Genomic DNA, 45625 nt, shown 5'->3' with positions numbered 1-45625 from the left:
TCCGCCAGACCAACAATACCGTGGCCGGCCTGGCCGAAGCCGCCGGCAAAATTGGTGCCGTCGTCCAGTTGATCCAGGATATTGCCGGGCAGACCAACCTGCTGGCGCTGAATGCCACGATCGAGGCCGCCCGCGCCGGAGAGGCCGGCAAGGGCTTCGCCGTCGTCGCGTCGGAGGTCAAGGCACTGGCCAACCAGACGGCCAAAGCCACGGAGGAGATCGCCGCCCAGGTCTCTTCCGTCCAGCAGGCGACCGACAGTTCCGTCACCGCCATCCGTTCCATCGGCACCACCATCCAGTCCGTCTCCGAAATCGGCGCCTCCATCGCCGCCGCCATGGAACAACAAGGAGCCTCCACTTCCGAGATCAGCCGGAACGTCACCCAGGCCGCCACCGGCACGCAGGAGGTTTCCGCCAACGTCGCCCAGGTGACAGAAGCCGCCGCCCAGACCGGTGCATCCGCCACCCAGGTCCTGGGCGCCGCCAAGGAACTGGCCCAGCAATCCGAACATCTGCGCGCACGCGTCGAAAAATTCCTCGACGATATTCGCGCCGCGTAAGCCCTGACGCGTAAAATTCAATATGCCTATGGGTAATATCGCTTGACAGCGATATTACCCATTTCTTTTACATCAATAGCAAAATTGCAGTATTTCTTAGTTTTTCAAGCAAGAAATCCAGCAATGGTAACGGCTTCTGGGCACCGATTTCCGAATGCCGATGTGATTGGCGCGCGCCCTTCACTCCATTTATGACCTGTTCTGCCTAAATTTTAGGCAAAACGGCAAAGCGTGCGGGGATGCAAGGGTCGCGCAACGTTGCGGGCCGGTTGACCACAAGCTTATCCACAGGTCCTGGGGAGATCACCGCGAACTGTGAGCAACCTCACTTTCGCCATGATCGCTTTGCCGATAGGGTGGCCGCCATATGTCACCAACCCGTCGTTGCAAGGATATCCGACGATGACCATCCAGCTTCATGCCTGGCCCACGCCGAACGGTTACAAGGTTTCCATCGCGCTTGAGGAGATGGGCCTGCCTTATGACGTGCATGCGGTGAATATCGGGGCCGGGGAGCAGTTCCTGCCCGATTTCCTGAAGATCGCCCCCAATAACCGCATGCCGGCCATTGTCGATCCCGAAGGACCGGAGGGCAAGCCGCTGAGCCTGTTCGAAAGCGGCGCCATCCTGATTTATCTGGCGGAAAAGACCGGGCAGTTCCGGCCCAACGATCCCGCCGTCTGGTACACCCATATCCAATGGCTGATGTGGCAAATGGGCGGCGTGGGGCCGATGTTCGGTCAGGCCGGGCACTTCATCCTCTATGCCCCGGAAAAGGTGCCCTATGGCATCGAGCGTTACCGGAACGAGGCCAAGCGCCTGCTGAAGGTGGCCAATACACGGCTGGGTGAAGTCGCCTATCTGGGCGGCGATGAGTATGGCATCGCCGACATGGCGACCTTCCCCTGGGTGCGCAGCGCCCCGAAATACGATATCGACCTGAACGAATATCCCAATGTCCAGCGCTGGTTCAACGCCATCGCCGCCCGTCCGGCCGTGCAGCGTGGCCTGGGCCTGCTGGCCGACAAGGTGAAGCCGGTTGGCGCCCCCCTGTCCGACAAGGAAAGGGAGAACCTGTACGGCAAGAAGTGAGGGGCTGATTTACTGCCAGGGCCGCGCCCCCGGCGCGGCCCGCACTGTTTCCACCCTGATGCCGTCCCCGCGCAGATAAAGTGCGTGGGCACCCCTCGCCGTCACCTGATCCAGACCGATGACCAGGGGCACGCCGCAAACTTCGGTGACCTGTCCCGTCAGCAATGCGTCGGCGCCCGAGCCGCAGAGCGGCCCCACGGCGTCCGCTGACAGGGCGATGGCGATGGTCCGGCTGTTGAGACGGTAAAGGCAGGAATCGGGCCGGTCACAGGTCAGCCGTCCATCCCCCGTGCCCGGTTTGGGCCAGGTGCGGGGCGCGTCCACCCCGTCCCGCTTCGCCCATTCATCACTGTCGAACCGGCCGGCGCGGCGGGTGGAGACGGTCAGCCCGCCATCGGCCAGCCTGACGCCCACCACCTTGCCATCGTCGGTGATGCGTAGGTCGGGATGCGGCGTCAGCGGCAGGAACAGCAACCCTGCCGCAATACCGGCCAGACCCAGCAGCCGCACCCGCCCCTGCCACAGGCAGAGCCACAGACCTGACAGCGTCGCCACAGCCAGCCCGGCAACGGGCAGCAACGGCAGATGGATGGCGGCTCCCGGCATGCCCGCCACCCAATGCGCCGTCCATATGATCCACTCCACCCCCCAGCCCATGGCAGTGACGGCCCAGCCTTCCAGGCCGAACGGCATCAGCAGGTAGATCACCAGACCCCAGGGCATGACCCAGAAACTGGTGATGGGTACCGCGATCATGTTGGCCAGCAGGCCGTAATTCTGCATTTGCTGAAAATGGTGCAGGCCGAAGGGAATGGTGGCGACACCCGCCACCAGGGAGGTGAGAGACAGGCTGCCTACATAGGTCAGGCCCTGGCCCAGCCAGCCGCGCCCCCCTTCCCGGCGCCGTGCCGCCATCCAGGGGGTGATCACCTCGAACGCGGCGATCAGGGCCACGACGGCGGCGAACGACATCTGAAAACTGGGCCCCACCATGGCGTCGGGTTGCACCAGCATCACCGCCAGCGCCGCCACCGCCACCACCCGCAGGGAGAAGGGATTGCGATCCACCAGGATGGCCAGCAACATCACCCCGGTCATCAGCACCGACCGCTGCGTGGGCACGGGCGATCCCACCATCAGCATGTAGAAGATGGACGCCCCCAGCGCCGCCACCGCCGCATATTTCTTGATGGGCTGACGCAGGGCCAGCGCCGGCCACAGCGCCATGCCGCCCCGCAGCAGAAAAAAAACCAGCCCCGCCACCAGGGCGATATGCAGGCCGGAAATGGACAGCAGATGCTGCAATCCCGATTGCCGCATCGCCACCATATCCTCCTCCGGGATGGCACTGGGCTGGCCGTTCAGCAGGGCCGTGACCATGCCCGCGGCGGCGGCATCGGGCAGCCGTGCCGCCACACGCTCCGCGATGACATTGCGCCAATGTTCCAGGGAGAAGCCCCCTTCCTCCGCCCCGCCCCGCCGCTGCACGGCCCCCAGCGCGAAGCCGGTGGCGCCCACACCCTGAAAATAAAGATGGCGGCGAAAATCAAAGGCACCGGGCTCCACGGGCGAGGAAGCCGGCCCAAGCCGGGCGAACAGCCGCACCCGTTCCCCGATGACCGGCACCACCCGCATGTCGCGCACCGATATGCGCACCAGGCGCGGCGTGTCGGCGGCGTCTAACCCCGCCACACGCATATCGGTCAGGAACAGCCGCATGCCGGTTTCCAGCCTGTCGATCTGCACCACCCGCCCCGTCACGCCGACGGGACCGATGCCGGTTTGCAGCAGCGGGGCCGCGACCAGGGCGGTGCGCACCTGTGCCGCCGTGAAGCCCAGCGGCAGCGCCACCAGCAGGATCCAGGCCGGCAGTCCCCAAACCGGCCAGCGGACCTGAACAACAACGGCCAGCAGCAGCGCACCACCCAGCAGGGCCGCGCCCGCCCATGACGGCGGTTCATGGTCCAGCGAGAAATAAAGGCCGATGCCAACGCCCAGCAGGACGGGAAACCAGAGGACCCAGCGGCCGCTTTCGGCCAGCAGCGCCGCCGCCAGCCGGGAAAATCCTGTCCACCGCCCGACCCCATGCCACCACATGCAGCCACTACCCCCTGGGTTTCCCGACTACAAGTAGATGAAAATCACCGATGTTTCACCCGTTGATTTGGCGATGGGAAGCCGGCATTCCATCCCGTGCGGCACCGCCACAACCGACAATGCCAGCCATGGCAGGCACGGTGCGGCTGGCAAGGGCCCACCCACGACTTTTTAAGGGGGGAGTGTCCCCGGCCCGGCGCTGTTCACGGGCAGCAACGCTGTGCTACATCAGCCCGCAAACAATCATTCCCCCGCTCGGGATCATAAGAGTTCTGCGATGATCGTCACCCGTTTCGCCCCCTCGCCCACCGGTTACCTTCATATCGGCGGCGGCCGCACGGCCCTGTTCAACTGGCTGTTCGCCCAACATCATCAGGGCAAATTCCTGCTGCGCATTGAGGATACGGACCGCGCCCGTTCCACCGATGCCGCCGTGGAGGCCATACTGGAGGGCCTGAAATGGCTGGGCCTGGAATGGGACGGCGAAGCGATCAGCCAGTTCGAGCGCAAGGACCGGCATGCCGAGGTGGTGGCCGAGATGCTGGCCAACGGCACTGCCTATCGCTGCTACTGCACCCCCGAAGAATTGGACGCGATGCGCGAGGCGCAGAAGGCCGCCGGCCAGCAGCCACGCTATGATGGCCGCTGGCGCGACCGCGACCCGTCCGAAGCCCCCGCCGGTGTGGCCCCCGCCATCCGCCTGAAGGCCCCGCGTGAGGGCGAAACGGTGGTGAAGGACCATGTGCAGGGCGAGGTGAAGGTGCAGAACAGCCAGTTGGACGATCTGATCCTGCTGCGTTCCGACGGCACGCCCACCTATCTGCTGGCCGTGGTGGTCGATGACCACGATATGGGCGTCACCCATGTCGTGCGCGGCGACGACCACCTGACCAACACGTTCCGTCAGCTTCAGATCTACAACGCCATGGGCTGGGCGGCACCGGAATTCGCGCATATCCCCCTGATCCACGGGCCGGACGGGGCCAAGCTGTCCAAGCGCCACGGCGCCCTGGGCATCGAGGCCTATCGCGACATGGGCTTCCTGCCGGAAACCATGCGCAATTATCTGCTGCGCCTGGGCTGGGGCCATGGCGATGCAGAGATCATTTCCACCGCACAGGCCATCGAATGGTTCACGCTGGAAGGGATCGGCCGCTCGCCCTCGCGCCTGGACTTCGCCAAGATGGAAAACCTGAACGCGCATTATATCCGCGAGGCGGATGATGCGCGTCTGGTCACCCTGACCACGCCCTTCATCGAGGCCAGAATCGGCCGCGCCCTGTCGGATGTGGAAAAGGACCGGCTGCTGCGCTCCATCCTCGGCTTCAAGCCGCGCGTGAAGACGCTGCTCGAACTGGCCGACGGGTCGCTGTACCTGTTCGCCGCCCGTCCGCTGCCGCTGGATGAGAAGGCCGCCAGCCTGCTGACGACCGACGTTCGCAGCCAGATCGGGGCGCTGGCGGCCAAATTCGCCGAAGCGGCCGAATGGAAATCCGGCACCCTGGAAGCCATCGTCCGCGATTTTGCGGAAGCGAACGGTTTGAAGCTGGGCAAGGTGGCACAGCCGCTGCGCGCCGCCCTGACCGGCACCTCTGTTTCCCCTCCGATTTTTGAGGTGGCGGAAATTCTCGGGCGTGATGAGAGTTTGTCGCGTTTAGAAGATATCAAAAACCATGGTTAAAACAGTGCTGTTGCGTTGCACTCGCTGCGGCGCGGCACTAAACTCCGCCCCACTTTCAAAAACAGGGCGATGACCCCTAACGAAACCCTTGAGGACGTGCCGACATGAGCCAGACAACCCAGACGGCGGGCGATGGAACCGCCGATACGGTGACCCTGATCGACAACCGGACCGGCAAGAAGATTGACTTGCCTATCCTGAAGGGCTCGACGGGGCCGGATGTCATTGACATCCGAAAGCTCTACGGCGCCACCGGTTGTTTCACCTATGATCCCGGCTTCACGTCGACCGCGTCCTGCGACTCGGCCATCACCTATATCGATGGTGATGAAGGCGTGCTGATGCATCGCGGTTACCCGATCGAGCAGTTGGCCGAACATTCCGACTTCCTGGAAACCTGCTACCTGCTGCTGCATGGCGAGTTGCCGAACGAGGCGCAGAAGGTGGAGTTCGAGGCCACCATCACCCGCCACACGATGGTGCATGAACAGCTTACGCAGTTCTTCCGCGGCTTCCGCCGCGATGCGCACCCGATGGCCGTGATGTGCGGCGTCGTCGGCGCCCTGTCGGCCTTCTATCATGACAGCACCGACATCAACGATCCCAAGCAGCGTCTGATCGCATCGCATCGCCTGATCGCGAAGATGCCGACCATCGCCGCCATGGCCTACAAGTATTCGGTCGGCCAGCCCTTCATGTACCCGCGCAACGACCTGGGTTACGCGGAAAACTTCCTGTACATGACGTTTGGTGTTCCTTGTGAGCCGTATAAGGTGAATCCGGTCATCGCCGACGCGATGGACAAGATCTTCATCCTGCACGCCGATCACGAGCAGAACGCCTCCACCTCCACCGTCCGTCTGGCCGGTTCGTCGGGTGCCAATCCGTTCGCCTGTATCGCCGCCGGTATCGCCAGCCTCTGGGGCCCCGCCCATGGTGGTGCGAACGAGGCCGTGCTGAAGATGCTGGAAGAGATCAAGACCGTTGATCGCATTCCGGAATTCATCGCCCGCGCCAAGGACAAGAACAGCGGCTTCCGCCTGATGGGCTTTGGCCACCGGGTCTATAAGAACTATGACCCGCGCGCCAAGGTCATGCAGCAGACCTGCAAGGAAGTGCTGACCAGCCTGGGCATCAAGGACGATCCGCTGCTGGACATCGCGGTGGAACTGGAGCGGATTGCCCTGTCCGATCCCTACTTCATCGAGAAGAAGCTGTACCCGAACGTCGACTTCTATTCGGGCATCATCCTGAAGGCCATCGGCTTCCCGACCAGCATGTTCACCGTGCTGTTCGCCCTGGCCCGCACCGTTGGCTGGATCAGCCAGTGGAAGGAGATGATCGAGGATCCCGGTCAGAAGATCGGCCGTCCGCGTCAGCTCTACAAGGGTCAGACCACCCGCGACTATGTCCCGGTCGAGAAGCGTGGCTGAGCGTAAGCACAGACAATCCGGCAAAGCGGGCGGCCCCATTGGGGCCGCCCGTGATGCCTTTCTGTTTTCAAGGCGCACGCCCTTGCTGTGGCGGCGCCCGTCGCCGGCCAATGACAATCCGGCCCCCTGGGGCAAAAGGATACGCAGGGCCGTCAATCTTTTGCTGCTGGTCGCCATTGTCGGCGGCCTGATCTGGTCGGCGATCTATTTCCGCTGACCCCTATCCGCCCACCGGCGGATCGGCGGCAAGGCGCGCCAGGGGCACCAGATCCGTCCAGCCATAGGCCACCTCTCTCAGCCGCGCGCCTGCAAAGCTGATCGGCTGTTCGGCCAGAAGATCACCCCCCAGCCTTTCATAGAAATAGCGTGACGGGTTGTCGCGCAGCACCCAGACCAGAGCGGTCCGTGTGCCGGCAGCCAGAAGATGCTGGGCCATCGCGGCCAGGAAACGCCGCCCCACCCCCTGCCCCTGCGCCTGGTCCAGAAGATAAAGCGCATAGAATTCGCCACCGAAGCCGGGCAGGCCCGTGCGCTGCGGCCCGCAGGAGGCGAAGCCGAGGATGCCGCCGTCAGGCCCCTGGGCAACAAAGGTACGCCGGCCCCGCGGCAGGCCCGCACCGGACAAAAGACCGCGCCATCTCTTTTCATGCGTGGCCGCGGAAAGCCCCACCAGATACCCGTCGGGCAGCATGCCGGGATAGGTGGACCGCCAGCTTTCGACATGGACATGGGCAATGCCCGCCGCATCAGCCGGGGTGGCGGGACGGATCAGGCTGGCAAAGTGCATGGCCCCCTCCGGATCGACTTCATCCACCTTCATGCTGCCCCAGAAACGCGTCCTTGGCGAGCGACATTGACAAGCGCTGCCACCTTGGGCTGGATAGCGGCAAAACAGGCGAGACATTCATGACATATGCGATGGACGACCGACGCGCCGTCAGCGTAACCATCACCGGCCGGGTTCAGGGTGTCTGGTACCGCGGCTGGACCGTGGAACAGGCGCGCGCGCGTCAATTGGATGGCTGGGTCCGCAACCGCGCCGATGGCAGCGTGGAAGCCCTGTTCGCCGGGCACGCCCCCGATGTGGACGCCATGCTGGATGCCTGCTGGCAGGGGCCGCCATCGGCCATCGTCATCAATGTGAAGGTCACTGAAACCGCCGACCCCGGCTTGTCCGGTTTTGACCAACGCCCAACCGTCTGATCCCGAGCCCCCCCATCCCGAAGCACGGAATGGATTGCCCCCGCCCCGTCTTTAGCCTACATTCAAACGCATGTTTGAGAAGCGGCCGGCATAATGCGGCCCGAAAATGGGGGAGGAAAAGACCATGGTGGGACGCCTGCAGGACAAGATCGTCCTGATCACCGGGGGTGCTTCGGGTATCGGCCTGGCCACGGCCCGCGCGGCGCTGCGCGAAGGGGCCAAGGTGGTTATCACCGACCGCAACGTGAAGGGTGGCGAGGCTGCCATTGCCGAACTGGGTGACGGCGCCGAATTCCTGGCCCAGGACGTGACGCGGGAAGAGCGCTGGGTCGAGGTGATCGGCCATATCGTTGAGAAATATGGCCGCCTGGATGGTCTGGTGAACAATGCCGGCTGCGGCTCGCTGCACAATATCGAGGATGAGACGCTGGAAGGCTGGCGCTTCGTGCATGCGGTCAATGTGGAAAGCACTTTCCTGGGCTGCAAATACGCGATCAAGGCCATGAAACAGACGGGCGGCGGCTCCATCGTCAATGTCTCCTCCGTCGCGGGCCTGTCGGGTGCGGCCGATCTGGCTGCCTATTGTTCGGCCAAGGGGGCCGTTCGGCTGCTGACCAAGTCGGTCGCCATGTGGTGCGCGCAAGCGAAATATGAGATCCGCTGCAACTCCATCCACCCGTCCTTCCTGTACACGCCCATGGTGCAGCAGATGATCGATGTGGCCCCGGACGCGGAGAAGATGCGCCGCCGGCTGGAGCGTACCGCCCCGCTGGGCCGCATGGGCAAGCCGGAGGACGCGGCCAATATGGTGCTGTTCCTGCTGTCGGATGAAAGCCCCTTCATAACCGGGGCGGAATTCGCCGTGGATGGCGGCACGACGGCGCAGTGAGCGGGTCGTTTAACTCCCGCTACCTTCGCGCCTCCCCCGGATCAACGACAGATCAAGCCAAGCGATTTCACCGCCCGTCGGGCGATTGAGGAGATTTTCCCATGACCACGCACCCCCTGTTCGACCTGTCCGGCAAGGTGGCCCTGATCACCGGGTCCTCACGCGGGATCGGCAAGTCCATTGCCCAGGAATATGCCCGCGCCGGGGCAAAGGTCGTCATTTCATCGCGCAAGATCGATGCCTGCAATCTGGTGCGCGATGAGATCGTTGCCGCAGGGGGCGAGGCCATTTCCGTTGCCTGCAATATCGGCCGCAAGGAGGATTTGCAGGCCCTGGTCGATGCCACCGTCACGCAATGGGGCCGCATCGATATCCTGGTCGCCAATGCCGCCATCAACCCCGTCTATGGCCCGCTGGCCAGCGTCAGTGACGATGCCTGGGACAAGATCATGGGCTCCAACCTGCGCAGCACCTGGCAGCTTTGCAACATGGTGATCCCCGGCATGGCAGAGCGCAGGGACGGGTCGGTGATCATCCTGTCCTCCATCGCGGGCCTGCGCGGCAATCCGGTGATCGGTGCCTATGGCGTGTCGAAGGCGGCGGAGGCGGCGCTGGTGCGCAATCTGGCCGTCGAGCATGGCCATGCCAATATCCGCGTCAACGGCATCGCGCCCGGCATCGTGGAAACGGATTTTGCCAAGGCCCTGACCGACAATCCCGACATTGCCAAGGCCGTGATGCGCCGCGCGCCGCTGGGCCGCTTTGGGAAACCGGAAGAGATCGCGGGCGTGGCCCTGATGCTGGCCGCCCCCGCGGGGGCCTTCGTCACGGGCCAACTGCTGGTGGCCGATGGCGGCGCCACCATCGCCGATCCCACGATTCTTTAAGGGAAATACAAGCATGAGCGAGGGCAAGGGAGCGGCCGTCCTGATCGACGTGCTGCCGCAACACCAGTTCGACGAGGGCGCACTGGGTGCCTATCTGTCGACCCATCTTGACGGGTTCCAGGGGCCGGCAAAGGTGCAGCAGTTCCAGGGGGGGCAGTCCAATCCCACCTTCCTGGTGACGGATGCGGCGGCTGCCCGCCTTGTCCTGCGCAAGAAGCCGCCGGGCAAACTGCTGCCCAGCGCCCATATGATCGACCGGGAATTCCGCGTCATGCGCGCCCTGTCGGCCACGGCCGCCCCCGTGCCCGATGCCCGGCTGTATTGTGACGACGCCGCCATCATCGGCACGCCCTTCTATGTCATGGACCATATTGACGGGCGCATCCTGTCGGATGTGGCGCTGGACGGGTTCAGCGTTGAAGAGCGCGCCGCCATCTATGACAGCATGAATGAAACGCTGGCCGCCCTGCACAAGGTGGATTGGCGGGCAGCGGGCCTGGGCGATTTCGGCAAGCCGGAGCAGTATATCCTGCGTCAGGTGGAGCGCTGGTCGAAGCAGTTCGTGGCCACCAAGGGCGACAGCGACATTCCCGCCATGGAACGGCTGATGGAATGGCTGCCCCGCGCCGTGCCGGCGGGGGATGAAACCACCATCGCCCATGGCGATTTCCGCCTGGGCAATCTGATGCTGCACAAGTCGGAACCGCGCGTCGTCGCCATTCTGGATTGGGAACTGGCGACGCTGGGCCATCCCCTCTCGGACCTGGCCTATAATTGCATGGCCTATCACCTGCCGTCCGGGATCAAGCAGTTTCCGGGCTTGGTGGGGGTGGATCTGACGGGATCGGGCATCCCGACCGAAGCCGATTATGTCTCAGCCTATTGCAGGCGCACAGGGCGGGCGGGCATTCCTGACTGGCCCTATTATCTGGCCTTCGCCTTCTTCCGCATCGCGGCCATCTGTCAGGGCGTCTATGCCCGCGCCCTGGCCGGCAATGCCGCCGACCGCAAGGCCCTGGCCTATGGCGAGGTGGCACGGGCCGCTGCCGAGACGGGCTGGCGGTTCGTGTCGGATCGCGCATAGCGGGCGTTCCCCGTGCGGCAGGGGCCGTTGAGGTCCCTTCCGCACCGCCACCTGTGTCCACAGCGTAGCCATGTGCGGAATACCTCTTGGAGCCAATGATGAATTGACCGAAATCAAGGCGGTCTTCATGGTTCTTCGACATGGTGGCGACAGTCGCGCCGTCGGCAATGTACGGGGCCGCCGCGACAAGCCGTCGCGAGGGGTTTTGCCGACGATACCTTTGAAGTAAGAAACAAGGGTGGACAAACGGCACGACCGGCGTGACATTCCCATCAGTGGCGCAAACGGGACAACGGCCCATGGATTACGAGAATTTTTTCAAGAGCCAGATTGACGGCCTGAAGCGTGAAGGCCGTTATCGCGTTTTCGCCGATCTGGAACGCCGTGTAGGTGAATTCCCGACCGCTACCTTCCATGGGGAGGATACCCCGCCCAAGGATGTCACCGTCTGGTGTTCCAACGATTATCTGGGCATGGGGCAGCACCCCGTGGTCATCGGCTCCATGGTCGACAGCCTGCACAAGTGCGGGGCCGGCGCCGGGGGCACTCGCAATATTTCCGGCACCAACCACTATCATGTGATGCTGGAACGCGAACTGGCCGACCTGCATGGCAAGGAAGCGGCCCTGCTGTTCACCTCGGGCTATATCAGCAACGAGGCGACGCTCTCAACCCTGCCGCGCATCCTGCCCAACTGCGTCGTCTTCTCCGACGCGTTGAACCACAATTCGATGATCGAGGGTATCCGTCACTCCGGCGCGGAAAAGCATATTTTCCGGCATAATGATGTGGCCCATCTGGATGCCCTTCTGTCGCGCTATCCGAAGAACCAGCCCAAGCTGGTGGCCTTCGAAAGCGTCTATTCCATGGATGGCGACATCGCCCCCATCAAGGAACTGTGCGACGTCGCCGACAAGCATGGCGCCATGACCTATCTGGACGAGGTGCATGCCGTCGGCATGTATGGCCTGCGTGGCGCCGGTGTGGCGGAGCGTGAAGGCGTGATGGATCGCCTGACCGTGATCGAGGGCACGCTGGGCAAGGCGTTCGGCGTCATGGGTGGTTATATCACCGGCTCCACGGCCCTGGTCGATTGCGTGCGCAGCTTCGCGCCGTCCTTCATCTTCACCACCTCGCTGGCCCCGGTGCTGGCCGCCGGTGCGCTGGCTTCGGTCATGTTCCTGAAGGAACATAACGAAATCCGCATCCGCCACCAGGAACGCGCCGCCACGCTGAAGCGCCGTCTGGCCCAGGCCGGCCTGCCCGTCATGCCGTCGGTCAGCCATATCGTGCCGCTGCTGGTGGGTGACGCGCACCTGTGCAAGCAGGCCAGCGATGATCTGCTGCGCTATCACGACATCTATGTGCAGCCGATTAATTACCCGACCGTGCCGCGTGGCACGGAACGGCTGCGCCTGACGCCCACCCCCTTCCATGACGACCGCAAGATGGACCATCTGGTCGATGCCCTGCTGTCGGTCTGGAAGAACCTGGAACTGAAGCGCGCCGCCTGAACGGCCGATCACGCTTCAATCGATCAAGGCCTGGATGCGCCCCCCGCATCCAGGCCTTTTTCATCTCCGCATGTCCGCTGTAACCGATCGGTTATCCCGGCGCTCTTGAAGCCGGACCTGCCGCCGGGGTACAGGGATATGTGTTGCGGACAAAAGGAATGACGGGATGGCCGAGGTCGACATGGATGAGCTGCTCGAACAGCTCAAGTCGGAATTCAGCGACTATATCAGTGATCGGTTATCCTCCATCTATGGCACACTGGACCAGACGAAGTCGGGCCAGGCCAAGGGGGCCGACGCGCTGCGCGAATTGCGCCGCGAGATCCATTCGCTGAAAGGGTCGGGCTCCACCTTCGGTTATCCCATCGTCTCCCTGATCGCCCAGCGACTGGAGACTTATTGCACCGACCTGAAGGATCTGGACGAAAAGCAGATCGCCGACATCCAGATCTTCGCCGACCGCATCGCGGAAATGGCGGAACTGGAAGACCAGCCGGACATCGCGGCCACCAACCAGATCATCCGCCGGCTGCCCACCCGGTTCGAATTCGACATCACCGATGTCGAGGTGCGCGACGTCGAAATCATGCTGGTGACGCCCAACAAGCTGGTTGCCCGCAAGGCGGCCGGCGAACTGGCCGCCTGCGGCTTCCGCGTCAACATCGTGTCCGATCCGATCGAAGCTATCTCCATTGCCGTGCGCATGCCGCCCGATATGATCATCGCCTCGGCGGTCATGGATGGGCTGGGTGGCATCGACCTGATCCGCGGCCTGCGCGCCATGTCGGTCACCCAGCATGTTCCCGCCGCCCTGATGACCAGCATGGGTGCGGACCAGTTGAAGGGGGTCCCGGCCGATGCCGGCGTCATCCGCCTGGGTGCGACATTCGGCGACGACATTGCTGCGACCATCACCCGTTTCAATCTGGGATGAAGACCCCCATATCCCGCGTTGGTATGATGGGACGTTCGGCCGCGGGCGTCCTTTCATGATCCGGTAACCCGCGCGGGATATATCAGGGGCCGGCGGACAGCGGGTTCCGTCGGGATGAAGGTTGATCCGTGGATACACAATTGCCGCCCGAACCCGATGGTCTGTCCGGTGACGCCAGCGCCATCCCCCCCGATGAACCGGCAAAGGCGGAAACGAAGCGGACCACGGACGTTCTATTGGACACCATCGCCAGGGTAGAGGGCGAACGGATCAGCATCGGCGAAATGATTGATGGGCTGGGGGAGCGGGCCTACGGCATCCTGATGCTGTTATTCGCGCTGCCCACCATATTGCCGGCACCGCCCGGCATGTCAGCCGTCACCGGCATGCCCATCGTGGTGTTTTCCATGCAATTGATGATCGGGCATCCGCATCCCTGGCTGCCCGGTTTCCTGCGCCGGCGCAGCATTCTGCGGACCGATCTGCTGGGCGTTCTCAATAAGGCGGAACCCTGGCTGCGCAAGGTTGAAAACTACACCAAACCCCGCCTGACATATCTGGTCGACGGGCGCATGGAGCGTTTCGCGGGCTTCGTGGTGTTTTTCCTGTCCATCGTGCTGATCCTGCCCATTTTCATGGGCAACATCTTTCCGTCCATCGCCATCGCCCTGATCGCCCTGGCCCTGATGGAACGCGATGGGGTCGCGCTGATCGCCGGGTATGTCTCCGCTGTTGCCAGTACGGTGATCGCCTTCGGCTTCATCGCCCTGACCATCAAGATCATGCTCTACGCCGTCCACCAGTTCCTGGGGCTGTAGGCCGCAGGGGTGGCAGTTGCCCAACCGGGCCGCGCGGGCGTAGCATCCACGCGACGACAATCGCCATGGGCCCCTTGAACATGCAGAGCTTTCCCCGCAGCCGCCCGCGCCGCAACCGTGTCGATGGCTGGACCCGCCGGATGGTGGCGGAGAACCAATTGACGGTGAACGACCTGATCTGGCCGGTCTTTGCGGTGGACGGCGTGAACCAGCGCCAACCCATCGCCAGCATGCCGGGCGTGGAGCGTCTGTCGCTGGACCTGCTGGTGCCGGCGGTGGCGGCGGCGCGTGACCTGGGCATCCCCTGTGTGGCCCTGTTCCCCGTCCTGCCCTTCGACCGGAAGGACCCGGAGGGACGCGAGTCGGGCAATCCCGATAACCTGATGTGCCGGGCCATCCGCGCCATCAAGCGCGAGGTGCCGGATATCGGCATCCTGGGCGACGTCGCGCTCGACCCCTATACCAGCCACGGCCATGACGGCATCGTGAAGGATGGCTATGTCCTGAACGAGGAGACGGTGGAAGCCCTGGTCTGGCAGGCCCTGGTGCAGGCCGATGCCGGATGCGACATTGTCGCCCCCTCCGACATGATGGATGGCCGCATCGGCGCCATCCGCGACGCGCTGGAGGATCGGGGCCACAAGCTGACCCGCATCTGCGCCTATGCCGCCAAATATGCCTCGGCCTTCTATGGCCCGTTCCGCGACGCGGTGCAGACGGGTGGCCTGCTGAAGGGCGACAAGAAGACCTATCAGATGGACCCCGCCAACAGCGACGAGGCGCTGCGCGAGGTGGCGATGGATATCGCCGAAGGCGCCGATATGGTGATGGTAAAGCCCGGCCTGCCCTATCTGGACATCATTCGCCGGGTGAAGGACGAATTCCGCGTGCCCACCTTCGCCTATCATGTCAGCGGCGAATACGCGATGCTGAAGGCAGCGTCGGCCAATGGCTGGCTGAACTATGACGCGGCCTTGCTGGAAACCCTGCTCAGCTTCAAGCGGGCCGGCACGGACGCGATCCTGACCTATGGCGCCGTCGATGCGGCCCGGTTGCTGCGGACTGTCGGTTAAGCAAAATAGGGTGGGGGCAGGAAAAAACCTGCCCCCACAGATCAATCAGCCACGCTTCAGGGCGGCACGGCCCGGATAGACCGAGGCCACGCCCAGGCCTTCCTCGATACGGATGAGCTGGTTGTACTTGGCAATCCGGTCGGAACGCGACAACGAGCCGGTCTTGATCTGGCCGCAGTTCGTGGCGACGGCCAGGTCGGCGATGGTGCTGTCCTCGGTCTCGCCCGAACGGTGCGACAGGACGGCGGTGTAGCCGGCATTCTGCGCGATCCGGACGGCTTCCAGCGTCTCGGTCAGGGTGCCGATCTGGTTGACCTTCACCAGAATGGAGTTGCCGACACCCTTCTTGATGCCATCGGACAGGCGGGCCGGGTTGGTGACGAACAGGTCGTCGCCAACCAGTTGCACCTTGCCGCCGATCGTGTCGGTCAGGAGCTTCCAGCCTTCCCAATCATCCTCAGCCATGCCGTCCTCGATGGACACGATCGGGTACTTCGACACCAGATCGGCCCAGTAGGCGACCATTTCGGCCGGCGTCAGGCTCTTGCCCTCGCCTTCCAGCTCGTACTTGCCGTTCTTGAAGAATTCGGTGGAGGCGGCGTCCAGCGCCAGCAGCACATTCTCACCGGCCTTGTAACCGGCATCCGCGATGGCGGCGACGATGAAGTCCAGCGCCTCGGTGGCGGACGACAGGTTGGGGGCGAAGCCGCCCTCGTCGCCCACGGCGGTGTTGTGGCCGGCGGCCTTCAGCTTCTTCTTCAGGGCATGGAAGATTTCGGCACCCACGCGGATGGCCTCGGCGCAGGTTTCCGCGCCGACCGGCATCACCATGAATTCCTGGATGTCGATCGGGTTGTCGGCATGGGCGCCGCCATTGATGATGTTCATCATCGGCACCGGCAGGATGCGGGCATTGGCGCCACCGACATAGCGGTAGAGCGGCAGGTCCAGCTCATCGGCCGACGCCTTGGCGACGGCCATGGACACGCCCAGGATGGCGTTGGCGCCCAGGCGGCCCTTGTTCGGCGTGCCGTCCAGGTCGATCATGGCCTGATCGATGGCGACCTGATCGGTGCTCTCCAGACCGACCAGCGTGTCGGCGATCTCGCCATTCACGGCCTCGACAGCCTTCAGCACACCCTTGCCCAGGTAGCGGGCCTTGTCACCATCGCGCAGTTCGACGGCTTCATGCGCGCCGGTGGAGGCGCCCGACGGAACGGCGGCCCGACCAAAGGCGCCGGATTCCAGGCGAACCTCGACCTCAACGGTCGGGTTGCCGCGGCTGTCCAGGATTTCGCGCGCGTGAATGTCGATGATGGCGGACATGGGGCCTCTCTCTGACGTGGGCGTGGATGCCGTGAACCCGATAAAGGGTAAATACGGGATGAAGGGGATAACGCCAGAGACCATCGCCGACAAGGGACGGTTTCGCTACCCCGCCGTGCCCACAGGTTCCACCGGCCTGGCACCATCCGTCGGGATGGTGGCCGCCAATTGCCGCCTGGCTCCCTGCACGCCTGCATAGAAGGCGGAAAGCAAGGCGAAATCGTCCTGCATGCTGTCCGTAGTCGTGACCGGATCGCCGATACGCACGGTGCGCGTCGTATAATCCAGCGCGACAGGTATGATCGGAACGCCGGCCTGTCGCGCGATATGCCAGAAGCCTGTCTTCCATCCGGCACCGGGTTTCGGGCTGCGCGTGCCCTCCGGTGCGATGCCGACCACGAGCCGGTCCGCACTGTTCAACGCGGCCACGCATTCGCCCACAACACCATGCGCCGCACGTCGATCGACGGGCAGGATATCGCACCAGCGCATGATGGGGCCCAGCGGCCCCTTGAACAAGGTGTGCTTGCCCAGGATGTGGATACGCACGCCGGTGGACAGGATGGTGCCCATCGCGATGAAGAAATCATAGTTGGAGCTGTGCGGGGCACCGATGGTGACAAATTTTTCCAGATCCGGAAATGCCCCCGCGATGCGCCAGCCCATCAGGCGCATCAACAGGCGCCCGACCAAACGTGAAAACGGGCCGCCCCGCCGCGGCGTGCGGGGACCCAGGGGAACATGTGACATGGATCGTTTTCCTCACCCACCGGCGGTTAGCCACCCCCGCCTTTCGTTATATTCCCGATGGTGGGGTATGTGGTCGGTATTGTCAAAGGTGCGGAAGGTCAGAGCACGACCGGATTGGCCTTGGCGATACGGTCAAAGGCCAGCAGCGTGGTCAGCACCCCTTCCATCTGATCCAGCGGCACCATGTTGGGGCCGTCGCTGGGCGCGCAGTCGGGATTCTCGTGCGTCTCCATGAACACGGCAGCCACGCCGATGGCGATGGCGGCGCGGGCCAGGACGGGCACGAATTCGCGCTGGCCGCCGCTGCTGCTCCCCTGCCCGCCCGGCTGCTGCACCGAATGGGTGGCGTCATAGACGACGGGATAGCCCGTCTGCGCCATGATGGGCAGGGACCGCATGTCGCTGACCAGCGTGTTATAGCCGAAGCTAGCGCCCCGCTCGCACAGCAGGATGTTGTGGTTGCCGGTGGACGCGATCTTGGCGGCGACATTCTTCATGTCCCACGGTGCCAGGAACTGCCCCTTCTTCACATTGATCGGCTTGCCCGTCTCCCCCGCCGCCAGCAGCAGGTCGGTCTGCCGGCACAGGAAGGCGGGGATCTGCAAGACGTCCACCACCTCCGCCACCGGCGCACACTGATCCGCCGAATGGATATCGGTCAGGACGGGGCAGCCGAATGTATCGCGGATGTCGGCCAGGATGGGCAGCGACTTGTCCATGCCCAAACCGCGCTGCGCCGATAGGGAGGTGCGGTTGGCCTTGTCGAAGCTGGTCTTGTAGATCAGCCCGATGCCCAGCTTGCTTGTCAGTTCCGACAGGGCACCCGCCATCATGAAGGCATGGTCGCGGCTTTCCAACTGGCACGGGCCGGCGATCAGGGTGAAGGGCCGGTCATTGGCAATCGACAACGGGCCAACATTGACGGTACGGGTCATGGGGATGCTCCTTTACGCACGCATATGGGCAGCCGCGTGCGGAAAATAAAGAAGGCCGGGGAGGTCTGACCCCGCCCCGGCCTTCTTCACAAATCAGATGCTCACACCAGCCGGCTCTGCGCGATGGCCGCAGAGATGAAGCTGGTGAACAGCGGGTGCGGATCGAACGGCTTGGACTTCAGTTCCGGGTGGAACTGCACGCCCACGAACCAGGGATGCTCCGGCAGTTCCACGATTTCCGGCAGGATGCCATCGGGCGACAGGCCGGAGAATTTCAGGCCCACCTTCTCCAGCGTCTCCTTGAAGTTGATATTCACTTCATAGCGGTGACGGTGACGCTCGATGATGTCCTCGCTGCCATAGATGTCGGCAACACGGGTGCCCGCCAGCAGGTGGCAGTTATAGGAACCCAGGCGCATGGTGCCGCCCAGATCGCCACCTTCCTGGCGCTGAACCAACTGGTTGCCCTGGGTCCATTCCGTCATCAGGCCGACCACGGCCGGATCGGGCTTGCCGAATTCGGTTGAGCCAGCATGTTCCAGACCGGCCAGGTGGCGCGCGCTTTCGATCACGGCCATCTGCATGCCGAAGCAGATACCGAAATAGGGGATCTTGTGTTCCCGCGCGAACTGCACCGCGCGGATCTTGCCCTCGGTCCCGCGCTCACCGAATCCGCCCGGCACCAGGATGCCGTGGACATGCTCCAGCCGCTCGATGGCCTCGCCCGTCTCGAAGATCTCGGCGTCGATCCAGTCCAGCTTGACCTTCACATTGTTGGCGATGCCGCCATGGGTCAGCGCCTCGCCCAGCGATTTGTAGGCGTCCAGCAGACTGGTGTACTTGCCGACCACCGCGATGGTGACGGTGCCTTCGGGGTTGCGCACGCGGCGCACGATCTCTTCCCAGCGCGACAGGTTCGGGGCGCCGTCGGGGGCCATGCCGAAATATTTCAGCACTTCGGTGTCGAAACCCTGCTCGTGATAGGAGATCGGCACCTGATAGATGGTGTCGACATCAAGAGCGGCGATCACGCATTCCTTCTTGATGTTGCAGAACTGCGCGATCTTCCGGCGCTCATTCTCCGGAATGTCGCGGTCGGCGCGGCACAGCAGCATCTGCGGCTGGATACCGACGGACAGCAGTTCCTTCACCGAATGCTGGGTCGGCTTGGTCTTCAGCTCACCGGCGGCCGGGATATAGGGGACCAGGGTGACGTGGCAGAACAGCACGTTCTCCGACCCGCGATCATTGCCGAACTGGCGGATGGCCTCCAGGAAGGGCAGCGATTCGATATCGCCGACGGTGCCGCCCACCTCGCACAGCACAAAATCCTCGCCATCCAGGTCGGCGGCGATGAAATCCTTGATGGCGTCGGTGATGTGCGGGATCACCTGGACCGTGGCGCCCAGATAGTCGCCGCGGCGTTCCTTGGCCAGAACGTTGGAATAGATGCGGCCAGTGGTGATGTTGTCGGACTTGGTGGCGTGAACACCCGTGAAGCGTTCGTAATGGCCCAGGTCCAGGTCGGTTTCGGCGCCGTCATCGGTGACGAACACCTCACCATGCTGGTACGGGCTCATCGTGCCCGGATCGACGTTCAGATAGGGGTCCAGCTTGCGCAGGCGGACCTTGTAGCCACGCGCCTGCAGCAGCGCCCCCAGGGCTGCGGATGCCAGGCCCTTGCCCAGCGACGAAACCACACCACCGGTGATGAAGATGAAGCGCGTCATGGAACCCTAACCTTCGCCAAGCATGCCAACAGGTTGGGCCCATCCGGCCCAAGCAATTGAGATTTCACATCGGGGCACGGATGCCCATTTCACCATATTCACGCCCTAACGGAAAGAGGCGGCATGTCTGCCGCCTCTTGCCATATCCACGGGCCGTTGCGCCTTCGGGCCTTACTGGCCGACGGGAACCGCCGGCTTGGCCGGCTCGGCGGGCGTCACCGGAGCCTCGCTGCCGGGGGCCGGCAGCTTGTCGAAAATGCTCTTCTGGCTGGAACCCGTGCCGGCCATGATGGCCAGGATCAGGCTGGTGCAGAAGAACAGGGCCGCCAGAACGGCAGTGGTGCGGGTGAGCAGGTTGGCGCTGCCGCGGGCGGTCATGAAACCGCCCATGGTGCCGCCACCCACGCCCAGGCCGCCGCCTTCCGACTTCTGCACCAGAACCACGCCGATCAGCGCCAGCGTGATCAGCAGATGCACGACCAGGACTACCTCTTGCATCCCAACAATCCCTGAATACCGTCACGGAACCGGGCCGCGGGACCCGCGACCGTCGATAAGCAAATGGCGCATCAAGCGCCCAAACGCAAGGCCGCCCGCTTCCCGTTTCAAGGGGGAAGCGGGCGGCGCCCGCGTCATGTATCCGTCACGCTTCTTAACCGGTCCCGCGACGGGACGCCATAGCGAAGTATCAAGGGCAGGCTTGCGCGATGGCCCAGAAATCATCCGCCTTCAGGCTGGCCCCACCCACCAGGGCACCGTCGACATCGGCCAGGTCAAGGATTTCGGCGGCATTCGACGGCTTCACCGACCCGCCATAAAGGATACGCACGGCATCGGGATCGGTGACCAGTCCCGCCAGCCGGGCACGGATCATGGCATGCATGGCAGCAATGTCCGCCAGGGTCGGCGTGCGCCCCGTGCCGATGGCCCAGACCGGTTCATAGGCGATGACGGTATTGGCCGCCGTGGCGCCGTCGGGAATCGAGCCGATCAGTTGCGCCGCCACCACCGCCTCGGCGTTGCCGGCGTCACGCTCGGCCTCCGTCTCGCCGACGCAGACGATGGCGTTCAGGCCCGCCCGCAGGGCGGCGGCAGCCTTGCCCTTGATGACGGCGCTGCTTTCGCCATGGTTGGTGCGGCGTTCGGAATGGCCGACGATCACCCAGCCGGCGCCGGCATCGGCCAGCATTTCAGCCGCGATGTCGCCCGTATGGGCACCCTGGGCCTGCGCATGGCAATCCTGCCCGCCCACGGAAACGGCATTGCCGGACACGGCCTGGGCAACAGTGGTGATGATGGTGGCGGGCGGACAGACCAGCAGGTCGAATCGCTTATCGGCGACGGGTCCGACGCGTGCCGCCAGATCGGCGGCCAGCGCAGCACCATCGTCCCGCCGGCAATGCATCTTCCAATTGCCGGCAATCAGGTAACGGCGAACGGTCATTTCATCCTCTACTCTTCTTGTCGGCCATGTCCGCCGGGTTGTTCCCGGTCCGCCGGCCGTATGTGACGGAAAGATTATGCGGACATGCGCGTGCTGTCCAAAAGGTCAACGCTGTCATGGGCCGATGCGCAAGACATGGCGCCTGCCCGCCCCCCGGACTTGCCCCCCGGTTGCGGCTTCCCTATGATGCCGCGCCTTCCGGGCTCTCGCCCGGCGGTGCGATCCGCATTTCGGCGGGTGGCACCGCACCCATTCGATGGAACAACAAGCGTCCCCATGCTCCAGATCATCCGCAGCACCGCCGGCTCCTGGGTCGTCAAGATCCTGTTCGTGGCCCTGATCATCAGCTTCGCTGTCTGGGGCATCGGCGATGTCACCAAGGGGGTGCAGAAGGGTGTCGCCCAGGTCGGTGATCAGGCCATCACGCCGCTGGAACTGGATCAGGCCTACCGCGTCGAATTCAACCGCATGCGGCAGATGGTCGGTCCGGAATTCAGCGAGGAACAGGCCCGTCAGTTCGGCCTGCGCGACCGCGCCCTGGAACAGTTGATCCAGAAGAAATTGCTGGCGCTGGCGGCTGATGATCTGGGCCTGCGCGTCGCGGACGATACTGTGCGCGCGGAAGTGCTGAAGGTTCCGGCCTTCAAGGACAGTTTCGGCAATTTCGACGCCAACCTGATGCGTGCGCTGTTGCAGCAGAACGGCCTGACCGAGGCCGGCTTTGTCGAGGATGTGCGCGGCGACATGGCCCGCAGCGACCTGATCGGTGCCGTCACCGCCGGCGCCAACGCGTCGAAGACCCTGGCCGAGGCACTGTACCGCTACCGGTTCGAGGGACGGACCTTCGAGATCGTTACCATCCCCTATAATGCGATGCCGGCCGCCCCCTCGCCGGATCAGGCGACGCTGGAGGCCTTCCACAAGGAAAAGGCCGTCCGCTATACCGCGCCCGAATATCGCACCCTGAACGTGGCCCTGATCGAAGCCGTGAACCTGACCAAGGATGTCGAGGTCACGGATGAGTTGCTGAAGGAATATTATGACGGCCATGCCGGCGATTACATCACGCCGGAAAAGCGGTCGATCACCCAGGCCGTGTTCCCCAGCAAGGACGCCGCCGACAAGGCGCTGGCCGAGGTGAAGGGCGGCAAGTCGGTGGAAGACGTGGCCACGGCCGCCGGCGTCGAGGCTGTGACGCTGGAGGATGTGCTGAAGGATGGTCTGCCGGTCGAACTGGCCGAACCCGCCTTCGCCACCGCCCAGGGTACCTCCGGCGGCCCGGTGGAAAGCGCCTTCGGTTTCCACATCTTCACCATCACCAAGGTCCAGGCCGGCGGTGAGCGCAAGCTGGAGGATGTGAAGGACGAGGTTGCGGCCAAGGTCCGGCAGGACAAGGCCGTGGAAAAGATGTTCGAACTGTCCACCAAGCTGGAAGATGAACTGGCCGGCGGCACCCCCCTGGCCGAGGCCGCCCAGGCCGTGGGCGCGCGCGTCGTCAAGCTGGAGAAGATCGACAATCGCGGTGCCGACAAGGCCGGCGTCGCCCAGGGCGCCACCCTGCCAGCCATCGACAAGATCGTGACCGCTGGCTTCACCGTGGCCGAGGGCCAGACGGGCAGCGTGGAGGAGGCCGGCAGCGAGGCTTTCTTTGCTGTACAGGTGGAATCGGTGATCCCCGCCGCGCTGAAGCCGCTGGACGAGGTGAAGTCGGTCGTCCTGGGCGACTGGCAGGCCGAGCAGAAGCAGGTCGCGGCCCGGAAAAAGGCCGAGGAGATCGTCGAGAAGATCAAGGCCGGCAGCGCCGCCAAGGACGCCGCCGCCGGCGTGTCCGGCGCGCTGGTCCAGAATGTCGATCCGTTGATGCGGGCCGGCGCGCCCAGCGCCCTGATCCCCGCCGCCGCCGTTCAGACCCTGTTCGGCAGCGCCGTGGGCAGCGTGACGACGGCGGAAAAGCCGACGGGGGTGGTGGTGGCCAAGCTGACCGGCATCATCGCGGCCGATCCCGCCAATCCGATGGCCGCCAACCAGTTGGCGCAATTGGCCAGTTCGACGGGCCAGGCCATGCAGGATGAACTGGTCATGCAGTATCTGGCCGCCCTGCGCGCCCATTACGGTGTGACCATCAACCAGTCCCTGATCAACCAGCTCTACCGCACCACGCAGGAGTAAGTCCCGTGCGCACCTTTCCGGACAACAGCACCTTTATCCGCACCTATGAGTCCGGGGCGGCGCAGGTGCTCTGGACCCGGTTGGTCAGCGATCTGGACACGCCCGTTTCCGCCATGCTGAAGCTTGTGCGCGGGCGCCCCAACGCTTTCCTGCTGGAATCGGTCACCGGCGGATCGGTGCGCGGCCGCTATTCCATGATCGGGTTGAAGCCGGACCTGATCTGGCGCTGCCGGGGAACCCATTCGCAGATCAACCGCAATGCGGCGGATGATCCCAACAGCTTCGTGCCGTGCCAGGGCGATCCGCTGAAGGTTCTGTCCGACCTGCTGGATGAAAGCCGCATCGACCTGCCGGCGGAACTGCCGCCCATGTCGGCCGGCCTGTTCGGCTATCTGGGCTATGACATGGTCCGGTTGATGGAGAAGCTGCCCGACAGCAATCCCAACGAGTTGGACCTGGATGACAGCATCATGGTCCGGCCCACCGTCATGGCCATTTTCGACGGGATCGAGAATGTCGTGACCGTTGTCACCCCCGTCCGCCCCCAGCCGGGCCTGTCGGCGGCCGATGCGTTTGAAGCCGCCCGCACGCGGCTGGCGGAATCGGTGGCCGATCTGGAAGGACCGGTGCCGGGCGGGCATGAGACGACAACCGATGTGACCGCGTTGCCGGAGCCGGAGTCGAACACGGCACGCCAGGAATATTTCGGCGTTGTGGAGAAGGCCAAGGAGTATGTCCGGGCCGGCGACATCTTCCAGGTCGTGCCCAGCCAGCGCTTCTCCGTGCCCTTCACCCTGCCGCCTTTCGCGCTCTACCGGGCACTGCGCCGTCTGAACCCGTCGCCCTTCCTGTTCTTCCTGGATTTCGGCGACCTGTCGATCGTGGGTTCCAGCCCCGAGATTCTGGTGCGCCTGCGTGACGACACCGTCACCATCCGCCCCATCGCCGGCACTCGCAAACGCGGCAAGAACGCGGCGGAGGACAAGGAACTGGCTGCCGACCTTCTGTCCGATCCCAAGGAACTGGCCGAGCATCTGATGCTGCTGGATCTGGGCCGTAACGATGTGGGGCGGGTGTCGCAGACGGGAACCGTTACGGTAACGGAAAAGTTTACCATCGAATATTACTCCCACGTGATGCACATCGTTTCGAATGTGGAAGGAAAGCTGAACCCGAAATTCTCGCCTATCGAGGCGTTGGTCGCCGGTTTCCCGGCGGGCACCGTGTCGGGGGCGCCCAAGGTTCGGGCGATGGAGATCATCGACGAGTTGGAGAAGACCCGTCGCGGCATCTATGGCGGCTGCATCGGGTATTTCGCGGCCAATGGCACCATGGACACCTGCATCGCCCTGCGCACCGCCGTGTTGAAGGATGGTGTCATGCATGTACAGGCGGGCGGCGGTGTGGTGGCCGACAGCGACCCGGAATCCGAGTATCAGGAGACGGTGAACAAGGCCAAGGCCCTGTTCAAGGCTGCGGAGGAGGCCGTGCGCTTCGCCCAGGAGAACCGTGGCTGAGCGGATGCCGGGACTGCCCGCCACCGTGCCGGACCGGCTGGTCCTGGCCACGGCGGCGGGGCTGGTCCCGGTTCTGGCCCCGTTATTGCCGGGGGCCGATCCTGTCACCGACCGGGAACAGTTGGGCGCCCTGCTCCTCTCCGGCCAGGATCAGGCCATCCGGCTGGTCAGCATCGGTTTCGGGCATGTCGTGCCGGCGTCCATGCTGACCCTCTGTCGCGCCGGCGCCGTTAACATCCATCCGGCCCCGCCGGATTATCCGGGGTCAGGCAGCAATCATCTGGCCCTGTATGAGGGCGCGAAACAGTTCGGGGTGACGGCCCATGTCATGGTCGCGGAGATCGATGCCGGCCCCATCCTGGCCGTCCGGTCCTTCGACATCCCCCCCGGCATCGGGCACCGCAGCCTGGATGAACTGACATTTCCGGCCTTGCTGTCCCTTGTCCGGAGCTTGGCCCCCTGTCTGGCCGGGCACGCGCCCTGGCCCGACCCGCCGGGCCTGTCCTGGCGTGGTCCGGCCAGACGGCGGGCGGAAGTGCTGGCCCTGGCACAGGTGACGCCGGATATGGGGCCGGAGGAACAGCAGCGACGACGCCGTGCCTTTTTCGAGGGGCCCGACAGCATCCTCACATACTGGCAGGATGGCCACGCCAGCCCGTACCGGCCGGGGGGCCGGGTCCGGGGCTGGATCGACGGGATCATCAATCACGCCATCCATGGCTGGGCCCATGACCCCGGATACCCACCCGTGACGGTCAGGGTGGAGGTGGATGGCAGACCGTTCCGCGATATCGAGGCCAAGGCCCCCCGTGCCGATGTGGCCGCCGCCGGCCATGGCGACGGGCGTTGCGGGTTCAGCCTGCGACTGGACGACCTGCCGCCGGGGGCGAAACGGATTGATTTCCTGCTGCCCGGTGATGAATGGTGCCGGATACCGGGGGGACCAGTGAAAATATCGCGCGACGACGGCCTCAATTGAGGCGAAGGTCAGGCCGCCGGCAGGCTCTGCCCCAACCGACCGCCGACCCGCACCGGCTCTGCCCGTTTGGCCAGGCCCGTGCGGTCATCGGTTTCCACGAACACGCCGCACACACTGACGGTCGCGTCGTTTTCTCCTGGTGAATAACGCTCGCCCGGCGTCTTGCGCAGCATCTTGTAGATGGCCGCTTCCTTCTTCATGCCGATGACAGTGTCATAGTCACCGCACATGCCGGCATCCGTCTGATAGGCGGTGCCGCCGTTCAGGATCTGCAGGTCGGCGGTGGGCACATGGCAATGGGTGCCGACCACCAGGCTGACCCGACCGTCCAGCACATGGCCCATGATCATCTTTTCGCTGCTGGCCTCGGCATGCATATCCATGATGATGGCGTCCACGCCGGCCGGCCCCATGCGTGCCCCGCCCAGGCGGTGAATGTTCAACACCTTCTCCACCGGCGGGAACGGATCATCCAGCGGGTCCATGAACACCCGGCCCATGGCGTTGATCACCATCACCTTGTGCCGGCCATTCTTGGCCGGCAGGATCGTGAAGCCCCGGCCCGGCGTGCCTTCGGGATAGTTGATGGGGCGCACCAGTTGCGGCAGGCGGCCGATCTGCCCCAGCAATTCCTTCTGGTCCCAGGCATGGTTGCCCAGGGTGACGCAGTCCACGCCCGCCGCAAACAGCTCTTCCGCGATCTTTTCGGTGATGCCGAAGCCGCCAGCCGCGTTTTCCCCGTTCACGACGATGAAGTCGGGTTTCAGCCTGGCCTTCAGGTCCGGCAGATGGCGCAACACGCCTTCCCGCCCGCTACGCCCCACAATATCGCCCAGGAAAAGCAACCGCATAAAAATCCCCAATGGGTCAGGCCGGGCGCCAGGCACCCTGCTCCGTCACGATCCAGTCAAGCTTTTGATCGTAGGCGTCGATGGGCAGCTTATCCACCCCCTGCCCCGCATAGCCGATGCCCACGGCGACCGTCGGTGCCTCCGCCCGCAGCACTTCCAGCGTGCGGTCATAAAAGCCGCCGCCATAGCCCAGACGGTAACCCGCCTGATCGAAGGCCAGCAGCGGCACCAGCACGATATCGGGCTGGACCAGCGGCGCATCGCCCATCGGTTCCATGATGCGAAAGGCGCCGGGTACCAGCGGATGGCCGGGCCGCCACAGCCGGAAGACCAGCGGCCAGGCCCGCCCCGCCACCACAGGCAGGGCCGTGGCATGGCCGGCGGCGGCCAGGGCCGAGAGCGAGGGCAGCACGTCCGCCTCGTCCCCCTTGGCATGATAACCCGCGATGGTCAGGAGACCGGAGCGCAGGCCGGGCAGCAGGGACAGGAGATGAGTGGCGATGGCGACGCCGACGGCCGGCCCGACCACAGCATGGCAGCGGGCGCGAACCTGGCGCGCCTCGATACGGGCGGCCTGCTTGGCCTGGGCGATTGGATCGACGTCCAGGTCTGGCATCATAAAACCGGCGATTTGGTGGAGGACAATACCATCGGTCGGATCCGGCCGATGGTACGGCGGCAATTGCCGCCGCGCGGCACGTGCCGCGTAAGCCAAGCCGCCGGATGGCGGCGCCCGGCGCTTGACGGAACAGACATAATGCGGAAGATGGCCGCCTTGGCCGTTGGTGTGTGCTATCCCTCGTGACCTGTGCAAACAGGTGGGAGCCATATGCCGGCACCACGGCGCCGGTAGGGACAGCCCCCTCGAGGAATGATTATCGGCCCCGGGGATAAAGCGACCTGACGCACCAGGCAGCCAACCTCCTGTCCTATATCTAGGCGCGTTCGAGCCGCGCTGCAATGTCTTCGATGCGTTTTGCCAATGTATCGACGGCGGCAACCACCTTCGCCTCATCGGCCGGGCTGGTCGCGGGCGTGGATGCCGGCTGCTGCTGATGCACAATGGGGGCCGGGGCATGGCCGGCGCGCAGGGACTTTGCCTCGGCCCGGGCCTCCATCAATTCATCCGCCAGCACGATGCAGGTGGCAATCAGGTTCTGCACCTCATGACCGGCGGCACCGCCCGTCAGTTCCTGCATGCGGGCATCGACATAGGCCGCCAGTTCCAGCAGACGCTGCTCCTGCCCATCTTCGCAGGTCAGCGAGTGGTTACGGCCATTCAGGGTAAAATCGACGCGACGCATGATCAACCTTCCTCAAGCACGCCCTGCAGGCGTGAAATCGCCGCGTCCAGGCGAACCCTCATGACGCGGGCCTGTTCCTGTGCCTGACGTTCCGCATGGCGGGCCGCCGCCAGTTCCGCCTCCAGCCGCAGCTTTTCCGACAGCCAGCCGGCCGTACCTGCATTGGCGTCCATCCGCTCCAGCCGGCGCGTCAAGGCACGATCCAGCAGGCCGATGGACTTATCCAGGCGCTCCAGCGCGGCAGTCAGACTGTCCAAGGCGGTGGCTCTTCAGGGGCGGGTGGACGGATGTCGGCACCGTTCATGGCACGAGACGACAGACCTTAGGGGTCCCCCTCCCCCCACGTCAACAATCGCACCGCAAAAAACCGCGGAATCCGCTATTGTGGCCCCCCTCCGTGGCCGGGCATCCGCCATGCTTGGCTGTCGCTTGACCCCCCCGGCGGATTTGGCCAATTTGCCGCCACCATTCGGGGGGGATCGGCCGTCGGACCGGGACGGTTGCTGCCGCCCGTTTTCCCTGTTCCGACACAGCACCAAGTACAGCGCTTCGTTAGAGCAATGTCCGGCCAGCCCCAAAGGCCGGCGCCCCGCATGAAAGGCCCTTCGCGCAATGTCGTCCGATCTGACCGCTGGCGTGTCCCACGCCGATCTCGCCAACGCCATCCGCGCCCTGTCCATGGACGCGGTGGAAGCCGCCAAGTCCGGACATCCCGGCATGCCGATGGGCATGGCCGACGTCGCGACCGTCCTGTTCACGCAGTTCCTGAAGTTCGATCCGAAGCGCCCCGACTGGGCCGACCGCGACCGGTTCATCCTGTCGGCGGGCCATGGCTCCATGCTGCAATACAGCCTGATGTACCTGACCGGGTATGAAGACATCACGCTGGACGAGATCAAGCGCTTCCGCCAGATGGGTGCGAAGACTGCCGGCCACCCCGAATATGGCATGGCGCGCGGCATCGAAATGACGACCGGTCCGCTGGGTCAGGGCATCTCCACCGCCGTCGGCTTCGCCATGGCCGAGCGCATCCTGAATGCCCGTTTCGGTGACGATCTGGTCGATCACACAACCTATGTCATCGCCGGCGACGGCGACCTGCAGGAAGGCATCAGCCACGAAGCCAGCTCACTGGCCGGCCATCTGGGCCTGTCCAAGCTGATCGTCCTGTGGGACGACAATCGCATCAGCATCGATGGCTCCACCGACCTGTCCTTCACCGAGGATGTGAAGGCCCGCTACGCCGCCTATAACTGGGACGTGTCCGCCGTTGACGGCCATGACCCGGTCGCGATCGCCAAGGCCATTGCAGCCGCCAAGCTGACGGACAAGCCCTCGCTGATCGCCTGCCGCACCACCATCGGCTATGGCGCGCCGACCAAGGCCAACACCGCCGGCAGCCATGGCAGCCCGCTGGGTGCCGCCGAGATCGAGGGAGCGCGCAAGGCGCTGAACTGGCCGCATGCGCCGTTCGAGATCCCCGAGGCCATCCTGCACGCCTGGCGCCATTTCGGCGATCGGGGCCACCCGACCGTCGATGCCTGGGTGAAGCGTCTGGCGCGGTCCCCCAACCGTCTGGCCTTCAAGGCCGCCATCGCCGGCGACCTGCCGGCCGAGGCGCGCGCCGCCCTGCACGCGCATAAGAAGGCCGTGTCGGAGACCAAGCCGAAGATCGCCACCCGCCAGTCGTCGGGCAACACGCTGGATGTCATCGTCCCGCTGGTGCCGGAAATGATGGGCGGTTCGGCCGACCTGACCGGGTCCAACAATACCCGCGTCAAGACCCTGTCCAAGGCCGTCCAGAAGGATAGCTGGGATGGTCGTTACGTGCATTACGGCGTGCGCGAGCATGCCATGGCCGCCATCATGAACGGCATGGCCCTGCATGGCGGCGTCATCCCCTATTCCGGCACGTTCCTGGCCTTCTCCGATTACAGCCGCCCGGCCATCCGTCTGGGCGCCCTGATGAAGCAGCGGGTCATCCATGTCATGACCCATGACAGCATCGGCCTGGGCGAAGATGGCCCGACGCATCAGCCCGTGGAACATATTCCGGCGCTGCGCTGCATCCCCAACCTGCTGGTCCTGCGCCCCGCCGACGCCGTGGAAGCGGCAGAGGCCTGGGAAATCGCCCTGGACGCCAAGACCCGCCCGTCTGTGCTGGCCCTGACCCGTCAGAACCTGCAGACCATGCGCGTGGATCATACCGACGAGAACCTGTCCGCCAAGGGCGCCTATGTCCTGCGTGAGGCGTCGGGCCCGCGCAAGGTCACCCTGCTGGCCACGGGTTCGGAGGTGGAGATCGCCTTCAACGCGCGGGAGAAGCTGGAAGCCGAAGGCATCCCCACGGCGCTGGTTTCCATGCCGTCCTGGGAACTGTTCGCCGAACAGCCCGAGGCGTACCAGAAGGCCGTGCTGGGCGATGGGCTGCGTATCGGCGTGGAAGCCATGGTCCGCTTCGGCTGGGATCGCTGGATCGGCGAAAAGGGTGTGTTCATCGGCATGCCCGGCTTTGGCGAAAGCGCACCGTACCAGGAGTTGTACCAGCATTTCGGCATCACCGCCGACGCCATCGTGAAGGCGGCGAAGGAACGGCTGTAAGCCTGTCCGGCATCCCGATCGGGCATAAAACAACGGCGCCAGAGCAATCTGGCGCCGTTTTGCATGATGAAACCCAGGGCGAAGTGACGCGGCGCCTATCGCGCGGGATGTTCGGGACGGGCCGCCGGCTCTATCGCCTGATCCCCAAGATGGCGTTATCCACCTTGCGCCGTGTCTGGGCGTGATGGGCGTGGCAGATGGCGACGGCCAGGGCGTCGGCGGCGTCGGCGGTGGAACGCTGGAAACCCGGCAGCAGCATCCGCACCATATGCTGGACCTGCACCTTGTCGGCATGGCCCGTGCCGACCACGGATTTTTTGACCGCCATGGGCAGATACTGTTCCACCGGAAGACCAGCCTTGGCGGCGCTGAACAAGGCGATGCCGCGCGCCATGCCCAGTTTCAGGGTGGAGGCGGGGTTCACATTGGCCAGGGTCTCTTCCACCGCCGCCTCATCGGGCTGCCATTCGGCGATGACGGAAGCGATGCCTTCATGCAGGTCCAACAGGCGTTGGGCCAATTCGTCCGTGCTGTCGGTATGGATCGTGCCATCGGCCACATGGCTCAGCCGGTTGCCGGCGGCGTCGATGACGCCCCAGCCCAGATGGCGAAGACCGGGGTCCAGCCCCAGGATACGCACGGGTACCTGTCCCGCCATGGCTTCACCATTCCCAAAAAAGGCCGGCCCCATACTCAAGGGGCCTGGCGGGGGCCAGGAACCCGGCCCCCGTACCGTCGGTCAGCCCAGCTTTTCCAGCAGGTCGGCCGGAATGTCGAAATTGCCCAGCACCGTCTGGACATCGTCATTGTCTTCCAGCACGTCCAGCAGCTTCAGCAGCGTCTGGGCCGTATCCTCCGCCGTGACCGGCAGCAGGTTCAGCGGCGTCCAGGTCAGCTTGGCGCTTTCCGGGGCGCCGAAACGGGCTTCCAGCGCGTCGCGGACCTCGCCCAGCGTATCGGTGCTGGTGATGATGGCATGGCCATGCTCGTCAGACTGAACATCCTCGGCCCCCGCCTCGATGGCAGCTTCCAGCATGTCGTCGGCGGACGCCACGCTGGCCGGATAGGTGACCTGACCGATGCGGTTGAACATGAACGAGACCGAATTGGTTTCGCCCAGCGACCCGCCATGCTTGGTGAAGGCGGAGCGCACTTCCGACGCAGTGCGGTTACGGTTGTCGGTCAGCGCTTCCACGATCAGGGCGATACCGCCGGGGCCATAGCCCTCGTACCGCACCTCATCATAGTTGGTGTCGTCGGCACCGCCCGGAATGCCCATCTTGATGGCCCGGTCGATACGGTCCTTGGGCAGGTTCTGGGCGCGGCCTGCCTGGATGGCGGCGCGCAGGCGGGGGTTCATGGCCGGGTCGGGCAGGCCCGACTTTGCCGCGACGGTGATTTCGCGCGCCAGCTTGTTGAAAATCTTCGACCGCTTGGCGTCCTGCGCGCCTTTGCGGTGCATGATGTTCTTGAATTGGCTATGACCGGCCATGGGGACGCCTTGCTGTATCGTTCTGATATATGGGCTGAAACTGGCGGTGTGATAGCATATCCCGCGCGGTTTGGGCACCCCTACCCGACGATTGAATAGCCGCCATCGATATATTCGATCCCGCCCGTGATGGCCCTGGCCGCGTCCGACGCCAGGAAGGCGGCATAGGCGCCCACATCCTCGATCGTCACCTGATTGCGCATGGGCGCCCGTTCGGCGGCACGGGTCAGCAATTCGTCGAACCGGTCGATGCCGCTGGCCGCGCGGGTCTTCAACGGTCCCGGCGACAGGCTGTGGACCCGGATATTGCTTTGCCCCAGTTCGGCTGCCAGATAACGCGTCACCGCCTCCAGCGCCGCCTTCACCGGCCCCATCAGATTGTAATGTTCCACAACCTTTTCAGAGCCGTAGAAGCTGACATTCATCAGGCAGCCGCCATCCTTCATCAGCGGTTCCGCCAGCTTGGCCATGCGGATGAAGGAATGGACCGACACGTCCATGGCCGTCAGGAAGCCGTCCCGGCTGCTATCCACGACACGGGCATGCAGGTCCTCGCGCGGGGCGAAGGCGATGGAATGCAGCAGGAAATCCAGCTTGCCCCATTCGGCCTCGATCTTCTCGAACACGGCCTCCAACTGCCCCGGCTCCCGCACGTCGCAGGGCAGGAACAGGGCGGCCCCCAGTTCCTCGGCCAGCGGCCGCACATGCGGTTCCGCCTTTGCATTCAGATAGGTAACGGCCAGATCCGCCCCTTGAGTCTGGAAGGCCTTGGCACAGCCATAGGCGATGGAAGCGCCGTTGGCGATACCCACCACCAGACCGCGTTTGCCGGAAAGATCGAACAGAGCCATGGCCCACCTTCTATATTGCATCGCACAAGAAATGATAGGGTGCGGTGGAACCCGCATCCGATCAACCCCATATGCGAGTTCCGATAGCCGTCCCGGCCCCGCCTGTAACTGACCTGTATCAAGGTGGAACCCCGGCGGGACCATGATGGTGGACCTTGGCCTGTCGTGATCATGGCATGATCATGACAAACCTGTGATGCCCCTGAAGGCTGGATCGAGTCCGATGTTCGCCCGCTTCCTTATCATCACCACCGCCGCCCTGGCCCTTTCCGGACTGTCCGCGCGCGCGGCGGATTTCTGGTCCGGTGATGATGTGCGCCTGATCGCACCCCTGTCCGATAATCTGGTGGTCGCGGGGCATCAGGTATCCGTGGATGCGCCGGTCGATGGCGATGTTGTCGCCGCCGGCCTGGAACTGCGTATCACGGCCCCGGTCAGCGGCGACGCGCTGGTCGCGGGATTCGACCTGTCGGTAAAGGGACCGGTGGCCGGCGATCTGGCGGCTGCCGCCTTCGACCTGTCCGTTCACAGCGACATTGCGGGCGACGCCCTGCTGACCGGGATGCAGGTCCAGTTGCGCCCCGGCGCCCATGTGGCTGGTGATCTGAAAGCCAGCGGATCGGAAGTGACCCTGTCCGGCCGGGTGGATGGCGATGCCATCCTGCGCGGCGACCATGTGATCGTCGATGGGTTCATCGCCGGCGACCTGGACGTGACGGCCGATATGCTGGAACTGAAGCCGGGAACCAGGGTGCTGGGCGATCTGCGCCATACCGGACCGGCGGCGGTGGAGGTGCCGGACGGGGTCAGCGTCGGCGGCACCGTCCGCTACCATCATGGCAGCTCCGTGGATGAGGGGCCGACTGTTCTGGGCACTCTGGGCAAGGCCGTGGCCCTGTTCCTGCTGGGGGTTGGGATCCTGTGGCTGTTGCCGGGGCCGGTGACACGGGCCGCCGACGGGCTGCGCCGGCGCCCCTTGCGCCATTTCCTGGTGGGGACGGCGATCCTGTTGCTGTCGCCGCCGCTGCTGGCCCTGCTGATGGTCAGTGTGGTGGGTATTCCGCTGGGTCTGCTGCTGCTGGGCCTGTGGCTGTTCTGTCTGCCGCTGGGCCTGGCCGTCAGCGGTTTCGGGCTGGCCCTGTGCATCCGGCGCGGCGCGACAGTCCGGCCGGGGACAGAGGCCGGCATGCTGATGCGCCGCTATGCTGTTTCGGTGCTAGCGTTGACCTTGCTGTCAATGTTGCCGGTCGCGGGGTGGGTCGTGCTGGCGGTCGCCGCCGCGCTGGGGCTGGGTGCGCTGGCCGACACGCTGCTGCGCAGCCGTCGCGGGGGACTGGCCGCCGGCTGACCATGGCCTATCTCGGGTGGGTCGCCCCCTGCCCGGTTCCGCCATGCCCCGCATGATCCGTAAATCCGACCTGCCGCAAAAGACCTGCGCCTGCTGCGGCCGCCCCTTCACCTGGCGCCGCAAATGGGCGAAGGACTGGGATCAGGTCAAATATTGCTCCGACGCCTGCCGGCGCGGCAAGGTGCCGGACCGGACAGGCGCAACGGAAAATCGGTCCTGATCAATCCCCGAATGCTTCTTCCCAACTGCCCTTGGTGGCGGCCTTGGAATATTCGGTAGCGCGGTTTTCGAAGAAATTGGTGTGTTCCACGCCGTTCAGGATGGCATCCATCCAGGGCAGCGGGTTCTTTTCGGTCTTGTAGATGGGCTGCAGGCCCAACTGCGCCAGGCGGCGATCGGCGATGTAGCGGATGTATTTCTTCACATCCTCGCCTTCCATGCCCTTCACGGCGCCCATTTCAAACGCCAGATCGATGAAGGCATCCTCGTGATGCACGATGGTCTCGCACGCGACATATAGCTCGCGCTGGAACTCCTCGTCCCAGACCTCGGGATTCTCGCTGATGAATGTCTTGAAAAGCTGGATGATCGACTGGGTATGCAGGCTTTCGTCGCGCACCGACCAGGTGACGATCTGGCCCATGCCCTTCATCTTACCAAAGCGCGGGAAGTTCATCAGGATGGCGAAGCTGGCAAAAAGCTGCAGCCCCTCGGTGAAGGCGCCGAACACGGCCAGGGTCTTGGCGATGTCCTTTTTGCTGTCGACGTTGAATTCCTGCATATAATCGTACTTGTCCTTCATCTCCTTGTAGTGGAGGAAGGCGGAATACTCGACCTCGGGCATGCCAATCGTGTCCAGCAGGTGGCTGTAGGCCGCGATATGCACCGTCTCCATGGAAGAGAAGGCGGCCAGCATCATGCAGACCTCGGTTGGCTGGAACACACGGCTGTAATGCCGCATGTAGCAATTATTCACCTCGACATCGGCCTGGGTGAAGAATCGGAAAATCTGCGTCAGCAGGTTCCGCTCGCCCTCCGACAGGTTGTTGCGCCAGTCCTTGACGTCATCGGCCAGCGGCACCTCCTCCGGCAGCCAATGGATTCGCTGCTGCGTCAGCCAGGCCTCATAGGCCCAGGGATAGCGGAAAGGCTTGTAAACCGGGTTCGGCGTCAGCAAGGACATGTGACCAACACTAGATGTAGGGGGTGGATGCCGTAAGCTAGCACAATGGGCGGCGAGGGGAACCCCCTACGGCCCCACTTACCCTGTGGATAACGGGGATGCCCGAAAGGGTGGGTACGCTGCCGTCAGGACAAAGCCCAGGGATTCAGCAGGTTGGCGTCCGTCCGCGCATAATCACCCACATCCCGCGTGACGATGGTCATGCCATGACACAAACCGGTCGCCGCGATGATCAAATCCGGCTGGGGAAAAGTATGCCGGATTTTCCGCCCCGCCTCCATCAGCAGACGCCATCGCAGCAGCACATCCTCGCTGACGGGTAAGACCCGTCCCTCGAACAGGGGACGGACGCGATGTGTCAGCCAGTCCAGAAGATCCGATCGTTTCCGGATGTCCTCCACCCGCTCGATCCCGAAGCGGATTTCGGCAAAGGTGACGGTACTGACGAACAGGGACTCGACCGGCTGTTCCGCAATGAAGGACAGGACCCGACGCTCCGGCTTCGGCCGCCGCAACTCGGCCAGAATATTGGTGCCGAGCAGCCAGCCGCTCAAAACACCACATCCCTCAGCGGTGCCGGATCGCGCACCGGCTCGACATCGAATTCCAGTTCCGGGTCGGTCGCCTCACGCATGATTTCGATCAGCCTCTGGCCCGTCGCTCCACCTTTCAGGCGCTGGAACTCCGCTGCGGAAAGGATCACGACCTCGTCACGTCCATGCACGGTCACGTGCTGGGGTCCTTCCGCATGGGCACGCCGGACCAGTTCACTGAACCGCGCCTTGGCATCCTGCAACAGCCAGTGCCCTGGAAGGGGCTGGACAGAATCGCGTTTACGCCCCGCCATGACAACCTCACAATTCCGGTTGGTCTGACCAGAATATCCCGCCAACCGCCAAACGGCAACGCCGCCGCTACCGCCCTCGCTCCGCCGTCTGCGTATCGGCGTTCAGCAGCGGGTTCAGCGCCGGGGCCAGGATCTTCAGCAATTGTGACGCCAGGGCCGACGTGAAGCGGTATTCCGCCGCTTCCGGCCCATGCACATGCGCCGTGATCACGCCGAAGAACCGGTCGCCGATATAAAAGACGAAGGTGGCGGTGCGGTTCACCACCCGGCTTTCCAGCACCACACCGCCCGGCCCATAGCGTTCGAACCGGTGGTCGCCCGTACCCGTCTTGCCGCCCACGGGCATTTCGGCGCCGTCGGCGGATGTGAACGCCCCCTTCACGCGCCGCGCGGTGCCATTGTCGACAATGTCGCGCAGATGGCGACGCACCACGCGCGCCACTTCCGGGGCCATCACCTGTTCGGCCCCGTCCAGCAGGCGGGCCGGGACAAAACTGGTCTCATAGGGCGTATTGGCGGCAAAATGCAGCCGGCCGACGCGCAGGGTGGGCAGCCGCACCCCGTCATTCAGGATGATGCCCATCAATTCGGCCAAGGCACCGGGCCGGTCGGCCGAACTGCCGATGCTGGTGGCATAGCTGGCGATCAGGCTACCGAACGGATAGCCCAGCCGCGTCCATTCCTCGTGGATGCGGTTGAACGCCTCTTCCTCCAGCACGATGCCGATGCGTGTGTCCTGCGCGCGCTTGGAGCGGGAGGAGAACAGCCATTTGTAGCTTTCCTGGCGGGAGGCACTGCTGTCCTTCAGCATGTCGCGCCGCTGCGCCTGCCGGCTGTCCTGAAGATAGCCGACCAGCCAGAGTTCCAGCGGATGGACCCCGGCGATATAGCCCCGGTCGTTCAGCGACCAGTTATCGGGATTGTACCGGTCAAAAAGCGCCTTCACCTGCGCCTCCGGCGGACCGCCGGCCGGCATGTGCCGGTTCAGGAACAAGGACAATTCCTCCACCGGGGCCGTGGGCAGGGCGGACCGGAACACCACCGACAGCCGGTCTGGCGTGGAACGCAGGCGCTTGGCCAGCTTATCCAGCGCCGCCTCCGGCTCCAGCCCCTTATAATCCGACCAGAACTTGTTCAGATAAGCGCTGCCCTCCTGATCCGCGAACTGCGCCAGATAGGTGCGGCGCGCCGGGTGGCGGGGATCGTCCATCAGATCGTCGCGGCTGTCCGGCCCCTCGGCGATATAATGGTTCACGATATCCCGCATGATGCGGATGAAGACCAGATTGATCGAGTGGCGGAACGCCTCCGATACGGTGACGATACGCCCGTCATCCTTGTCGTCGAAATTGCCAAAACTGTGCAGGCCGCCACCCGTGAAGAACCGTTCGCCGGGGCTGGCGGAATATTGCCGCTCCATCGCCTGATCCAGAATGGTGGCGATGCCGATGCCGGGATTGGCCGCCATGGTGCGCAGCACCCATTGCGTCAACCGGTCGGGTGCCTCCAGCGCCGCCGCCTCCAGCTCATAATTTTCCCGCGTGATATAGCGCTCATGCAGGCGGGCGATGATCTCAAGATAGGTGACCAGGGTGCGCAGCTTGGCCGTCGACCCCAGGTCCAGCTTGGCCCCTTCGTTCAGGTCCAGCGGTTGCGGCAGCGTATCCACCTGCACCCGCACCAGATTGGCCTCCGCCGTGCGTTCGAACAGGGTCACGGAATAGACGATGCGCGCCGGATCGGCATTGTTCAGCAGCCGTTCCCCCACTAGGCCCAGTGCCGCCGCCTGCGCCGGATCGGCCAGCTTTTTCAGGGTTTCGGTCACGCGGGCCTGTGTCGGCTGGTCCAGCGTCGTTTCGACGGCAAGGTCCAGCCGGTCCAGCGCGTAAAGGCTGGACATGCCCAACATGCCAAGAAGCCGGGCGCGGATGGCGTTGGTCGCCTTCTGCTCCACGAAGCTGGGCTCGGGAATGTCCGGAGGCGCCTCCTTGAAGCGCAACGGGAAGAAGCGTGCGGCATCGGCAAGCGGGGCGCCCACCACGCCAGCGCGTTCCAGCAGCGTCAGGTGGCTGTTGGCCAGATCATTCAGTGCCTTGCGGCCATTACCACCCAGATAGGCGGACGGGCGGCGCTGGGCCAGCAGCAGGCTCAACACCTGCTTATAGACGACGGCCTGGACCTGCAGGTCTTCCTCGGTCCGGGGCTGGGACCGCAGGATGCGGTTGGCGAGCACAAAATCCGTGCCGTACCAGGCCCAGAGCCCATCGCCCAGGCCATTCACCTCCCCGATACCGGGCCGGGCCGACAGGGGCGTGGAGTTCAGGTAATCGACAACGATCTGGTGGCGTACCCGCGTGGTATCGGTCCCACCCTTATAGGCGCGGACGGAAGCCGACATCATCTGGCGCAGCTTTTCCACCCCGCTACCCGTGCGCCCTTCCGGTGAATGGCGGTATTTCTCGATCTGGGTGGCCAGGGTGGAACCGCCGGCACGCGGGCTGTCGGGATCGATGAATTTCAACGGAATATTGATCAGCGCCAGACCGAACCGGTCCCACTCCACCGCCGGGTTGCGGTTGGGATAGGTTGTATCCAGCAGTTCCCGGTTCTCGATGAACAGCAGCGTGTCGGCCACCAGCTTCGGCACCTCGTTGAAGCCGGCATAGACCCGTTCAGGATAGCGCGCGTCGAACAGCGGGTTGCCCATCTGGTCGCGGATGGACAGGCCAGCCGAAATCTTTTCCGGGTACGGCGCAAAACCGCCGAACTCCATATAGTCCCGCAACTGCTGACTGGGCCGTGCCTGCAGATCGACGCGGTAATCGGCGGCAATCAGCCGTTCCACGAATCCGGGAATGGCAGCATGGCCCAGGCGTGCATCATAGGGGCCGTTGCCGGGAAAGCGGATATCCGGGTTGGGGCCGGGTTCGATTTTCCAGGTCAGGTCACGACCGAAACGGGCCAGCACTTCCGACTGGAACGCGGAGGTACGGCTCTCCTGCCACAGGGCGGCACCGGCACCCGTTGCCAGTGCCAGGGTCATGCCCCAGGTCATCCAGCGATAGAACCGTGCCGACGGCATGCCCGAAAACGCTCCCCCAACCCCTTGTTATTGAAGAATGCATAACATGGGCGCGAATGGCTGCGCCACCGGCACCATGCCCCCTCTGCCTTATGGATGTGCCCGGTCACATCATGACTTGCGGAATACCAGCTTCTTCGACAAGACAAAGTTGAAAACCAGACCGGAAACGCTGCCTGCCGCCACCCCGGCATAGGGAAGCAGGCCAGTGAACAGGCCGGGCCACAGGCCGACCGCCGTGATCACCCAGGGCGCCGTATTCAGGACCAGGACATAGACCCCGTAATTGACCAGGGCACCCACGGCATTGGCGGCCAGGAACCGGGCCCATTGCCGGATGGCCCCGCGCCGGCTGACCTCCGTGAAAGTGAATTGCCGGTTCATGTACCAGGTGAAGGTCGCCGCCATCAGATAGGAGAAGACGCGCCCGCCATAAGGGTCCAGCCCCATAAGGTGCAGCGCCGCGGCCAGGGCCGCCATATCAACGAACAGGCCGCCGACGCCGATCAGGGCGAAGGTGACGAACTGGCGGGAAACGGGCTTGTTCATGATGTCCGTGTCATGATGGACGGTGCCCTTTGCTACACCCTTTCCTGCGGCAGGTCACGCCACTCGACAGGGAATGCGGGATGGGATAGGGGTTCGCCCATGTCTATCGCCAAAGCCCTTCATTATCCGTTCGCCGCCGGCATGCTTCCCCTGCCGGCGCGCGGCTTCGTCCTGAATGTCCAGGCCGACAGCGACCTGTCCCCGGCCTTACGCGCCTTCACCTGTGTCACAGGGTTCAAGCCGGCGCATGACGCGTTGACCAGCGCCGGGTTCCCGGTGGTGCAGGTCCTGCCCGATGGCGACTGGCCGGCGGGTCTCTGCCTGCTGACCAAGCACAAGGCCGAAAGCCTGGCCAGCATCGCCCAGGCCTGGGCAGCATTGCCCGTGGGCGGGCTGCTGGTCTGTTGCGGCGATAATGACACGGGCGTCACCAGCCTGATGAAGGCGGTGAAGGATACATTCGGAGAGATCGAAAGCCTGTCGAAATACCATGCCCGCGTCTTCTGGCTGCGCAAGGCGGCGGGACCGGAACCGGCCATCCTGGCCGACTGGCGCGCCGGCGGTGCGGTACGGCCCGTGGCCGCCACGGGCTTCACCGCCGGGCCGGGCATGCATGGCTGGAACAAGATCGATATTGGGTCCCGCCTGCTGGCCGCACAATTCCCCGGTTCCATCCGGGGCCGCGTGGCCGATCTGGGTGCCGGATGGGGCTATCTGTCGGCTGAACTGCTGCGCGCCGCCCCCGGCCGCATCACGGGCCTGGACCTGTATGAGGCGGATGCCGCGTCGCTGGCAGCATCCGCCGTGAATGTGGCGCCGTTGGCCGGAAACACAGTCCTGAAATACCATTGGGCCGATGTCACCGCGGGCCTGCCGAAAGGCCGGTTCGACTGGGTCATCACCAACCCGCCCTTTCACGCCGGTAAAGCCACCGACGTCACCCTGGGCAGCCAGTTCATCACCCGCGCTGCCGAAGCGCTGGGCACCGGCGGGACCCTGCTGCTGGTCGCCAACAAGCACCTGCCCTATGAGGCAGTGATCGAAAAACACTTCAAGTCGCGCCGGACGGTGGCGGAGGCGGATGGGTTCAAGGTGATCGAGGGGAAGCGGTAACATTTTCACCGCCCGGCGACAGCGGCCGGAAATTGCCGGCCGCTGCGCCATACCCCAGTTCATGCGGGGCTACGGTGATTTCCCGTTGCCTGATAGCGGATGGCGGCTGCCGCCTAGTCCGAAAAGTTGGTCCCCAGTGTCACCCGCTCCCATTCCTGCATTTCCGCCTGCATCTCGGCCAGTTTGGCATGGGCGCGCTGCCAAGCGTCGGTGCCCAGAAGCAGGTGAACGGGCGGGGTGTCCGCATCAGCCAGCGCCAGCACGGCCTGGGCCGCACGGTCGGGATCGCCGATCTGCCGGCCCGCCATGGCTTGCAACCGGGACAGTCCGGTTCCCACGCTGGCGGCATAGGCGTCATCCGCCGGCCGGATGATCCGTATGGAATGATCAGTCAGGAAATCGGTGCGAAAGGCGCCGGGGGCGACCGCCGTCACCTTGATGCCCATTGGCGCCACCTCGCGCGCCAGCGCCGCGGACAGCCCTTCCATTGAATATTTGGCCGCCGCATAGAGGGCCGAGCCCTGGCCGGGCGCACGACCGGCGATGGAGGTGACATTGATGATATGCCCCCCTTTCTGCGCACGCAGACGCGGCAAGGCGGCCCGGATCAGCCGGAAGGGCCCGAAAACGTCCACGGCGAACAGCCTTTCCACCTCGGCGTCGCTGGCATGTTCCACGGCACCCAGCAAACCGTAGCCAGCATTGTTGACCAGGACGTCGATCCGCCCGGCCCAATCGAAAGCCGCCTGCAGAGTCGGCTCGATGGCGTCCGCGTCGGCGACGTCCAGGGGCAGGATCAGCAACTGACCGGGTGCCGCCCGCAGGTCGGGCATACCTTGTCGGACCGTGCCGACAACCCGGTCGCCCCGGGTCAGCGCCGCCTGGGCCAATGAACGGCCAAGGCCGCGCGAAACACCTGTAATGAACCATGTCTTCATGACCGGTCTCCTTTCGTGCGACAGAGATAGCGCTCAGGGGCCTGGTTCATAATGCAGCACTTTATGATATGGTTGATTAGTTCATCTTAATAATGGTCAATCCCATGGACCTCCCCCCCTCCGGCAGCGACTACACCCATCTCCGCGCCTTCATCGCCGTCGCCGAAAGCCTGAGCTTCAGCCGTGCAGCGGCCAACATGGGGATTTCCGGCTCCGCGCTGAGCCAGTTGATCCGCAGTTTTGAAGAACGGGTCGGCGTGCGGCTGCTCAACCGCACCACACGGTCGGTCACCCTGACCGAAGCGGGGAAGAACCTGCTGCTGCGGGTGCAGCCGGCAGTAGCGGAGTTGGCCGATGCCATGGGACAGGTACGCCGCTATCAGGAACGGCCGGCCGGCACGGTGCGCATCCATGCCTTCCGCTCTGCTGCCCGACGGTTCATACAACCGATCCTGGCCGACTTCGTCGACCGTTTTCCCGACGTGGTGCTGGACATTGCGGTCGATGACGCCGTCATCGATTTTGTCGCCAACGGGTACGACGCCGCGATCCGTATTGGCGAGGTGATCGAGCAGGACATGGTCGCCGTCCGGCTCGGACCCGAGATGCGCCAGATCGCCGTGGCGTCACCCGCCTATCTGGCGCGGTTCGGGCGGCCGGCACATCCGCGCGACCTGTTGCAGCATCGCTGCATCCGCTGGCGCTGGCCGGGCCAGACCCAGCCCTATGCCTGGGAATTCTGCGAGAACGGCCATTGGTTCTCCGTCGCCGTCGACGGCCCTCTGATCGTGAATGACAAGGCGGCCGGCGTGTGGGCGGCCCTGGCCGGGGTTGGCATCGATTTCGTGGTGGAGGATCGGGTGGCCGCCCCCATTCGCGACGGCGCCCTGGTGCCGCTGCTGACGGAATGGTCTGCCCCTTTTCCGGGCCATTTCCTCTGCTATCCGCGCCAGCGCCAGATGGCGCCGGCCCTGCGGGTGTTCATCGATGCCGTCCGCACTGGCACCGCCCAGGCCGCCTAACCGGTGCCAGTGTCCGGCGCATCCCCGCCCCGTCCGCGAGAGGCGTTTACGCCTTGTCACACCGGGCTTATATATGCCCCCATGACGATACCGTTTCTGAAGATGCATGGGCTTGGCAATGACTTCGTGGTCATCGATGCCCGAACCCGCCCCGTCCCCCTGACGGAAACGCAGGTGCGCGCCATTGGTGACCGACGGCGCGGGGTGGGGTTTGATCAGTTGATCCTGATCGAGCCGCCGCAGGACAAGGGCGCCGATATCTTCATGCGCATCCTGAACCCCGATGGCAGCGAGGCCGGCGCCTGTGGCAATGCCACGCGCTGCGTCGCCTCGCTGGTGGGCACCGGCCTGGGGCGGGATGAACTGGTGATCCAGACCATCTCCGGCCTGCTGCGCTGCTGGCTGCATGACGATGGTACCGTCACCGTCGACATGGGGCCGGCGCGGCTGGACTGGCAGCAGATCCCCGTGGCGGAAGAATGCGACACGCTGCACCTGCCGCCATCTGCCGGGCCTTTGAGCGACGGGGTCGGCGTCAATATGGGCAACCCGCATGCGGTGCATTTTGTGCCGGATGCCGAAGCGGTGGACCTGAAGCACTGGGGTCCACAGTTGGAGCGCCACCCCTTCTTCCCCAACCGCGCCAATATCGAGGTGGTGAGCATCACCGGCCCCGCATCGGTGCGGATGCGTGTCTGGGAACGCGGAGCGGGGATCACCGATGCCTGTGGGTCGGGTGCCTGTGCCGTGGGTGTGGCCGCCATCCGCCGGGGTCTGGTGCAGGGTCGCCGCGTCTCGGTCACCCTGGATGGTGGCGTGCTCAATATCGACTGGCGGGACGATGGCCATGTCCTGATGACGGGGCCGGTCGCCACCTCCTTCGCCGGGACCTTGGGGCCAGAGTTGCTGGGAGAGGCGCTGTGAGCGTCGATACCAGCCTCGCCGAGGCCGAACATGTGCATGAAAGCGGCGAAGGCGGCCCGCCGGAGGTGAGTGGCGGGGCCGGTGAGCCGACGCTGGTTACGTTCGGTTGCCGGCTCAATGCATATGAGTCCGAAGTGATGCGCACCCATGCGCGACAGGCCGGGCTGGACGATGTCGTCATCGTCAATACCTGCGCCGTCACGGCCGAGGCGGAGCGGCAGGCCCGCCAGACCATCCGCCGCCTGCGCCGTGAGCGGCCGGGGTCCAAGATCATCGTCACCGGTTGCGCCGCCCAGGTCAGCCCGGAAAAGTTCGCGGCGATGGGCGAGGTCGACCATGTGCTGGGCAATGATGCCAAGCTGACCGCCGCGCCCTGGACCGAATTCGGCACGGGGCAGGCCGAGCGTGTTGTCGTCAATGACATCATGAGCGTGAAGGAAACCGCCGGCCACCTGATCCAGGGCATGGAGGGGCGGGCGCGCGCCTTCGTGCAAGTGCAAAACGGCTGTGACCATCGCTGCACGTTCTGCATCATCCCCTACGGGCGCGGCAATTCCCGCTCCGTCCCGATGGGGGAGATTGTGGCCCAGGTCCGCGCCCTGGTCGAAAGCGGCTATAACGAGGTCGTGCTGACCGGCGTAGACGTCACCTCCTATGGCGCCGATCTGCCGGGCAAGCCCTCGCTGGGGCAGATGGTGCGGCGCCTGCTGGCGCTGGTGCCCGATCTGCCGCGCCTGCGTCTGTCGTCGCTGGACGCGGTGGAGATGGATGACGATCTCTGGCGTCTGGTGGCCGAGGAACCGCGCCTGATGCCGCATCTGCACCTGTCTTTGCAGGCTGGCGACGACATGATCCTGAAGCGCATGAAGCGGCGGCATCTGCGCGGCGACGCCATTGCCTTTGCCGAGAAGGCGCGGGCCTTACGCCCTGACATGGTATTCGGCGCCGACATCATCGCCGGCTTCCCGACCGAGACGGAAGCGATGTTTCAGAACAGCCTGGACATCGTCGAACAATGCGGCCTGACCTGGCTGCATGTTTTCCCCTACAGCCCGCGCCCCGGCACGCCGGCTGCCAAGATGCCCCAGGTTGCCGGCCCCATCCGCAAGGAACGTGCGGCCCGCCTGCGCGCCGCCGGCGAGGCCCAGGTGACCCGGTATCTGGCGTCACAGGTCGGTCGTTCCGCCAACGTATTGATCGAACGCAAGGGCCTTGGCCGTAATGAGGGCTTTGCCGAAGTGGCGGTTCCAGATCATTATGAACCCGGAATGATTGTCCCCTGCACCATCACCGGCGTGGCCGGAACCCAACTGACCGCGCGAGTCCTCGACTGATGCTGAACTGGTTCAAGAAGAAGCCGACCCAAGACGCCCCGGCCCCGCAGCCGGACCCCACACCGGCACCG

At 64.5% G+C, this 45625-nt stretch carries 44 protein-coding genes and 1 other RNA gene; 23 read left to right on the top strand and 22 right to left on the bottom strand.

Annotation, left to right across the window (positions count from 1 at the left end):
• Both KBA48_RS16040 and KBA48_RS16035 read left to right on the top strand, forming a co-directional pair.
• On the top strand, positions 1 to 560 hold a 560-nt coding region (locus KBA48_RS16040; RefSeq protein WP_292908134.1), incomplete at its 5' end, for a methyl-accepting chemotaxis protein.
• Positions 561 to 962: 402 nt separating this feature from the next.
• Positions 963 to 1652, top strand: coding sequence for a glutathione binding-like protein (locus KBA48_RS16035; protein ID WP_292908133.1), 690 nt, complete (start codon positions 963 to 965; stop codon positions 1650 to 1652).
• 9 nt (positions 1653 to 1661) lie between these two features.
• Here KBA48_RS16035 and KBA48_RS16030 read toward each other — a convergent pair whose 3' ends face one another.
• Complete coding sequence (locus tag KBA48_RS16030) at positions 1662 to 3749, bottom strand: ComEC/Rec2 family competence protein (RefSeq protein WP_292908132.1); 2088 nt, start codon at positions 3747 to 3749, stop codon at positions 1662 to 1664.
• A gap of 277 nt (positions 3750 to 4026) precedes the next feature.
• Here KBA48_RS16030 and gltX point away from each other — a divergent pair, with 277 nt between their 5' ends.
• The 3 genes from gltX to KBA48_RS16015 all read left to right on the top strand — a co-directional run bounded on the left by gltX (position 4027) and on the right by KBA48_RS16015 (position 7080).
• Positions 4027 to 5430, top strand: a complete 1404-nt coding sequence (gene gltX, locus KBA48_RS16025; RefSeq protein ID WP_292908131.1) for a glutamate--tRNA ligase — start codon at positions 4027 to 4029, stop codon at positions 5428 to 5430.
• A gap of 104 nt (positions 5431 to 5534) precedes the next feature.
• Positions 5535 to 6863 carry a citrate synthase gene (gltA, locus tag KBA48_RS16020; protein ID WP_292908130.1) on the top strand — a complete coding sequence of 443 codons (1329 nt, stop codon included), beginning with the start codon at positions 5535 to 5537 and terminating at the stop codon, positions 6861 to 6863.
• A gap of 82 nt (positions 6864 to 6945) precedes the next feature.
• A complete protein-coding gene (locus KBA48_RS16015) occupies positions 6946 to 7080 on the top strand; it encodes a hypothetical protein (protein ID WP_292908129.1) in 135 nt (44 codons plus the stop codon).
• Positions 7081 to 7083: 3 nt separating this feature from the next.
• On the opposite strand, the gene KBA48_RS16010 is transcribed toward KBA48_RS16015, so the two are convergent.
• A complete protein-coding gene (locus tag KBA48_RS16010) occupies positions 7084 to 7683 on the bottom strand; it encodes a GNAT family N-acetyltransferase (protein WP_292908128.1) in 600 nt (199 codons plus the stop codon).
• 98 nt (positions 7684 to 7781) lie between these two features.
• Here KBA48_RS16010 and KBA48_RS16005 point away from each other — a divergent pair, with 98 nt between their 5' ends.
• The 8 genes from KBA48_RS16005 (at position 7782) to hemB (ending at position 15265) form a co-directional block, all read left to right on the top strand.
• Positions 7782 to 8066 (top strand): acylphosphatase, encoded by a 285-nt coding sequence (locus KBA48_RS16005; RefSeq protein ID WP_292908127.1) that lies wholly within the window; start codon positions 7782 to 7784, stop codon positions 8064 to 8066.
• A 124-nt stretch (positions 8067 to 8190) separates the two neighbouring features.
• The gene (locus tag KBA48_RS16000) at positions 8191 to 8955 is read left to right on the top strand and encodes a glucose 1-dehydrogenase (RefSeq protein WP_292908125.1); all 765 of its coding nucleotides are present in this window, start codon (positions 8191 to 8193) and stop codon (positions 8953 to 8955) included.
• A gap of 101 nt (positions 8956 to 9056) precedes the next feature.
• On the top strand, positions 9057 to 9842 hold the full coding sequence (locus KBA48_RS15995; RefSeq protein ID WP_292908123.1) for an SDR family NAD(P)-dependent oxidoreductase: 786 nt from the start codon (positions 9057 to 9059) through the stop codon (positions 9840 to 9842).
• A gap of 13 nt (positions 9843 to 9855) precedes the next feature.
• Positions 9856 to 10926 (top strand): phosphotransferase, encoded by a 1071-nt coding sequence (locus KBA48_RS15990; RefSeq protein ID WP_292908121.1) that lies wholly within the window; start codon positions 9856 to 9858, stop codon positions 10924 to 10926.
• Between the two features lie 299 nt (positions 10927 to 11225).
• Positions 11226 to 12440, top strand: a complete 1215-nt coding sequence (gene hemA / locus KBA48_RS15985; RefSeq protein ID WP_292908119.1) for a 5-aminolevulinate synthase — start codon at positions 11226 to 11228, stop codon at positions 12438 to 12440.
• Between the two features lie 166 nt (positions 12441 to 12606).
• A complete protein-coding gene (locus tag KBA48_RS15980; protein ID WP_292908117.1) occupies positions 12607 to 13374 on the top strand; it encodes an Hpt domain-containing protein in 768 nt (255 codons plus the stop codon).
• 140 nt (positions 13375 to 13514) lie between these two features.
• Positions 13515 to 14192: an exopolysaccharide biosynthesis protein gene (locus KBA48_RS15975; protein ID WP_292908115.1), complete on the top strand. Its 678-nt coding sequence runs from the start codon at positions 13515 to 13517 to the stop codon at positions 14190 to 14192.
• A gap of 80 nt (positions 14193 to 14272) precedes the next feature.
• Entirely contained in the window at positions 14273 to 15265 is a 993-nt protein-coding gene (gene hemB, locus KBA48_RS15970) for a porphobilinogen synthase (RefSeq protein ID WP_292908113.1), read from the top strand.
• A 45-nt stretch (positions 15266 to 15310) separates the two neighbouring features.
• On the opposite strand, the gene eno is transcribed toward hemB, so the two are convergent.
• The 6 genes from eno to tpiA form a co-directional block, all read right to left on the bottom strand.
• Complete coding sequence (gene eno, locus KBA48_RS15965; RefSeq protein ID WP_292908111.1) at positions 15311 to 16591, bottom strand: phosphopyruvate hydratase; 1281 nt, start codon at positions 16589 to 16591, stop codon at positions 15311 to 15313.
• A gap of 105 nt (positions 16592 to 16696) precedes the next feature.
• On the bottom strand, positions 16697 to 17341 hold the full coding sequence (locus tag KBA48_RS15960) for a lysophospholipid acyltransferase family protein (protein ID WP_292908109.1): 645 nt from the start codon (positions 17339 to 17341) through the stop codon (positions 16697 to 16699).
• A 98-nt stretch (positions 17342 to 17439) separates the two neighbouring features.
• Positions 17440 to 18276, bottom strand: a complete 837-nt coding sequence (kdsA, locus tag KBA48_RS15955; protein WP_292908107.1) for a 3-deoxy-8-phosphooctulonate synthase — start codon at positions 18274 to 18276, stop codon at positions 17440 to 17442.
• Positions 18277 to 18377: 101 nt separating this feature from the next.
• Positions 18378 to 20006, bottom strand: coding sequence for a CTP synthase (locus tag KBA48_RS15950; protein WP_292908105.1), 1629 nt, complete (start codon positions 20004 to 20006; stop codon positions 18378 to 18380).
• A gap of 171 nt (positions 20007 to 20177) precedes the next feature.
• Positions 20178 to 20504 (bottom strand): preprotein translocase subunit SecG, encoded by a 327-nt coding sequence (secG, locus tag KBA48_RS15945; RefSeq protein ID WP_292908103.1) that lies wholly within the window; start codon positions 20502 to 20504, stop codon positions 20178 to 20180.
• Positions 20505 to 20694: 190 nt separating this feature from the next.
• A complete protein-coding gene (gene tpiA, locus KBA48_RS15940; RefSeq protein ID WP_292908101.1) occupies positions 20695 to 21450 on the bottom strand; it encodes a triose-phosphate isomerase in 756 nt (251 codons plus the stop codon).
• A 276-nt stretch (positions 21451 to 21726) separates the two neighbouring features.
• Here tpiA and KBA48_RS15935 point away from each other — a divergent pair, with 276 nt between their 5' ends.
• Genes KBA48_RS15935 through KBA48_RS15925 form a run of 3 tightly spaced genes read left to right on the top strand, consistent with a single transcriptional unit; the run spans position 21727 to position 26115 of the window.
• Positions 21727 to 23619 carry a peptidylprolyl isomerase gene (locus KBA48_RS15935; RefSeq protein ID WP_292908099.1) on the top strand — a complete coding sequence of 631 codons (1893 nt, stop codon included), beginning with the start codon at positions 21727 to 21729 and terminating at the stop codon, positions 23617 to 23619.
• Positions 23620 to 23624: 5 nt separating this feature from the next.
• Positions 23625 to 25136: an anthranilate synthase component I gene (gene trpE / locus KBA48_RS15930; RefSeq protein WP_292908097.1), complete on the top strand. Its 1512-nt coding sequence runs from the start codon at positions 23625 to 23627 to the stop codon at positions 25134 to 25136.
• Complete coding sequence (locus tag KBA48_RS15925) at positions 25129 to 26115, top strand: formyltransferase family protein (RefSeq protein WP_292908095.1); 987 nt, start codon at positions 25129 to 25131, stop codon at positions 26113 to 26115. The genes trpE and KBA48_RS15925 overlap by 8 nt, the downstream gene beginning before the upstream one ends.
• Before the next feature lie 8 nt (positions 26116 to 26123).
• On the opposite strand, the gene KBA48_RS15920 is transcribed toward KBA48_RS15925, so the two are convergent.
• The 5 genes from KBA48_RS15920 to KBA48_RS15900 form a co-directional block, all read right to left on the bottom strand.
• Positions 26124 to 26966: a TIGR00282 family metallophosphoesterase gene (locus KBA48_RS15920; RefSeq protein ID WP_292908093.1), complete on the bottom strand. Its 843-nt coding sequence runs from the start codon at positions 26964 to 26966 to the stop codon at positions 26124 to 26126.
• 16 nt (positions 26967 to 26982) lie between these two features.
• Positions 26983 to 27582: a 5-formyltetrahydrofolate cyclo-ligase gene (locus KBA48_RS15915; protein ID WP_292908091.1), complete on the bottom strand. Its 600-nt coding sequence runs from the start codon at positions 27580 to 27582 to the stop codon at positions 26983 to 26985.
• Between the two features lie 147 nt (positions 27583 to 27729).
• Positions 27730 to 27888, bottom strand: a non-coding RNA gene (gene ssrS / locus KBA48_RS15910) — 6S RNA.
• Between the two features lie 13 nt (positions 27889 to 27901).
• Positions 27902 to 28270 carry a cell division protein ZapA gene (locus tag KBA48_RS15905; protein WP_292908089.1) on the bottom strand — a complete coding sequence of 123 codons (369 nt, stop codon included), beginning with the start codon at positions 28268 to 28270 and terminating at the stop codon, positions 27902 to 27904.
• A gap of 2 nt (positions 28271 to 28272) precedes the next feature.
• Complete coding sequence (locus tag KBA48_RS15900; RefSeq protein ID WP_292908087.1) at positions 28273 to 28527, bottom strand: hypothetical protein; 255 nt, start codon at positions 28525 to 28527, stop codon at positions 28273 to 28275.
• A gap of 355 nt (positions 28528 to 28882) precedes the next feature.
• On the opposite strand from KBA48_RS15900, the gene tkt reads away from it, so the two are divergent.
• The gene (tkt, locus tag KBA48_RS15895) at positions 28883 to 30871 is read left to right on the top strand and encodes a transketolase (protein ID WP_292908085.1); all 1989 of its coding nucleotides are present in this window, start codon (positions 28883 to 28885) and stop codon (positions 30869 to 30871) included.
• A 130-nt stretch (positions 30872 to 31001) separates the two neighbouring features.
• Here tkt and ruvC read toward each other — a convergent pair whose 3' ends face one another.
• From ruvC to fabI, 3 genes are all read right to left on the bottom strand, one after another.
• A complete protein-coding gene (gene ruvC, locus KBA48_RS15890) occupies positions 31002 to 31529 on the bottom strand; it encodes a crossover junction endodeoxyribonuclease RuvC (RefSeq protein WP_292908083.1) in 528 nt (175 codons plus the stop codon).
• A gap of 81 nt (positions 31530 to 31610) precedes the next feature.
• Positions 31611 to 32363, bottom strand: a complete 753-nt coding sequence (locus tag KBA48_RS15885) for a YebC/PmpR family DNA-binding transcriptional regulator (RefSeq protein ID WP_292908081.1) — start codon at positions 32361 to 32363, stop codon at positions 31611 to 31613.
• 80 nt (positions 32364 to 32443) lie between these two features.
• A complete protein-coding gene (gene fabI / locus KBA48_RS15880; protein ID WP_292908079.1) occupies positions 32444 to 33214 on the bottom strand; it encodes an enoyl-ACP reductase FabI in 771 nt (256 codons plus the stop codon).
• Positions 33215 to 33437: 223 nt separating this feature from the next.
• Between fabI and KBA48_RS15875 the strand changes: the two genes are divergently transcribed.
• Together KBA48_RS15875 and KBA48_RS15870 are read left to right on the top strand one after the other, a co-directional pair.
• Positions 33438 to 34562 (top strand): polymer-forming cytoskeletal protein, encoded by a 1125-nt coding sequence (locus KBA48_RS15875; protein WP_292908077.1) that lies wholly within the window; start codon positions 33438 to 33440, stop codon positions 34560 to 34562.
• Positions 34563 to 34605: 43 nt separating this feature from the next.
• The gene (locus KBA48_RS15870; protein ID WP_292908075.1) at positions 34606 to 34782 is read left to right on the top strand and encodes a DUF2256 domain-containing protein; all 177 of its coding nucleotides are present in this window, start codon (positions 34606 to 34608) and stop codon (positions 34780 to 34782) included.
• Here the strand turns inward: KBA48_RS15870 and KBA48_RS15865 are convergent, their stop codons facing one another.
• From KBA48_RS15865 to KBA48_RS15845, 5 genes are all read right to left on the bottom strand, one after another.
• Positions 34783 to 35745 carry a ribonucleotide-diphosphate reductase subunit beta gene (locus KBA48_RS15865; RefSeq protein WP_292908073.1) on the bottom strand — a complete coding sequence of 321 codons (963 nt, stop codon included), beginning with the start codon at positions 35743 to 35745 and terminating at the stop codon, positions 34783 to 34785.
• Between the two features lie 125 nt (positions 35746 to 35870).
• Positions 35871 to 36299 (bottom strand): type II toxin-antitoxin system VapC family toxin, encoded by a 429-nt coding sequence (locus KBA48_RS15860; RefSeq protein WP_292908071.1) that lies wholly within the window; start codon positions 36297 to 36299, stop codon positions 35871 to 35873.
• Positions 36296 to 36592: a type II toxin-antitoxin system Phd/YefM family antitoxin gene (locus KBA48_RS15855; RefSeq protein ID WP_292908069.1), complete on the bottom strand. Its 297-nt coding sequence runs from the start codon at positions 36590 to 36592 to the stop codon at positions 36296 to 36298. The genes KBA48_RS15860 and KBA48_RS15855 overlap by 4 nt, the downstream gene beginning before the upstream one ends.
• A 67-nt stretch (positions 36593 to 36659) precedes the next feature.
• Entirely contained in the window at positions 36660 to 39674 is a 3015-nt protein-coding gene (locus tag KBA48_RS15850) for a transglycosylase domain-containing protein (protein WP_292908067.1), read from the bottom strand.
• 111 nt (positions 39675 to 39785) lie between these two features.
• Entirely contained in the window at positions 39786 to 40223 is a 438-nt protein-coding gene (locus KBA48_RS15845; RefSeq protein ID WP_292908065.1) for a GtrA family protein, read from the bottom strand.
• A 99-nt stretch (positions 40224 to 40322) separates the two neighbouring features.
• Here KBA48_RS15845 and KBA48_RS15840 point away from each other — a divergent pair, with 99 nt between their 5' ends.
• Positions 40323 to 41336, top strand: a complete 1014-nt coding sequence (locus KBA48_RS15840) for a class I SAM-dependent methyltransferase (protein ID WP_292908063.1) — start codon at positions 40323 to 40325, stop codon at positions 41334 to 41336.
• A 113-nt stretch (positions 41337 to 41449) separates the two neighbouring features.
• Here the strand turns inward: KBA48_RS15840 and KBA48_RS15835 are convergent, their stop codons facing one another.
• A complete protein-coding gene (locus tag KBA48_RS15835; RefSeq protein WP_292908061.1) occupies positions 41450 to 42274 on the bottom strand; it encodes an oxidoreductase in 825 nt (274 codons plus the stop codon).
• Positions 42275 to 42378: 104 nt separating this feature from the next.
• Between KBA48_RS15835 and KBA48_RS15830 the strand changes: the two genes are divergently transcribed.
• The 3 genes from KBA48_RS15830 to mtaB all read left to right on the top strand — a co-directional run bounded on the left by KBA48_RS15830 (position 42379) and on the right by mtaB (position 45554).
• Positions 42379 to 43296 carry a LysR family transcriptional regulator gene (locus KBA48_RS15830; RefSeq protein WP_292908059.1) on the top strand — a complete coding sequence of 306 codons (918 nt, stop codon included), beginning with the start codon at positions 42379 to 42381 and terminating at the stop codon, positions 43294 to 43296.
• An 81-nt stretch (positions 43297 to 43377) separates the two neighbouring features.
• Positions 43378 to 44220, top strand: a complete 843-nt coding sequence (gene dapF, locus KBA48_RS15825; protein ID WP_292908057.1) for a diaminopimelate epimerase — start codon at positions 43378 to 43380, stop codon at positions 44218 to 44220.
• A gap of 65 nt (positions 44221 to 44285) precedes the next feature.
• Entirely contained in the window at positions 44286 to 45554 is a 1269-nt protein-coding gene (mtaB, locus tag KBA48_RS15820; RefSeq protein ID WP_292908135.1) for a tRNA (N(6)-L-threonylcarbamoyladenosine(37)-C(2))-methylthiotransferase MtaB, read from the top strand.
• Positions 45555 to 45625: the final 71 nt, after the last annotated feature.

The organism is Niveispirillum sp. (assembly GCF_017996735.1).
GTDB lineage: Bacteria > Pseudomonadota > Alphaproteobacteria > Azospirillales > Azospirillaceae > Niveispirillum.
Note: the sequence above shows the minus strand (reverse complement) of the source record. Positions and strands in the feature narration are given on the sequence as shown.

Coding starts and splice junctions, on each gene's coding strand:
- KBA48_RS16035 (WP_292908133.1), top strand. CDS start 963: ATGACCATCCAGCTTCATGCCTGGCCCACGCCGAACGGTTACAAGGTT.
- KBA48_RS16030 (WP_292908132.1), bottom strand. CDS start 3,749: ATGTGGTGGCATGGGGTCGGGCGGTGGACAGGATTTTCCCGGCTGGCG.
- gltX (WP_292908131.1), top strand. CDS start 4,027: ATGATCGTCACCCGTTTCGCCCCCTCGCCCACCGGTTACCTTCATATC.
- gltA (WP_292908130.1), top strand. CDS start 5,535: ATGAGCCAGACAACCCAGACGGCGGGCGATGGAACCGCCGATACGGTG.
- KBA48_RS16010 (WP_292908128.1), bottom strand. CDS start 7,683: ATGAAGGTGGATGAAGTCGATCCGGAGGGGGCCATGCACTTTGCCAGC.
- KBA48_RS16005 (WP_292908127.1), top strand. CDS start 7,782: ATGGACGACCGACGCGCCGTCAGCGTAACCATCACCGGCCGGGTTCAG.
- KBA48_RS16000 (WP_292908125.1), top strand. CDS start 8,191: ATGGTGGGACGCCTGCAGGACAAGATCGTCCTGATCACCGGGGGTGCT.
- KBA48_RS15995 (WP_292908123.1), top strand. CDS start 9,057: ATGACCACGCACCCCCTGTTCGACCTGTCCGGCAAGGTGGCCCTGATC.
- KBA48_RS15990 (WP_292908121.1), top strand. CDS start 9,856: ATGAGCGAGGGCAAGGGAGCGGCCGTCCTGATCGACGTGCTGCCGCAA.
- hemA (WP_292908119.1), top strand. CDS start 11,226: ATGGATTACGAGAATTTTTTCAAGAGCCAGATTGACGGCCTGAAGCGT.
- KBA48_RS15980 (WP_292908117.1), top strand. CDS start 12,607: ATGGCCGAGGTCGACATGGATGAGCTGCTCGAACAGCTCAAGTCGGAA.
- hemB (WP_292908113.1), top strand. CDS start 14,273: ATGCAGAGCTTTCCCCGCAGCCGCCCGCGCCGCAACCGTGTCGATGGC.
- eno (WP_292908111.1), bottom strand. CDS start 16,591: ATGTCCGCCATCATCGACATTCACGCGCGCGAAATCCTGGACAGCCGC.
- KBA48_RS15960 (WP_292908109.1), bottom strand. CDS start 17,341: ATGTCACATGTTCCCCTGGGTCCCCGCACGCCGCGGCGGGGCGGCCCG.
- kdsA (WP_292908107.1), bottom strand. CDS start 18,276: ATGACCCGTACCGTCAATGTTGGCCCGTTGTCGATTGCCAATGACCGG.
- KBA48_RS15950 (WP_292908105.1), bottom strand. CDS start 20,006: ATGACGCGCTTCATCTTCATCACCGGTGGTGTGGTTTCGTCGCTGGGC.
- secG (WP_292908103.1), bottom strand. CDS start 20,504: ATGCAAGAGGTAGTCCTGGTCGTGCATCTGCTGATCACGCTGGCGCTG.
- tpiA (WP_292908101.1), bottom strand. CDS start 21,450: ATGACCGTTCGCCGTTACCTGATTGCCGGCAATTGGAAGATGCATTGC.
- KBA48_RS15935 (WP_292908099.1), top strand. CDS start 21,727: ATGCTCCAGATCATCCGCAGCACCGCCGGCTCCTGGGTCGTCAAGATC.
- KBA48_RS15920 (WP_292908093.1), bottom strand. CDS start 26,966: ATGCGGTTGCTTTTCCTGGGCGATATTGTGGGGCGTAGCGGGCGGGAA.
- KBA48_RS15915 (WP_292908091.1), bottom strand. CDS start 27,582: ATGCCAGACCTGGACGTCGATCCAATCGCCCAGGCCAAGCAGGCCGCC.
- KBA48_RS15905 (WP_292908089.1), bottom strand. CDS start 28,270: ATGCGTCGCGTCGATTTTACCCTGAATGGCCGTAACCACTCGCTGACC.
- tkt (WP_292908085.1), top strand. CDS start 28,883: ATGTCGTCCGATCTGACCGCTGGCGTGTCCCACGCCGATCTCGCCAAC.
- ruvC (WP_292908083.1), bottom strand. CDS start 31,529: ATGGCGGGACAGGTACCCGTGCGTATCCTGGGGCTGGACCCCGGTCTT.
- KBA48_RS15885 (WP_292908081.1), bottom strand. CDS start 32,363: ATGGCCGGTCATAGCCAATTCAAGAACATCATGCACCGCAAAGGCGCG.
- fabI (WP_292908079.1), bottom strand. CDS start 33,214: ATGGCTCTGTTCGATCTTTCCGGCAAACGCGGTCTGGTGGTGGGTATC.
- KBA48_RS15875 (WP_292908077.1), top strand. CDS start 33,438: ATGTTCGCCCGCTTCCTTATCATCACCACCGCCGCCCTGGCCCTTTCC.
- KBA48_RS15870 (WP_292908075.1), top strand. CDS start 34,606: ATGCCCCGCATGATCCGTAAATCCGACCTGCCGCAAAAGACCTGCGCC.
- KBA48_RS15865 (WP_292908073.1), bottom strand. CDS start 35,745: ATGTCCTTGCTGACGCCGAACCCGGTTTACAAGCCTTTCCGCTATCCC.
- KBA48_RS15855 (WP_292908069.1), bottom strand. CDS start 36,592: ATGGCGGGGCGTAAACGCGATTCTGTCCAGCCCCTTCCAGGGCACTGG.
- KBA48_RS15850 (WP_292908067.1), bottom strand. CDS start 39,674: ATGCCGTCGGCACGGTTCTATCGCTGGATGACCTGGGGCATGACCCTG.
- KBA48_RS15845 (WP_292908065.1), bottom strand. CDS start 40,223: ATGAACAAGCCCGTTTCCCGCCAGTTCGTCACCTTCGCCCTGATCGGC.
- KBA48_RS15840 (WP_292908063.1), top strand. CDS start 40,323: ATGTCTATCGCCAAAGCCCTTCATTATCCGTTCGCCGCCGGCATGCTT.
- KBA48_RS15835 (WP_292908061.1), bottom strand. CDS start 42,274: ATGAAGACATGGTTCATTACAGGTGTTTCGCGCGGCCTTGGCCGTTCA.
- KBA48_RS15830 (WP_292908059.1), top strand. CDS start 42,379: ATGGACCTCCCCCCCTCCGGCAGCGACTACACCCATCTCCGCGCCTTC.
- dapF (WP_292908057.1), top strand. CDS start 43,378: ATGACGATACCGTTTCTGAAGATGCATGGGCTTGGCAATGACTTCGTG.